This is a genomic window from Neisseria sp. N95_16, from assembly GCF_002551535.2.
In the GTDB taxonomy this organism is placed as follows: Bacteria; Pseudomonadota; Gammaproteobacteria; order Burkholderiales; family Neisseriaceae; genus Neisseria; species Neisseria brasiliensis.
In genome coordinates, this window is record NZ_PDBT02000012.1 from 1 (window position 1) to 43660 (window position 43660).

Here is a 43660-nt window from a genome sequence, read left to right on the forward strand (position 1 = left end):
GCGGTTCTCGCCATTGTTTGTGTTTGCCTATATTTCGTTGGAATATAGGGTTAAAATAGGGCTCTTTTGGGCTTATTCAAATTAGGGACACGCCCTAATGATTAATAAAAATAACAGTATCTTAAGGTGTGCTGAACATGACAAAATTCAGTAATCAGGAATTAGACAACTTAAGCGAACGCCTCCCCGGGCTGATCAATGTGGCTCGGATTGTGATTGTGATTGTGATTGTGATTGTGCTGTCGCTACTGGTTTTTCAAGTTTTGGGGACATACAGCGGCATCAATCTGGAAAACGTGGCATTCCCAACCATCGAATTTTACAGCTGGGCGGCGTTGTATTCTTTTTTTATTTTGCTGTCGGTATTCCGTCCGGATTGGCAATGGCAGTCGCTCGACTTACCGAATGCCAGCGCGGTGGTCGATATCTCCATGATGGTTATTTTGGTGTATATCGCCGGCGGAATTAATTCGGGTTTTGCCATTTTGGTGCTACCGTTTATTGCCACGTCTTGCTTGCTGAGTTATGGCCATTACCCCATGCTTTATGCCGGTTATGCCTCGCTTTTGTTTGTGATTTTGCTGTTTTTAGACGGTGGCATCCGCTTCTCACCGCTGGAATGGCAAAATCAAAGTGTCCTGAACTGTATCATATTGATTGGCGCCAGCTATCTGGTTGCCATGCTGACGGCGTTTGCCGCCAAATATCTTGAGCAGGCCACCGAATCGGCCAGCAAACACCAGCTTGCCTACCGCCGCATTAGCGGGCTGAACCGCTTGGTGTTAAACCGTGTGCAAGAAGCGGTAATTGTGATTGATGCCGGTCAGCGTGTTTGGCTGTTTAACAAACAAGCGAAAAATTATTTCCCGAGCCTGGCGGTGGATCAGCAGGAATTTGTGTTCGGCGAATTGGTATCGCGTTGGCAATACCAGCCCGACAAAGCCTTTGAAACCGACATTCACATTTTCCAACACGCCATGCACGTGCGCGCCGTGCCCCTGATTCAGGAGCAAACCGAATTGCTGATGCTGTATGCGCGCTCTTTGCGTGAAGTGGCGGCCGAAGCGATGTCGACCAAATTGACCTCATTGGGTCAGCTCACCGCCAATCTGGCGCACGAAATCCGCAACCCGATGTCGGCCATCCGCCATGCCAGCGATTTGCTGCAAGACGATGAAGACATCGATCCGGTGAAAGCCAAGCTCTACGACATCATCGACAACAACATCCAGCGCATCGACAAAATGCTGGAAGACATTTCCCTGCTCAACAAACGCGACAACATCAGCCGCGAGCCAATCCACCTGATGAAATTCTGGCTCGGCTTCAAGCAGGAATTTACCTTAAACAATCCCGCCGTCATCGGCTGCCTGCGCATGAACATGGAAGGTTCCAACTTAACCGTCTTGTCCGACCCCATGCATTTGCGGCAAATCATGTGGAACCTATGTAACAACGCTTGGCGCCACAGCCGTCAGGACGAAAACGCCATCACCGTGTTAATCCGTCCGAGCGGCCGCATGCACATTTCGATTGTGGTGGCAGACAACGGCAAAGGTGTCGCACCAGAAGTGCGCAACCATTTATTCGAGCCGTTTTACACCACTGAAAAACAAGGCACCGGTTTGGGTTTATACGTTGCCCGCGAATTGGCACATGCCAACTTGGGCCAACTGCACTATCACCCTGAAATGAACGGTTTTGAACTGATTTTACCGAAGGACAGCAATGAGTAAGCTGCAAGACCCCGTTTTAGTTGTCGATGACGAAGCCGACATCCGCGACCTGATGGAAATGACCCTGATGAAAATGGGGCTGCGTGTGGAGACCGCAGAAGGTGTCGAACAAGCCAAAGACAAACTCGACAACAACGATTATTCGCTGGTATTGACCGACATGCGTATGCCCGACGGTTCGGGTTTGGAAGTAGTGCAATACATCGACGAATTGATGCTTGACACGCCTGTGGCCGTGATTACCGCCTACGGAAATGCCGATCAGGCCGTTGAAGCCCTGAAAGCGGGTGCGTTCGATTATCTGCAAAAACCGATTACCCTGTCGCAACTGCGCTCGCTGGTGAAATCGGCGGTAACAGTGGCCGACAATGCCGAAGTACCGCCTGCACCGCAACCGGTTAAGCCTACCCCTGCACCAGTAACGGCCGCTTTAAACAAACCGTCGGCTGCCATGGTGGCACGCCAAACGCAACCTGCTGCCGCCAAACCGGCATCGCGCGATTTAAACAAACCGATTTCCGTGCCCGACAGTCTGCGTTCCATGAAAGAGCGCTTTTCCAGCGGCGAAACCACGCCATCGCAAGAAGCGCCGCAATTGGGTGGCGAAGCCGATATGCCACGCCTACTGGGTACCTCACCGCAAATGGTTGAAGTGCGCCATCTCATCCACCGTCTCGCACGTAGTGAAGTGCCGGTGTACATTGCCGGTGAATCAGGCACCGGTAAAGAACAGGCCGCCCGCACCATCCACGAATTATCCGATCGTGCCGATAAGCCGTTTATCGCGGTGAACTGCGGTGCAATTCCGGAAAACCTGATGGAAAGCGAATTTTTCGGTTACAAAAAAGGCAGCTTTACCGGCGCCGAGCAAGACCGTTTGGGCTTTTTCCAACATGCCGACGGCGGCACGCTATTTCTCGACGAAGTGGCCGACCTGCCTTTGGCCATGCAGGTAAAACTCTTACGCGCCATTCAGGAAAAAGCCGTACGTCGCATTGGCGATGCCCGCGAAAGCTTTGTTGACGTGCGCATTGTTTGCGCCACCCACAAAAATCTTGAAGCGCTGGTCGAAAGCGGCGCGTTCCGCCAAGACTTGTATTACCGCTTAAACGTGGTGTCGCTGCACATGCCGCCATTGCGCGAAATGCGTGAAGACTTGGGCGCGCTGATTCTGTATTTGCTCTACAAACACCGCCACGGCAACCAAACCTACAAGCTCAGCGCCAAAGCGCAAGAAGCCCTGCTGCATTACAGCTACCCGGGCAATTTCCGCGAATTGGAAAACATTCTCGAGCGTGCCGTTACCCTCACCGTCGGCACCGTCATCCAACTGGATGACCTGCAAATCCACAACACACCGGCCGATGATGAACCGCGCGGCCATCACAGTCTTTCTCTGCAAGACATCAGTGATTCTGTGTCGGAAGCGCCATTAAACCATGAACCCTTGCCGCCATTTGACCCGCGAACCATGCAGATTCAGGATTATCTTGACCAAATCGAGCGTGACATCATTCAAAAAGCTTTGGAGCAAACCCGCTACAACCGCACTCAAGCGGCCAAGCTATTGGGCATCAGCTTCCGTTCGATGCGCTACCGCATGGAGCGTTTGGACATCAACTAAATCATTCAGACGGCCTTGATGTTATAGGCCGTCTGAAATCTCTTCAGGCCGTCTGAAAAACATTCAGACGGCCTCTGTATGAAAAAGGCCGTCTGAACACATGACCTGCATTTACCTTGCCGAATCCGCCCAAACTTCCGCCAACGAGCTGGCACACACATTCGACCTGACCATTGCCTGCCAACTGCCCGACAGCAGCGAATACCTCTACGCCGATTCAGACGGCATCAGTCTTTGCCGCGCCGGAGAAAAAGGCCGCGTGCAAGTCGATTTTGTTGGTGGTGCCGCCCAATACCGCCGCACCAAAGGCGGTGGCGAACTCATCGCCAAAGCCGTCAACCACACCAGCAAACCCACCATCTGGGACGGCACTGGCGGCTTGGGGCGCGACAGCTTTGTGTTGGCTTCATTGGGCTTAACCGTACAGACCTTTGAACAACACCCCGCCGTTGCCTGCCTACTACACGACGGCCTCAACCGCGCCTTACAACACCCCGACACCGCAGAAATTGCCCGACGCATCACGCTGCATTTCGGCGATACAGCCACACTGATGCCACAATTAGCGCAACAAATCGGCCGCCCCGATGTGGTATATCTCGACCCGATGTATCCCGAGCGGCAAAAATCCGCAGCCGTTAAAAAAGAAATGGCCTACTTCCATGGCTTGGTCGGCACGGCGCAAGACGAAGCCGCCCTGCTCAACACCGCTCGCGCCATTGCTAAAAAACGCGTGGTGGTTAAACGCCCACGCTTAGGCGAGTTTCTCAACGGCGAAAAACCGGCTTATCAATATTCAGGCAAAAGCACGCGTTTTGATGCGTATGTGCCGAATTCTCCGACTCAAGAATAGTCATAAAACAGGCCGTCTGAAATTCAGACGGCCTGTTTTTTATTCCTCGTTCGGAATCTGATTCAATTTTTTCAACAACTTTTCCGACTTTTCCGGATCATCATTGCGCAGCAACTTGGCAATCGGATACTCAAGCTGATTGGTGTCGCTCTTCAAAATGATGTTTTTCACATCCAACAAATTATTGGTATTCATGGAAAAACGGCGCAAGCCCATGCCGAGCAGTACGCGGGTGAAAGTGGTGTCGCCGGCCATTTCGCCGCACACGGATACGCTTTTTTCCATGCGGTTGGCGGTGCGAATGACGTGCTGAATCATTTTCAACACCGCCGGATGGCTCGGCTGGTAAAGGTGGCTGACGGCATCATCGCCGCGGTCAACCGACAACACATATTGAATCAAGTCGTTGGTGCCGATGGAAATGAAATCGACCATTTTCAAAATGCTGCCGACAGTCATCGCAGCCGACGGGATTTCAATCATACAACCGATACCCACTTCGCCGAACGCTTCACCGCGCTCGGTCAATTGTTTCTGCGCAGTTTCCAAGTGAATCAGACATTGGCGCACTTCGGATAGCGAGGTCACCATCGGCCACATTATGCGCACGGGGCCGTGTTGGGCGGCGCGTAAGATGGCGCGCATTTGTGTACGGAACATCACCGGCTCAGCCAAACACAAGCGGATGCCGGTTAAGCCCAATGCGGGATTCAGGCTGCCGTTGGGCGTGGCGTTTTGTCCGAACCAGCGCGGATTTTTGTCCACACCCAAATCGACGGTGCGGATGGTTAAACTTTTACCTTTGAGCTTTTTCACAATCCCGCTGTACACTTCGTATTGCTCGTCTTCAGACGGCATATTTTCGCGGTTGAGATAGAGAAATTCGCTGCGGAACAAGCCCACGCCGTCGGCACCGATGTTGTGTAAGGCTCTGATGTCTTCGGCGGATTCAATATTGGCGAGCAATTCGATGTTGATGCCATCGGCGGTGGTGGCGGCGGTTTTCTTGAGTTTGTTCAGCTCGCGCTTGTGGCTGCGGTATTCGCGTTCCAAGCGGCGGTATTCGGCCAGCACCACATCATCGGGGTTAATCAGCAAAATACCGTTGATGCCGTCGACAATGACGATTTCGTTTTCGGTAATCAGCTTGCGGGCATTGTGCAGACCAATCACCGATGGAATATCCAAGCTTCGGCCTAAAATGGCGGTATGGCTGGTCGGACCGCCGGCATCGGTGACAAACGCGGTGATGTGTTGCTCTTTAAACAACACGGTATCGGCCGGCGACAAATCGTGCGCAATCAGAATGGTGTCTTCAAACGGATTATTGGCCAAATTCAATTCGTTGCTCTGGCCGACCAAATGATTGTGAATGCGCTGCACCACTTGCAGCATATCCTGCTTGCGCTCGCGCAGGTAGGCATCTTCGATTTCGTCAAACTGGGCGGCGAGTTTGTCGCTTTGCTGTTTCAACGCCCATTCGGCATTGATGTTTTGTGCGCGCAACAAATCGACCGGCTCGCGTGAAAGCGTCACGTCGGTGAGCAGCATCAAGTGCAGCGAGATGAACGCGCCCAACTCGGTCGGCGCGTTTTCAGGAATGGCGTTGCGCAGCTGTTCCAATTCTTTGCGCGTGGCTTTCACCGCCGCATCAAAACGCGCCACTTCGGCATCGATGTTTTCCGGTTCGATATCATATTGCGGCACTTCGGTGCTGCCACGCGACACCAAGTGTGCATGGCCGATGGCGATGCCCTTGCCCGCCGCCACGCCGTATAGCACGATACTCATATCATTCGCCTTCGCCGAAGTAATCGTTAATCAACTCAACCAAGGCTTGCATGGCGGCGGCTTCGTCGCTACCGTCGACTTCGATTTCAATCACGCTGCCTTTAGCGGCGGCCAGCATCATTAAGCCCATGATGCTTTTGCCGTTGACGCGGCTGCCGTTTTTGCTGACCCAAACTTCGCTTTGAAAGCGTGATGCGGTTTGGGTGAATTTGCTCGACGCGCGCGCGTGTAAGCCCAATTTGTTGATGATTTCGATTTCTTGCTTGAGCATGGCTTTTCCTGTTTTTGTTTTTTATCTATACGCTTTCAGACGGCCTCAACCCATAGGCCGTCTGAAAAAATCTATTGATGCAGCGGGTCTGATGAATTCGTTTCAGACGGCCTCTGCCGCTTTTTTGCACATCAAATCATCCGGCGTGGCCGTAATCGCAAAAATACCGCGAATCGCCGCTTCTTTCACGGTTTCGGTAAACGCGGTCAGGTCGGTAGCAGCCGGTGCGTATTGCACGGCTTTAATCATCATCGGCGCATTCAGGCCGGTGAGAATTGCCGATTTGCCTTCGCGCACCATGCGGCGGGCGGCGTTGCACGGGGTGGCGCCAAAGATATCGGTCATAATCAACACGCCATCACAATCTTCCGGAAATTCCTGAATCATAGAAATGGCGCGGTTAATCACGTCGTCTTGGTCTTCGTTCGGCTCTGCGCCCAAAATATGCACGTTTTCAGGGCTGCCTTCGGGGAAAAAATGATGTGTCAGACCACGGTAGGCTTCGCCTATGGTTTCGTGGGTAATGATAAGTAAGCCAATCATTTGCGTTCCTGAAATAAGGTTTTTTATGGTGTCGAGATGGTTGCGAAAAATAGATAAACAAGACCGTCTGAACGTGTTTACAGTCGTTTTACCGCTTTTTTTCAGACGGCCTATTTATTAATCCTGCTTCAAAGCATAAATTTCGCCCAAATTGCGCCAGCAACCGGCCGCATCCATGCCGTAGCCGAACACATAGCGGTTGGGCACATCCAAACCGACGTAATCGCCTTGGGTCGGCTTTTCTTTGTCGATGAGTTTATTGGCAAACACCGCCGCACGACAACTTGCCGCACCCATTTCCAACAGCTTTTCCTGAATCGCGTGCATGGTGTGGCCTTCGTCGAGAATGTCGTCCAACACCACCACATGGCGGCCGCGGATTTGCTCGGCATCGGGCATGCGTTTCCAATTGAAATTACCGCCCTGCAATTTGTCGCCGTAGCGCGAAACGTGCACATAATCAAAATCCAGCGGAAAGCGCAGCAGCGGCAGCAATTGTCCGGTAAACACCACCGCCCCGCCCATTACAGGCAGCAGCAGCGGATATTTGTCGCCCAAATCACGGGTGATGTCGTCGGCCACTTTTTGCAGCGCGGCTTGGCATTCTTCTTGGCTGAACAACAATTCGGCGTTGTCGAGCATGGTTTGGGTTTGATGGCGTTTGGTTTCGAGATCCATTTGTCTGTACCGCTGAAAATCTAAAATTCAATTATAACAGCACGGTTACAACGGCGGCTAAAATATCGCAGTGCACCATCACAATCAGACTGAGACCTTTGCAAAACCCCAGATTTGAGTACAGTTCAAAGTTATAGCAGCGCAGAAAGCGAAGATATATCACTTAGATAGGCAAGCTTTCGAGCAGCGCATAACGAAGAAATGTGCCAAAGATGGGGAGTTTGCAAAGGTCTCAAGGCTGTCTGAAACTTTTCCCCAACCCTTTGCGCTATAATATGCCCCTTTCCTTTTTCAGACGGCCTATCCGCCATGACGCAGCATTCCGACCCGTTCCAACATTTTGAAAACCTCGATTCCCCTGCTACGCAAAGTTTCGCCAATGAAGCACACCGCGAAACCCAAGCGCGTTTTATGGCAAACGATGCCACGCGCGCGCTTTCAGACGGCATTTTGACGCAAATGCAGGACACGCGCCAAATTCCGTTTTGCCAAGAGCATCGCGCGCGCATGTACCATTTTCATCAAGACGCGGAATACCCGAAAGGCGTGTACCGCGTGTGCACCGCCGCGACCTACCGCTCGGGCTATCCGGAATGGGAAATCCTGTTTTCGGTGGCCGATTTCGATGAAATTTTGGGCGACGACGTGTACCTCGGCGGCGTGTCTCACTTGGCGGAAAAACCGAATCTGGCCTTGCTGACCTTGAGCCGCGCCGGTGGCGATGTCGCCTATACTTTGGAAATGGATTTGGCTACAGGCTCGCTGGTGGACGGCGGCTTTCACTTTCCGGCGGGCAAAAACCACATTTCATGGCGCGATGAACACAGCGTGTGGGTGTGCCCCGCGTGGGACGAGCGCCAGCTCACGCAAGCGGGCTATCCGCGCGAAGTGTGGCTGGTCGAGCGCGGACAAAGTTTTGAAGAAGGCACGCCGGTGTTCCAAATCGGGCACGACGGCATGATGGTCAATGCTTGGCGCTATCTCGACCCGCAAGGTTCACCGATTGATTTAATCGAAGCCTCACAAGGGTTTTACACCAAAACCTATTTGCAGGTTTCCGCGCAAGGCGAAGCCAAACCTTTGAATCTGCCGGAAGATTGCGATGTGGTCGGCTATTTGTCCGGCCATTTGATGCTGACCTTGCGCAAAGACTGGCACCGCGCCAACCAAAGCTATCCGAGCGGTAGTCTGTTGGCAGTGAAATTAAACAAAGGCGAACTGGGCGCGGCGCAATTATTGTTCGCACCCAATGACACGCAAGCCTTGGAAAGTGTGGAAACGACCAAGCGTTTTGTGGTGGCCAGCACTTTGGAAAACGTACAAGGCTGTCTGAAAGCATGGCGTTTTGCCAATGGCGCATGGCAGGAAGTCGAATTACCGCACCTGCCGATGGGCGCATTGGAAATGACTGACCAGCCGTGGGGCGGCGATGTGGTGTATTTGGCCGCCAGCGATTTCACCACGCCGCTGACCTTGTATGCACTGGATTTAAATGTGATGGAACTCACCGTCATGCGTCGCCAGCCGCAGCAATTTGCCGCCGATGGTATTGAAGTAAAGCAGTTTTGGACAAGCTCGGCAGACGGCACGCAGATTCCTTATTACCATGTCGGCAAACATGTTTCAGACGGCCTCAAACCGCATACGCCGACTTTGGTATATGTGTACGGCGGTTTTGGTGTGCCGGAATTGCCGCATTATTTGGGCAGCATCGGCAAATATTGGCTGGAACAAGGCCATGCGTTTGTATTGGCCAACGTGCGCGGCGGCGGCGAATTCGGCCCACATTGGCACCAAGCTGCACAAGGTTTGCACAAACACAAAAGCACCGACGACTTGCTTGCCATCGTTGACGATTTAAGCCGCCGCGGTTTGACTTCACCCGAACACATCGCCCTGCAAGGCGGCAGCAACGGTGGCTTGGTAGTGGCTTCTGCTTTTGTGCGCCAGCCGGAAAGTTTCGGCGCAATGGTGTGCGAAATGCCGCTGACCGACATGCTGCGCTATCCTTTGTTATCGGCCGGGTCAAGCTGGACCGACGAATACGGCAACACGCAAAAATACGACATCTGCCACGAATACTGGCTGCAGCATTCACCCTACCACAACATTTCAGACGGCCACCGCTATCCGCCGGCATTAATCACCACCAGCTTGAGCGACGACCGCGTCCATCCTGCCCATGCGCTGAAGTTTTACGCCAAACTGCGCAACCACAGCCCGCAATCGTGGCTGTATTGTCCCGACAACGGTGGCCACACCGGCAACGGCACGCAACAAGATTCCGCCGACGAATTGGCCTGTATCCTGACGTTTTTAAACAGTTTTTTAGTAAAAAAGGCCGCCTGAACGGCAAAATCCCCATTCAGACGGCCTGTAAGCGGCGTTCTCATGTAAAATTTACCCGCTTAACTCCTTGATCACAAACAAAAACAAAATGCTGCTTGTAGGATAAAAACAGCCTATGATAATATGCAGCGTAATGAAAACTTTCCCTGAAAATGCAGAAAGTGCATTTTTAGATGGAAAACTCTAAACGAATTCGGTAAAATACATCCGATTTATTTTTTCAAACCCGCCGCAAGGCATATAAGGAACGACTAACATGTCAAATATCGAACAACAAGTTAAAAAAATTGTTGCTGAACAACTGGGCGTGAATGAAGCCGAAGTGAAAAACGAATCATCTTTCCAAGATGATTTGGGCGCAGACTCATTGGACACCGTTGAATTGGTAATGGCTTTGGAAGAAGCTTTCGGTTGCGAAATCCCTGACGAAGAAGCCGAAAAAATCACCACCGTACAATTGGCTATCGACTACATCACTGCCCATAACGGCTAATCCGTAGTCTCTCCAACACATCGGCCTCTGCTGCGATTCCGCATACAGGGGCTTTTACCTTATTAGATATGCTTAAAATTAGAGAAAAACTCTAATTTTCAGACGGCCCCACAGGCATTTTGCCCTGCCGTCAACCAATCCCGATTAACGACAGCGAGATTATCATGAGTCAACGAAGAGTAGTCATCACAGGCCTCGGCCAAATATCACCGGTCGGCAACGACGTCGCCACCGCATGGAGCAACCTGCTCGCAGGCAAAAGCGGCATCGGCATGATTACCCGCTTTGACGCTTCCGAAATCAACAGCCAAATTGCCGGCGAAGTGCGCGATTTCGACATCGGCGAATACATCAGCGCCAAAGAAGCCCGCCGCATGGATGCCTTTATCCACTACGGTTTGGCCGCTGCCCTGCAAGCCATTCAAGACGCCGGTTTGGACGATACCCCTGATTTGGACAAAGACCGCGTTGGCGTGATCATCGGTTCGGGCATCGGCGGTATGCCGAGCATCGAAGCCACCGGCATTGCCGTGCAAGAAGGCGGCGCGCGCAAAATCAACCCGTTCTTTATTCCAGGTTCGCTGATTAACCTGATTGCCGGCCATGTGACTATTTTAAAAGGCTACCGTGGCCCTTCATACGGCATGGTTTCGGCATGTACCACCGGTGCGCACTCTATCGGCGATGCAGCTCGTTTGATTAAATACGGCGATGCCGACGTGATGGTAGCAGGCGGCGCCGAAGGCTCTATCAATTTATTGAGTGTTGGCGGCTTTGCGGCCATGAAGGCTTTGTCGACCCGCAACGACGATCCTACCGCCGCTTCCCGCCCGTGGGACAAAGGCCGTGACGGTTTCGTGATTGCCGAAGGTGCCGGTATTTTGGTGCTGGAAGAATTGGAACACGCCAAAAAACGTGGTGCGAAAATCTACGCTGAAATCGTCGGCTTCGGTATGAGCTCTGATGCCTACCACATCACCGCACCAAACGAAGAAGGCCCTGCACTGGCCGTAACCCGCGCCTTGAAAGATGCCGGTTTGAACCCGACTGACGTAAATTACGTCAACGCACACGGTACCTCAACCCCATTGGGCGATGCCAACGAAACCAAAGCACTAAAACTGGCTTTGGGCGAACATGCGAAAAATGTAGTGGTAAACTCCACCAAATCCATGACCGGCCACTTACTGGGCGCGGCCGGTGGCGTGGAAGCCATATACAGCATCATGGCGATTCACGATCAAAAATCGCCACCAACCATCAACTTAGAAGATCAAGACATCGAAGCAGGCTGCGATTTGGACTACTGCGCCAACGAAGCGCGCGACTTGAACATCAATGTTGCCATTTCCAACTCTTTCGGCTTCGGCGGCACCAACGGTACGCTGGTATTCAAAAAGTTTGAAGGCTGATTGATTTAATTAAAAAGGCCGTCTGAACCAATATTGTTCAGACGGCCTTTTTGTATGATTAACGCCCAAGGTTATCCACTAACAAATATAAGCACTAATCAATCTGCTTTATGGCTTTGAACGTGATGTTCTCCCCAAGCCAAAACCTCTTCCACGCTAGATAATTCTTCCCCCATGCCATCGGTAAACGCGCGCCAATCCGACAAGTATTTATCCTGCAACAACGAAATCACCGGAATCCCCTGCCCAATGGCTTGCGCATATTCCTCAATCAAACCGCTGTTTTCACTTTCGGCATGGCCAAATTTGTTAAACACCAAAATATCCGGCGGTGTTTGCAAAGCTTCGCGGATAACTTCCGAGGATGCCGCCAAGCCACGCGGATCAAGCAGGCAAGCATCGATGGTGCAGCCTTGATCATACATGATGGTATATACCCTGCTATCTGTTAAAGACTGCACACGTTCGCGCAATTTTTGGCCGTTCTCATCCAACGGATTCAACAAGCCCGCTACCCTTAAGCCTTGCTGCTGCCAATACTTTACCGCCTGCCACAAGGCCTGTAATTCATCGTTTCCCTCACCTTGATACATCAACACGGCAATCGGTTTCATGGTTTTCATCTCCGGTTATCAACGGATAAAAGCTTATGCCAACTCTGCGAGTGTGGCAAGCTTTTCTCGAGACAACCTGAGACCTTTGCAAAACCCCAGATTTGAGTGCAGTTCGAAGTGAGAGCAGCACAGAAAGCGCAGATATATCACTTAGATAGGCAAGCTTTCGAGCAGCGCATAACGAAGAAATGCGCCAAAAATGGGGATTTTGCAAAGGCCTCAACCTAAATACTCTTTCTAATATTCAGCCCCCCCATTCTTCTATCCCAAAATAAAAAAAGGATGTCGGTTTCCCAACATCCTTTTCAAACGGCCTATTCGCTTAAATCACTTCTAAAGTGAAATAATGACGCAATTTTTCATACACGTTGTCCGTAACGTTGATGCAACCATTGGTCATGACGCGATCGGCCACCAATGGCGAAGCAATGCGTTCCATGCGTCGCTCGGAAGGTTTACCCAACCAAACGCGATGTAAGGCAAACAAGAAATCGCGCTCTTCTTTAAAACCGATTACCTCTCCACCATAGCCCGATTTTTTCGTGGCCATGATGGTCATCGGGAACGTACCCTTAGGCGTGGTTTTACCGATGAGCACGGGATGACATTGTTTATCATCGGCAAAGCACAATTCGGCCTTTGCGGTATCCACAATGACCTTCTTACGCTTCATGTAATCACTGACGGCATCGGCGCTGGCAAACGTGTTCAAGCCCAATAATAAGGCCGTAGTTAACCAAAATTTTTTCAAATTCTATCCCATTACTGACGGATGCGTTGCGGCGTGGTCACTACTTCGCGGATAATCACTTGCGGCTCTGCTTTAGGGGCAGGCGGCGGACAGGCTGCATCTTCAGGGAATACAGGATTCCAGTGGAAGCTGCGGGCAAATTTGTTTTTATCATAGATCACTTTGTATTGACAAGTAGTGATGCCTTCTACACCTGAAGTGTTGTCAGGATCCACGCCTACACCTGGGGTATAGAAGTGGAACAGGTAATCCCACTCGCGCACGCCAACCATGCCTTCATCGTAATGAGGGCGACCCAAGATTTTGTAGATGTCGTCTTTGGTCAAACCTGGGCGCATTTGGTCTAATTCATCCCAAGTTGGGAAAGTGCCGCGGTCGTTATTGAAAGTCAGTGAATAAGGCTTAGGGAACACCGGATTGTCGGTGGTGCCTTCCGGTGTAATGTTGCTCTTGGTGGCACATGCTGCCAACAAGCTGGTTGCCAATAACGACAAACCGATTTTAACGATTTGATTTGTTTTCATAAGATAATCCTTTTTGATTTCCCGAACCGCCTTTTTTCAGACGGCCTTAATTGATTCCGGCACTACGCTGCTGCCGCTTACTTAAAAAAATGACATACGGCATTTTTCAATTCTAAATGACCAAAGTGCCATATTTCCAATATCGTCAGAAACTGACATTTATTGTCACTTTGTAACAATTTCATTCAACAATAACCTAAAATGCCAATAAGATTGTCATGACAGTATAGATATGATTGATGACATATCTTACTATTAGGTCTTGTTTTATTTAGAATTTCACTAAATGATTGAAAAACACCTTATTTCTGCTTAATATACCATGCAATTTTCATGCCATATTTTAAATAAATATTAAATAAGCATGATGCGTTACTATAATAAAGAGGCCGTCTGAACAATTTGCGTCCAGACGGCCTTTATTTAATTCACCAAATCATCACTGATTCGATTAACCTTCAACTTTCACTTCAACACGACGGCCTTCTTGCTCATTACCGACTGCGCCGGTGGTGTTTTCAGGTTTACGCAACTCAATATTCGCTGCGTCCACGCCTTGTGCTTCAAAGAAGGCTTGAACAGCTTGAGCACGTTGTTTAGACAATTCTTCATTGGCTGCAGCGTCACCCGTGCTGTCGGCAAAGCCGCTGATGACCAGTTTTTTGCCTTCTTTACCGGCAGCAATCACTTCTGCAACGATGGCATCTGCACCTTCGGCAATGTCATTTTTACCGGTCGCAAAGTAGAATTTGGCTACGCCATCTTCCACCAATACACGAGCCGCTGAATCTGCTTCTTGAACCACAGGATCAGTTGCCGAAGCCACGGCAGGTGTTGTGTCAGAAGCTACAGGCGCTGCCACTTCAGAGGCCGCCATTGGCTCAGCTACTTCAACCGGAGCAGACGCTTCTTCTACTGGAACAGCTACATCAGATGCAGCAGGGGCGCTTGCTTCAACCGGTGCAGGAGCTGGAGCAGGTTCTTGTTTGTTGCCACAGCTCTTGAAGGCAAACAATGCGGCCAACGCAGCCAGACCCAAGACAATCCATTTACCTGCGCCACCTTTTTTGGCTACTACAGGTGCGGCCGCTGCTGCAGAGGTATTCGCGGTAGAAGCTGTTGCCGCTGCGCCAGTTGCACCCAAACCGCTGATCGCATTAGTCAGGCCGCCGAACAAACCACTCAAGCTGCCAATACCCAATGCCGATAACATGTTCGGGCTCAATACGCGTGACAACCAGCCTTGTTGTTGGCCTAACAAGCCCAGCAATTGACCGCCGCTCAAATTGTCGCTTTGTGCTTTACCACGCAAAACAGACAATACCAAAGGCAATGCCAATGCCAACAATGAACCTGAAGATGCTTTAGAAATACCGCTTTCTGCTGCAATTTGGTCGGCTACATTTGGCGCATTACCACCCAATAAGTTAGGCAGCAATTGTTTGCCCAAATCAATCAGGCTGCTCGCACCGTTACCGGTAGTCACGTCGGCAACCGCAGTATTCAAACGCGCACCACCTGCACCAGTAATCAAATCCAACAAACCTGAAGCGTTGGCAGTATTGCCGCTCACATGTTTTACCAAGCCGGCAATAATCGCAGGCACAGCCAAACCGGCTGCTTGCGTGCTGTTTTCAGCAGACTCGCCGTTGGCTGTTAAAAATTGACCCAACACATTACCCACTTGGCTTTGCAACAAGTTACCTAAATCTAAAGACATATCCATTTCCTTTATGTTTGTTGTAGAAACTCCGCATATTCGCGAATTAATAACCATACTACATGAGGCACTATTATTTACAACAGCGAATTTCATTAAATTAATGAGTTTTTACAGAGTACATCATAAAACATACTAAAGTTAGAATTAAAGGAACGGATTATGTTGTTTTTCATGTGAAATAGTCGTTAATCTGCCGTGTCCGGGGATAACTTGCGTTTCAGGCGGCAATACTAAAAGCTTACTATGGATATGATTGATTAAATCTTCATGATTACCTCTCGGGAAGTCTGTGCGACCGATTGTCTCGTAAAATAACACATCACCCGCAATCAGCAGATTTTCCGCAGCACAATAAAACACCACATGCCCCGGCGTATGACCGGGAATATGCAATACCGTAAATTCGTATCGGCCAACCGTCAGCATCTCGCCCTCATTCAGCCAACGGGTCGGCACTACCGCAGGCGAAGCCGGAAAACCGAATTGCGCCGTGGTTTGAGGTAAAGATTGCAGCAGGAAATCATCTTTCTTATGCGGTCCAATCACCGGCACAGGGCATTTCTTCACAAACTCATCTACTCCGCCCGCATGATCCAAATGCCCGTGCGTAAGCCAGATTTCTTTTACCGTCAGCTTTTTTTCTGCAACCTGCTGCAACAAAAACGGTACATCGCCACCCACATCCGTCAAAACCGCTTCATGCGTTTCATCATCCCATAATAAAGTGCAATTCTGACGAAACGGCGTAACCGCCATAATCTCAACCTGTAAAGCCATGATTTGATTCCTTCCCAGACGCCCTACCTATTTTCAGACGGCCTGTTAGTGTAATAAAATATAGTTTCTTAGATTATTATAATAAATAGAAACAAACGTCATGAAACTCATCATACCCATTTTCGCCGCGTTTTTCATCTCAAGCCGATTGTTTGCCACCGATTTACTGCTGGCACAAGAATACAAAAAACAAAACATTCAAGGCTGGGCGATGAGCGAAAAACTCGACGGCGTACGCGCCTATTGGAATGGCAAACAACTCATCAGCCGCCAAGGCTACGCGTTCACACCGCCTGCCGATTATACCCGCCACTTCCCACCCTATCCGCTCGATGGCGAACTATTCAGCAAACGCGGCCAATTCGAGCAAATTTCCGCTGCCGTGCGATCTGCTTCAGGTGATTGGCAGAACATCAAACTGCATGTGTTTGATGTTCCTAAAGCCAGCGGCAATCTCTATCAGCGGCTTGATGTTGCCAAACAATGGCTGCAACTGCGCCCCACCGCGCCTATTACCGTGATTGAACAAATCCCCGTACAAAATGCCCAACACGCCCAAGATTTTCTCAAGCATATTGAAGCCCAAGGCGGCGAAGGCGTGATGTTGCGCAATCCTGAACAAAGCTACACCAGCGGACGTAGTAGCCAGCTTTTAAAACTCAAAAGCCAGCACGATGCCGAATGCATCGTAACCCGCCATTACGAAGGCAAAGGCAAAAATCAAGGCCGGCTTGGCGCCATCGGCTGCCGCAATCAACACGGTGAATTCCGCATCGGCAGCGGATTCAAAGATGCCGAACGCGACAACCCACCACCCATCGGCGCAACCGTTACCTACCGCTATCGCGGTTTTACACAAAAAGGCACACCGCGCTTTGCTACTTTTGTGCGCATTCGTGATGATCAGTTGAAGTAAATAAAAGGCCGTCTGAAAGATGACTGATTGTTGATCAACAAGTTTTCAGACGGCCTATTGGCTATTATTATCTAAACGTAAAAAAACCGCCTGAATTTGACATCGGGGCTTGAATTGAATATCTATATCATTGTTTATTAAATTAAATTTAAAACTCAAAAATCAAAGCACCAACAAAAGCACCAACATTTTTACTGTGTCATGCGTTTTTCAGGTCGTTTTTGTTGGTCTTATCCTACACCGGCGGCGGGGCGAAAAACAAGGCGGCCTGAATTTCGTAACATATTAGCGGCCTGAATTTTCCGATATATGGGCGGGTGAATTTTTTGAGTCCATAAAAAAGGGGCTACCCTTCCCCGCTCAAAAAAAACGCTATATAGTGCAAAAATGCCTTGTTACGCTTGTTACCTTGTTGTGGCTCGCTGAAAGCCTTGCTTGATAAGGGTTTGGCCGTAACAAGCTATCTGCTGAATGCTTGTTGTGCTTGTTACGTTTGCTTGTTACGGGGCATTTTTTCGGGGTCTGGGCAATAAAAAACACCAGCGGCGGGGCTGGTGTAGGGGTTCAGACGGCCTATAAGGTGCCGCCTATCAGTAAATCGGCAGGAATTTTCAAACCATGATGCAGCTTTTTAATCATGGTCAAACTCAAAGGCCGTTTGCCGTTTAATACTTCGCTTACTTTGCTGGGGCTGCAAGGTAGGCGGTCATGTCTTTGGGGGTCAGGCCGTTTTGTTCCATGCGGAATTTAATAATATCCAGCGGGGTAACTTCGTCGGTGTCGATATGAAAATGTTTGCGCTCATACGCTTCAATCAATGCCGCCAAGGCCTGCAATTCTAAATCGTCGTCTGATTCAGGTGCAGGGTCTAAATCCATCAAAGCGGATAGACGCGCCATGGCTTCTTCATGATCTTGATGGGTCTTGATAATTTTGATTTGGTTCATTTTGTAAAATCCTTTTTGCTATATTCCGCGTGCGTGCCAATCCATTCTATTTTTACAATGCCATTGATATAACGAACCTTAACGACAAGGCGGTAATGATTACCTCTGATATTAAATATAACGCGGTTGTCTGCTAAAAAATCAGCCGTTTGATAAACAGCCTTAATGTCGTTGGGTGTTTTCCAGTTTTCCCGTTCTACATCTGCCAGCCAAGTGATTAAGGCTTTGCGGCTGTCTGCGTGTTTCGCGCTGAATTTCTGAATGATGTCTTTGCCTAAAATTTTCATTTCGGTTTTCCTGAATTGGGAAAATTATAACCACTATTCCCAAAAAAGGAAAGGGTAATCAAAAGCCGTCTGAAAGGGGTGCAAGATGAAACCTTTTTCAGACGGCTTTTGCCTGCTCTGCCCTAATCCTGCTCTGCGCTTTCGGGCGGGGTGGCACTGTTGAGACTGTAAAAGCGCGGGCGGCCGCTGCCCTGTGTTTTCTGCACTTTCCAGCCGCCTGATTTGGGCTTGTTTAACCAGCCTATGCCGTGCAAGACAATGCAGGCTTTGGCAGGCTCGTATGTGCCGCATATTTCGCGCTCAAATACGGCGGGGATAATCAGATATTCGGTTTCGCCTGCTGCATTGCGGGCAATGTAGCCTGCGGCGTTGTCGCCTGTTTTGCTGCCCGTTGGTAGCGGCCAATCGGCAAAGCGGATGCTGTGGGCGTATTGGGCTAAAAAATCGGCGGCCTGTTTGATGATTTGCTGGTCTTCGTATTTGCCGCTGCCATGTTTGGCCAGCCATTCATCAAAGCATTGTTTGATGCCTGCCATGCCCACGCCTGTGGGTAAACCTGTAATGGGGGCGGCTAATTCGATTGCGGCGGCGCATAGGGCGAAACGGCGTGCCACGCGGCGGACTTGGCCGCTCAAGTCGGGCAGGCTGGCTAAAAAGGCTGCCATGCGCTCTTGCGCGGCGGCCGGTGTGTTTGGGTCGATTAGGCGGATAAACGCGCGGCCTGCTTCGCCGTGGTGCTGCTCGGCGGTTTCTTTGAGATGTTCCGACAATAACGCGCCGTCTGAAAAGCCGTGCAGCGTGTCATAAATGCCGTATTGTGCAGCGGCTCGGATATTGGGCAAACGGGTCGCCTGCCCTGCGTTCCAGTCGTTATCTGCTTTCAGAATGCTGGTTGGTGTCTTTTCGCCGGTGGAAAGCATTAATATGCGCCATCGGGTCAAGGCTCGGTTGCCGCCGTCTTTTGCGCCCTGCGCTTTGTTTACGCCATTCATCAGGCTATACACGGTATTGCCTATCACTTTGGGCGCGGCTTGGCTGATTTCGTCCAACACTAATAGGCCGTCATTGCGGGCGGCGGCGGTGTTGTTAAATGCTAAGGCCGTGCCTTGCCATGTCATGATACTTTCAGACGGCTTGCCCCATACGCTCAAGGCCACACGCGCGGCGGTCGTCTTGCCGTCCGATGAATCGCCATACAGATGAAAACCGCCCGATTCTTCGCCCAATAACGACAACAGCGGCGCGGCTAAGGCGGTGCCAAGGGCAAGGCATAGGCGGCTGTTACCGGCTGCATAACGGGCTATCTGCTGCTGCCATGCTTCCAGCGTTCCCGCCGGTGTGTAGGCTGCTGCTTGGCTGGTGTCGCCATTGTAGATAATGCGCGGTGCTTCTTTACCATCGTGGATTGCTTCGCCATTGGGCAACAGGTAAACGCCGTCATGCCAGCCTGCGCGGTCGGTAATGGTGTAAGGGGTGTTGCTGCCGTGGTTTTGCAGATAATCCGATAAACGCTCACGCTTCACGCGGCCGCTTAAGATGGTAATGCCGTATTGCTGTAATTGCCGCCAGCCTGCATTGCTGCCTATATCGGCCTGTGGTATGGCGGCCTGTTTGGTTTGGCGGGTCAGGCGGTCGCGCCATTCGATAATGCGGTAATGGCTGCCTTGTTCGTCTATGCCCCGTCCGATAAGGTGTATCGGGTCGGAAAGCAGCAAGGGCGGCTGCTCGTGGGCGTTGCCGTCTTTATCGTGGGTAATGCCGATGTAATGCACGCCATTGCTTTTTACTTCATAGCGGGGCTTTAACTGGTAGCTTTCGCCGCCATTGCCGCCCACACCTTCAAACATTTTAATAAAATCGGGTTTGCTGCCGGTATCGGCCTGCTTGTCTTTCTCTGCTGTGGCTGTCATAATTCAATCTCCGTTAAATGCTTTATCTGTGTGCAAAGGCCGTCTGAACATTCAGGCGGCTTTTTCTTTGCCGTCAATCGTTGATGCCGCCAGCCGCTTCCGCTGCTTGAATGGCGTTCAATTCGTCTAGGGCATCGGTGTTGGGGGTGTCGCTTTTCCAAGTAAACACGTCTAAGCCTGCCTGTATTGCCCGCCGTGCCAGCTTGTCGGCTGCTTCCAATCCTGCGGGGTCATGGTCGGCATAAATGCCCAATGCCTGCAATTCAGACGGCCATTTGAATGATTTCAGGCCGCTGGTGCTTAAACAGGCTGATACCGGCCAGCCGGTTAATTCATGCGCGGCTAAGGCGGTTTCTATGCCTTCACACACCATCAGGGCATTGTTTACCGGTTGAAACAGTCTCACGGCATGGCCTGATAACCAACTCATGCCCTCAAATCTCACTTGCATTTTTTTCGCCGGTAATTGCGCCCCCGTTTCGGGGTGGTGCAAATTCAGTTTGGTGTAGCTCTGCGTATGGCCGCCGCTGTCGCCCTGCGGTTTGGTGTAGCAGCGTTTCAGGTAGGTAATGTGTAAGCCTGCAAGTGTGCCGTCTGCTTCGGTAATGGCGGCAACCATGGCGGGGAAGCGGCCTATTTCTTTCCAGCCGTCTGAACATTCCGCCCAATACGGCAAGGCGGCGTGATAACGCAATGCTTCGGGGTATGGCTCGGCCATGGTTAAGCCCCTGCCTTGCAGATACCCGCTAACAGGGTCGCCATCACTTACCGGTGCGGCTTGCTCCCATATCGCGGCCAGTTTGTTCAGGCGGTCTTTCGGCGGTGTTTTAGGGGGCTGGGGCGGTGCCACACGCGGCGCGGCTGTGGCGTGTGTTTCGGGGGCTGCGTTATCGATCATGCCCAAAACACCGGCAACGGCTAACGCTGCTTCATGGAATGAATAGCCGAAATAGTGCATCAGCAAATCAAAGCCATCACCTGCGCCGTTTTTGTAGTGGGTGCAGATAAAGCCGCCATTGCCGCCCTTATCGTCAAACCGATAACGGTCGGTACCGCCGCAAGCGGGGCATGGCTGGTGTTTGTTGGTTAGGCTTTCAGACGGCAAACCAAGCGCGGTTAAAATGCCGTGCCAGTTACCGGCGGCACGTTGTCGGATTTCGTGATAATCAAGGCGGCTCATTGTGCTGCTCCTTTCGGTATCGGCTCATAAACAACGGCGGCCATCGGGTCGGCGGTATAGACTTGCTCCCATGCGGTGGCCTGCTCTGCTGCCATTGGTTCAGCGGTCGCGGGCTTATTACAGGCATAGGCGGTCATGACAACAGCGGCGGCCAATGCGGTGCTGATAGCGTATTTCATGATATTTGCTCACTTTCCGGCGGTGCTTTGCTTTTGCCATGACTGATATAAATCAATCACTTACTGAAACACACGCCAAATTGAAGGTGTAGTTTCCCCCTGCTGTAACGCATATCGGCAATAGCAAGGGCGGTTATCGGGGCTTAGTTTGGCGTGTGGCCGTCTGAAAGCTGCCAGCCGTAACGGCTGCAAAACAAACGCGCGGCCAGTAATGCGCTCTCACGCGTATCAGCAACGGCAATACGCTGCCAGCTCTGATTGTCGGGGCGCATGATTTCAACCGTGTAGCTGGTGTGCGGTTGGTCGGTATCCCATGTGTCGCGGTAAACACGATAAGCGGCGGTGTGATTCATGGTTACACCTCGCCCGAAACGATACGGCAAACACACCAGCGGCGGCCGGTCTGAATGATGTTGAAACGGTAATTGAGTTTGCAGCGTTGCAGACGGTCGATATAGCGGCCAGCTTCGGCCAGCGTATCAAAGCTGCGGATTTTTTGAGAAATAATCGGGCGCGTGAATGCGCTGCGGATAGGCTTTGCGGCCTGTGTTTGATGATTCTGCATTTTGAATGCTCTCTTTCACGTTAGCTTAATCAAGCCGCTTAGACTTCTCACGGTCGTGGGCGGCAAGCAAAGGGCAAAGGGTGAGAAACTGGTAACGTGAACCAGCAAGGCATAGCCTTACTCTGCCCCCGCTTACCATTGAAAGAGATAATACAAGGGGAAATGCAAGCGTAAAAAATCCGCTTCAATCCTGTGAAGATTTGGGCGGCTGCTTGCCACGTTAAACCAGCTTCTCACGGCTGAATCTGCTATTGAACAGATGGCCGTATTATTGCCTGATTGCTTTCAGCTTCGCAAGCGGTAAACGCCTGCCAAAATTTAAAAGGCTGATTAAGCGGTATTTTTTGTTGATGGATAGCCGTCTGAATTTTCCAACATATAGGGCAACCTTCTCGCGCGCGCGCACGCGCGTACTGCTCCGAAAATTCGTATTGCCTTTTGTGAATTTTTAGAGTCCATAAAAAAGGCTGCTTCGCGCACGCGCGTACTTGGCGGAAAATTCAAATCAATATGCTTCTTTCAGTCCATAAACACGATTAAACAGAAAACAATTAGCAGAAAATGCCAATTATACACTTAATCGCATAAAAATATTTTCGGTTAGCACACAATCTAAGCTGTCTAACCGGTTCGGGGGCTAAATCCGCTTGGATTTTTACTACCCCCCCCCTCTACCCTTTCTCTGCTGCCAGCGTGAAAATGCCATGCTTCACGGTCTTGCCGTGCTTGTTAACGTGTGGCTGCATGGTGCAGATGATTGGATAACCGGCTGCCCGCAATTCGCTGATACGCGCCGGAAAGGCCATAATACCCATTTGCGCGGCTTGGTAGTGGGTAAGGCTCTGCCCGTTCTGCAAGATGGCTAGGATTTCGCCGCATTGTGATGTGGGCGAAAAGCGGTTATCATGGCGGGCGTGGTTAAGGCCGTCTGAAATGCCCTGTGTGTTTCGGGCGGTTTTATTTTGTTGCATAGCGTTCCCCTTATACTCGATTGTTGGCGGCCAAATTGCCGATATAGTCGCTGATTTCACTTTCCAGCCATGCGGTGCTGTTTTCCCCTACTTTAATCGGACGGGGCAAGTCGGCGCGGTGGTGGCGGCTTTTTGGGTTGTTCCAGTTCCACCATGTGGAAACGGAAACGCCAAACAGGGCGGCGCATTCTTTGGCGCGGATAAGTTTATTTGTTTGCATTGGATAGATTCCTATCGCGTTGTTTACGATAGGTGCATTGTGCAAAAGTGTTAGGGGCAAAAAAATGCCCTGTGCTTGTACAGGGCATGGGTTTTACTTGTATCGGGTATGGGCTTTGCTTGTAGCACTCACACCCCTTGCAACCAATTCTTACGCATGGTTGATTCAGCAACATGATATTTTTCTGCAAATTTAGCGGCAAATTCGTTTTTACTTAGTCCACTATTTTTATATTCCTGAATAGCTTGTTCTTTTCGTTTTCTCGTTGGTTCGTGTCGTTTATCTGCTGCGTTTTTCGCTTTGCCTTTTACGTCTTTTAAAACTTGTTTATAGCTATGCTCGTATATAAAACTATCTCGGCTTTCATTCTTCAAAGATTTTTCCATCACTTCTTTTTCTTTAATGCACTCGACAAGCATATCAGCTAAGCTATGATAGTCAGCCAGTAATTTTGGCTGATTTGCCAATACTCTCTTTATGCATTCTTCTATCGTGATTTCGGTCTTTTCTGCTTCTTGAATTTGATGTTTTACTTTTTGATAATGGTCAAATGTTTCTTTATCAATTTCTATAATAACTTTTGGCATTTCTACGCTCCCCTGCGCTCTTTCCCCATCAAAATCAAAACCACACCAGCAAGGCTAGGGAATGCCCTGTTTTCGCCGTTGGTCGCTAATCGTGGGCTAGGTGTGGCGGTAAACGTTTCAGACGGCCTCAAACGGATTTAATAGCTTCACGCCGCTATGCTCAAAATCTTTAGTATTGCGTGTAATCAAAATCAAGCCATACTGCTTAGCAGTTGCAGCTATCCAAGCATCATTTTCAGGGCTGCGATCAGGTATGTGCAGCTTGGCGCAAATGGCCGCGGTGGTTTCGTCTATCGGCAATATTCGCCCTGCGAGCAGTATGGCAACCATGCTGTCGAACCATACCCGTAATGCGCGGCCTTGCTGCGGGTCTTTGCGCTCCATGCCCAATATGCCGCGTTCAAGTTCCATCATGACAACGGCACTCGTATAGAAACTGCTGCTATCCTGCTCTGCTAGCCATGCGGTCAAGTTATGGTCGGCTTTGCCACTTTTCACTTTCCGCATTTCGCTGATAATGTTGGTATCCAGTAAATACACGTCAGCCCTCCATGCTCAAATCAACAGGCTTTCTTTGCGCTCTACTGCGTGCCGGTACTTCAAAATCAATACCTGATACATCGGGGCAATCCAAAGACAATAAAACGTCTAACGCGCTCTGTTTTCTGCCTGCCAGCTTTTGATAATCGGCATACGTTAAAAATACAAAAACGGGCTTGCTGCGATTAGTTACGATAACGGGGGCGGCTTGCGCTTCTCTTTGCGCTCTCCCTACATGTTGGTTAAATTCGCGGCTTGTCATGGTTTTCATTCCATTACTCCTTGTATTTAAATATTGATTTAATGTTACTACATTCTACTGTATTACATGTCGTTGTACAACATACGCAACAAAAAACCCCGCCGCATTGCAAACGGTCGGGGCTGTATTGTTCAGGCTGCATTCAGTTTTATACAAAATTATACATAGCATGGCTAATTATACAAATGCTGTATAACGTGCAAAAAAAACACCAGCGGCGCGGCTGGTGTTTGTGTTTTCAGACGGCCAAACGGGTGCCGGTGAGGGTGTTGAATGATGTTGAATTTACCTTTTGGCCAAACACCCAATGAAAGACGGCCTGAAAATCTACCCTGTCGTAAATGGCTCAAATTTGCGATTTAACGGCATTTATCCCAAAAGGTATGCAAAGGTATTGCCAAGCCAAGAAATGCGCCCTGTGATGAAATTTACCGCCCTGCTGTCGATTTTCTAAATATCCAGCCATCACACCGGCAATTTAATCAGCAACCAAAGCGAGAAAACTAAAAATGTTCCCGCTGTTTTTCTCGCGCACGTATGGTGTTTTTCTCAAGGCAATAAAAAAACACCAGCCGATTAAGCTGGTGTGTTTTCAGACGGCCTTTACGGGCGTAACAAGCCCACAACAAGGGCGTAACAAGCTGCGAAAAATACAGTTTCGATATAACTATATTGATTTTTAATGTATTTTTATTAAGCGTAACAACGTAACAAGCGTAACAAGGTATTTTTCTCGCGCGTATAGGTTTTTTATTTGGGGCGTAAAAAACACCAGCGCGGGGCTGGTGTCGGTGTTGCGGCGGCATATGGCTGAAAGCGTGTTTTCAGACGGCCTTTTGCCCTGCTTCAATCAGGACTAGGGCTTGATGATAGTGGCCGCGCAAAAAGTCGCTATACCATTGCATCATTTCGGTGCGCTCGGCCATATAGTCTGCGCGGTTGTAGGCTGCTCTGATTCGGTTACTCTCTTCGTGGGCAAGCTGCCGCTCGATAGCATCGGGATTATAGCCCTGCTCGTTCAATACGCTGCTGGCAAGGCTTCTAAATCCGTGTGGTGTGGCTATGCCTTTGTAGCCTAGGCGTTCGATGATGCGGGTTAGGGTGGCATCGGATATAAAGCCTGCTGCTTTGGTTCGACTGGGGAATAAGTAGGCCGTGTGGCCTGTTTGGCCGTGTAGCTCGTGCAGTAATTCCATTGCCCAATCTGAAAGCGGCACGCTGTGCAGGCGGTTCATTTTCATGCGTTCCGCCGGTATGTACCACACCTGATTTTCAAAATCGATTTCATGCCATTGCCCGCCGCGCAATTCGGTGCTTCGTACAAATGTCAGCATGGTAAGCAGCATGGCTATGCGGTTTTTATGGTCTATATCGGCTTGCAGCAATTTTTGATAAAAGGCGGTTAATTCTTCTCTTGGTAGGGCAGGCATATGCACGGTTTCTTTTTTCTCAAAATGGCCGCGCAATGGTGTTGCTGGGTTTCGGTCGGTTAATTCCAGCTTGGCGGCATGGTTATATACCGCGCCTATCCATTGCCGTATCTTTTCCGCGCTCGCGCTTGCCCCGCGCTGGTGTATTTTTTCAATCACGGCTTTTACGTCTGCTACTTTGATTTCATCAATCGGCCTGTTTCCGATATGCGGGAAAACGTCTTTTTCCATATCGGCCATGATGCGGGCGGCGTGGTTCTCTTTCCAGCGGTGTAGGTTTTCGGCGTGCCATTGCCGCGCCAAGTGTTCAAAGGTATTCAGCAAGGCGGCTTTGCGCGCTTGTTTGGCCTGTTGCTTGGCTTGGCTGGGATTGATGCCGTTTGCCAAGTCATTGCGTGCCTGTCTGTGCCGCTCCCGTGCTTCGGTAAGTGAAATATCAGGATATTTGCCAAGCCGTAAGGTTTGCTGCTTGCCATTGAAACGGTAGTTGTAAATAAAATACTTGGTGCCGCCGCGTGCCATTGGATTGATAACCAAAGCAAGGCCGCCCCCATCTGAAAGTGTCTGCTTCTTGTCGGTTGGCTTGGCGCGTTTGATTTGAAGGTCGTTTAAAGGCATGGTGTTGGTGCTTTTTCATGTTGTAGGCAAACTGGTAAAAACGTTTCCCTGCTTTGGTTTTGACTGAAAATGTTGGTGCTTTTTCGGGCATTCTGCCACACACCAACAAAAGCACCAACATTTTTAGGTTAATTTCATTGGATTGAATTAGACGGGATTAGACGGTTAAGTCAGGCGTTTCAGTCATGTTAAACGCGCGCAAAGCCTTTATTTACAAGCCTTTCGGTTATAGCATTAGACGGCAATAGACGTAAAAAAACCGCCTGAATTTCAGACGGTTTTCCTTTTGATGGTGCCGACATCGAGACTTGAACTCGAACGATCTAGGATCACTACCCCCTCAAGATAGCGTGTCTACCAATTCCACCATGTCGGCCGGTAATTCTTATTTTCTATTTACTGCTGCGCGGATGAGGCCGGAGCGGGGGCAGCAGGTGTGGTATTTGTGTTGCTTGGCGCAGGTGCGGTTTGCGCCGGTTGGCTTTGTTGCACGGTGCTAAAGTCTAAACCGTGACGCGTGGTGTTGGAATGGATATACACCATCGCCATGCAGGTGGCGAAAAACACGGTGGCTGCAATAGCAGTCGAGCGGGTCAGGAAGTTGGCATTACCGCCCGAACCGAATACGCCTTGTGCACTACCGCTGCCTGAGCCGAAAGTGGCGCCGGCATCCGCACCTTTACCGTGTTGGAGCAATACCAACACAATCACGGCCAATGCGGAAATGATGTTCACAATCCAAATAACGGTTTTAAAGGCTTCCATAATTCTCTACGATGCTTGCGCGGCGTCGATGATGGCGGTAAACGAGTCATAAGACAAGGATGCGCCGCCGACTAATGCGCCGTCTACATGTGGCACGGCGAAAATGTCTGCTGCGTTTTCAGCTTTCACGCTTCCGCCGTAAAGAATTCGGATTTTAACATCGTCGCCACACAAAGACAAGATTTGTTTGTGGATAAACGCATGCATGTCGGCGATTTGCTCGACGGTAGCGACTTTGCCGGTGCCGATTGCCCAAACCGGCTCGTAGGCGACAGCGATGTTTTTGGTGTCTAAGCCTTGCAACACGGATAATTGATGCGCAATCACTTCCTGCTCTTGGCCGGCTTCGCGCTCTTCCAAGCTTTCGCCGACACATAATAATGGAATCAGGCCGACGTTTAATACGTTTTCCATTTTACGGCGTTGGATTTCGTTTTTCTCACCGAAATACAAGCTGCGCTCGGAGTGGCCGATTAATACGATGTCGGTGCCGATGTCGGCCAACATTTCGGCAGATACTTCGCCGGTGTACGCGCCGTTATTCGGGAAGCGGCTCACGTCTTGGGCGCAGGTTAATATGCGGTTGTTCAACACAATCTGCATGGCGTTGTGCAGCTGCAACAGATACACGGTCGGTGCGGCCAAGCCGATTAATACGCGCTCGGCGGTCGGCATGATGCGGAAGCGGTGCATGAGTGCGTTGTTGTTTTGCAGGCGGCCGTTCATTTTCCAGTTGCCGATGACCCATTTTTGATCCCACATACCGATTTCGTGTTGCATGTTGCTTGCTCCGTCAGATTAAATCACTGTAACGAAGTGTAGTTCATATCGACATGATTAGCAATATTTCCTGTTCAGACGGCCTAGTTTCCTACCGGATAGCCAATTGGTCTATAATTCGTTTTTATTTTTTTCAGACGGCCTTTTTTCATGCATTCGCTTCATCTTTCCCACACCGACAAAACCGCGCGTTATCAAGAATTGCTGCCGCAGATTGAGAGCGTGATCAGCGGTGAAACCAATCTGATTGCCAACTTGGCCAACACCGCCGCCATCTTAAAAGAAGCATTCGGCTGGTTTTGGGTTGGTTTTTATTTGGTGGAACAAGAACGCCAAGAATTGGTGTTGGCGCCATTCCAAGGCCCGTTGGCCTGCACGCGGATTCCTTACGGGCGTGGCGTGTGCGGACGGGCTTGGGCACGCGGCGAAACCATTGTGGTCGAAGACGTGAACCAACACCCCGACCACATCGCCTGCTCATCCTTATCTCAATCGGAAATCGTGGTGCCGCTGTTTGATTCAGACGGCCGCTGCTATGGCGTGCTGGATGTGGATGACGACAAGCTGGCGCAGTTTGACGACACCGATGCCCGCTATTTAAATGCATTAGCCGACATACTCAGCCGTCACTCCACGAAATAGGCCGTCTGAAATATGGCAAGGCGGCCAATTCGATTCTATAATAATGGCTCTTTCCCGATAACACCCGCCACGGAGCACAATCATGGACTTTGACAAAGCGCGTTTCAATATGGTCGAACAACAAATCCGCCCTTGGGACGTGTTGGATTTTAATGTGCTCGATGCCTTGATGGAGATTCCTCGCGAACGTTTCGTTGCCGCAAATCAACAAGGTTTGGCGTATTCCGACACCGAATTGCCGCTGCCCAACGGCCACAAGATGCTGGAGCCGAAAGTCGTGGCACGCTTGGCACAGGGTTTGGAATTAAGCAAGCAAGACAAAGTATTGGAAATCGGCACCGGCTCGGGCTATGCCACCGCATTGCTGGCAGAATTGGCCGGCGAAGTGGTTTCAGACGACCTCGATATTGAGCAGCAAAACCGCGCCAAAGCCATCTTAGACGATTTGGGCTATCAAAACATTTACTACGCGCAAAACGACGGCTTGGCCGAACACACCGAAGGCGCGCCATTTGATGCGATTTACGTTGGCGGCGGCGTGCATGACGTGCCGGAAACCTTAAAAGCGCAATTGAAAGACGGCGGCCGCATGGTAGTTGTGGTCGGCGACAAACCGGTGCAACGCGCCCTGCTCATCACCCTCAACGGCAACGAATTCAGCCAAAGCGTGTTGTTCGATACCCTCATTGCCCATCTCAACGATAAAACCAATCAACCTTTTGGCGACTTTGATTTTTAAAGATTGCCACCATATTTAGATTCAGAGACTGCCGAATGATTGATATCGGCTCCGCTCCAAGAAAGGCCGTCTGAAACATTTCCTTTCAGACGGCCTGTTTTACTCTTAAAAAACAAAGGCCGAATAATGATGATTCCGCAACTTTCCGTGATTGAATTCAAAAAATGGCAAGATGAAGGCCGCCAATTTCATTTGCTCGACGTGCGCACCGATGATGAAGTCGAAATCTGCGCCCTGCCCAACGCCATTCATATCCCGATGAATCTAATACCGTTGCGCCACAACGAATTGCCCGACGACGGCCTGCCGATTGTGGTGTATTGCCACCATGGCATCCGCAGCCTGCACACCGCGCTTTATTTGGCCGACATGGGCTTTGAGCTATTGTATAACCTGCAAGGCGGCATAGACGAATGGGCGCTGCAAGTAGATGCGAATGTCGCTCGTTATTAAAAGCCTAAAGCGTAAAAGGTTATTTTGTTTTGCCATTTCGCCAAACACACGATAAGATTAAACCCATAATTTTAAAGATAAAATTTTATCCAAACACGACCAAATAACTAAACCGAAATAACTAGAAATCCATCATGCTGACCGACCCATTCGGCCGTACCGTCGACTACTTACGGATATCCGTGACCGACCGCTGCGACCTGCGCTGCACTTATTGTCTGCCCAAAGGCTTTAAAGGTTTTTCCATTCCCAAAGAATGGCTGACCATTGAAGAACTCGGCCGCGTAGCCGCCGCGTTCGCCCGCCTCGGCACCAAACGCTTCCGCCTAACCGGCGGCGAACCCCTATTGCGCAAAGGTTTGGCTGATTTGGCCGCCGAAATCAACCGCCAGCCCGGTGTGGAAGACATTTCACTCACCACCAACGGCACCCAGCTCGAAAAGCACGCCCACGCCCTACGCCAAGCCGGTGTGCGCCGCTTAAACATCAGCCTCGACAGCCTGCGACGCGGCTGCGTGACCAACATCACCGGCAGCGACTGTCTGCCGCAAGTGCTTGATGGCATCAAAGCTGCCAAAGAAGCCGGCTTCGAACGCATCAAAATCAACATGGTGCCGCTCAAAGGCGTTAACGACATGGATTTGGATGAAATGGTCGCTTTCTGCATGGAACACGGCTTTATCCTGAATCTTATCGAAGCCATGCCGATGGGTACCACCGGCCAAGCACACGCCAAAGTCAGCTTGCAACCGGTATTGGAAGAATTGCGCCAAAAATTCGACTTAAGCCCGTTTGAAGGCAAAATCGGCGGCGGCCCCGCGCGCTACTGGCAAAGCGAAAACAACGGCTTCACCCTCGGCCTGATTACCCCGATGAGCCAACACTTCTGCGCCACCTGCAACCGCGTGCGCCTCTCAGCCACCGGCAACATCCACCTCTGCCTTGGCCAAGAAGACAAAGCGCCATTACGCGACCTGCTACGCGACAACTGCAGCGATGCCGAGCTCGACCAAGCCATTCGCGATGCGATTGCGATGAAGCCGGAAAAACACGAATTTGTGGAAAATCCGAAGAAAATTATTCGGGTGATGGCGTTGACTGGGGGGTAAGCGCTGACTTTGTTTAATCGATAAAAAGGCCGTCTGAAAATCTATTTTTCAGACGGCCTTTTATCATTTATCACTCAACAATCAATCAAACAAATCGCCCAATTTATCTAAAAACGATTTTTTGCGCGGGGTTTGGCTGCGGTCGAGTCCGGTAGAAATGCTTTCAAATTCTTCCAGCAATTCTTTTTGGCGGTCGGTCAGGTTCACCGGTGTTTCCACCACCACATGGCAGTACAAATCGCCGGTCGCACTGGAACGCAGTGATTTAATGCCTTTGCCTTTCACGCGCATGCGGCGGCCGTTTTGGGTTTCTTTCGGGATATTGAGTTTCACCTTGCCATCCAAAGTCGGCACTTCCACATCACCGCCCAACGCGGCCACGGCGAAGCTGATTGGCAGTTCACAATGCAAATCCAAGCCGTTGCGCTCGAAGATTTTGTGTTCTTTAACATGCACGTTGACGTACAAATCGCCGGCCGGTGCGCCGTGTTGACCCGGTTCGCCTTCGCCGCTCAAGCGGATGCGTTGGCCGTCGTCGATGCCCGCCGGAATATTGACTTCAACGGTTTTACTGGTTTTGGTGCGGCCTTCGCCACGGCATTTCACACAAGGATCTTTGATTTCTTTACCTGTGCCGTGACAGGTCGGGCAGGTTTGCTGCATTTGGAAAATGGCTTGGCGGATGTGTACCGTGCCCGAGCCGTGGCAGGTCGAACAGGTGCTGGCCGATGTGCCCGGTTTGGCACCGCTGCCGTGACACACATCGCATTCTTCATAAGTCGGAATATTGATGCGTTTTTTCAAACCTTTGGCCGCCTCTTCCAAGGTAATTTCTACGCCAACCTGCAAATCCGCGCCTTGATAATTTGGCTGACGGCCGCCACCTGCGGCACCGCCGAACATTTGGCTGAAAATATCGCTGAAGTCAAAGCCTTGTGCACCGCCAAAGCCGCCACCGAATCCGCCGCCAAAACCACCTGCGCCGCCGCCCATGCCTTGCTCGAAAGCGGCATGGCCGTATTGGTCGTACATGGTGCGTTTTTCTTTGTCGGAAAGGGTGTCGTAGGCTTTTTGGATTTCTTTAAATTTCTCTTCCGCTTCTTTATTGTCGGGATTGCGGTCGGGATGGTATTTCATCGCCAATTTACGGTAGGCTTTTTTGATGTCGTCTTCGCTCGCGCTGCGGGCAACGCCGAGGGTTTCGTAAAAGTCTTGATTGCTCATGTTCGTAGTGGAATAGATTAGGTGTTAAAACTGGTGTGCAGATATGGGCAGTGACGGGAATCTCAAGGGGAAAAAGCGAAATAAAAGGCCGTCTGAAAAAAAGAATATTTTTTCAAATAACCTTCTTCATGAAATAATTATTTTTAGAGAAACCTGCCCTATCCGCTGGGCGCAGCCGAACGAAGCAGGATCTTGGCAGAATAAAAGGCTCGGTGTTTGAGCCGCCCTAAGCGGCGAGTTCGAGCCTGCTGCCAAAATCCTGCATAGTGAGGGAAGTTCGCCCTTACGGGCGAACCTGCAACCGCGGTCGCCTTTCTTTTGCCTACTTTCCTTTGGCGAAGCAAAGAAAACGAAGTTTCTGCGAAGCTAAAAGTAGGTGGCCACGCGGCCATGAAGCGCACATATTGAGATTCAGAAAACCAAAATAATCTAACTCTAAAAACTATCTGAAAATATTCCCCAGAAAATTTTCAGACGGCCTATTCATAATATCTATTCCCCATTCAAACAAGTTCCGCAAATTGCCGACAATCTGCCAGTAAACTGCTATAATCCCATGCTAATTTTTCACTTTTTTCAGCGTAAAGCAGACGAATCATGCAAGAACAATACCAACCGTCCGCCATCGAACCGGCGGCGCAGGCAAAATGGGACGAAGCCCGCATTTTCAATGTATCGGAAGATACGTCCAAATCGAAATATTATTGCCTGTCGATGTTCCCCTATCCGAGCGGCAAGCTGCACATGGGGCACGTGCGCAACTACACCATCGGCGACGTATTGAGCCGTTTCAAATTGCTCAACGGTTTCAACGTGATGCAGCCGATGGGTTGGGACGCGTTCGGCATGCCGGCGGAAAATGCGGCGATGAAAAACAACGTCGCCCCTGCCGCATGGACGTATGACAACATCGAATACATGAAAACCCAGCTCAAAAGCTTGGGTTTTGCCATCGACTGGGATCGCGAACTGGCCACCTGCACGCCGGAATACTACCGCTGGGAGCAATGGCTGTTTACCAAATTGTTTGAAAAAGGCATTGTTTACCGCAAAAACGGCACGGTCAACTGGGATCCGGTCGATCAAACCGTATTGGCCAACGAGCAAGTAATTGATGGTCGCGGCTGGCGTTCGGGCGCGGTGATTGAAAAGCGCGAAATCCCGATGTATTACTTCAAAATCACCGATTACGCCGAAGAATTGCTGGCCGATTTGGACAAACTCGACCACTGGCCGGAACAAGTCAAAACCATGCAGCGCAACTGGATCGGCAAATCACGCGGCATGACCGTGCGCTTCCCGGTGGCCGACAACAGCAAACAAGGTTTGGAAGGCGATTACGCCGATTATCTGCAAGTCTACACCACCCGCCCAGACACCTTGATGGGTGCGACTTATGTGGCTGTGGCCGCCGAGCATCCGCTGGCGACTGCCGCCGCTGCCGATGTGCCGCAACTGCAAGAATTCATTGCCGAATGCAAAGCCGGCTCGGTTGCCGAAGCCGACATGGCGACCATGGAAAAACGCGGCATGCCGACCGGCCGCTACGTCATCAATCCGCTCAACGGCGAAGAATTGGAGGTGTGGATTGCCAACTATGTGTTGTGGGGCTACGGCGACGGTGCGGTGATGGCCGTACCTGCGCATGACGAGCGCGATTTTGAGTTTGCCAACAAATACAGCCTGCCGATTAAACAAGTGATTGCCGTGAGCGACAATGCGTTTGACGATACGACATGGCAAGAATGGTATGCCGACAAAGAAAACGGCGTATTGGTCAACAGCGGCGAATTCGACGGCTTAGGCTTTCAGACGGCCTTCGACAAAATCGGCGAGAAACTGCAAAGCCTGCAACTGGGCGAACCGAAAACCCAATACCGCCTGCGCGACTGGGGCATTTCACGCCAACGCTACTGGGGCTGTCCGATTCCGATTGTGCATTGCGAAAGCTGTGGCGATGTGCCGGTGCCGGCCGACCGATTGCCGGTTGTGCTGCCGGAAAACGTCGTGCCAGATGGCATGGGTTCGCCTTTGGCCAAAATGCCCGAATTCTACGAAACCACCTGTCCGCATTGCGGCGGTGCGGCCAAACGCGAAACCGACACCATGGATACCTTCATGGAATCGAGCTGGTATTTCTTCCGCTACATGTCGCCGCAGTTTTCAGACGGCATGGTCAGCACCGAAGCCGCGCAATACTGGGGCGCGGTTGACCAATACATCGGCGGCATCGAACACGCCATCTTGCATCTTTTGTACGCGCGTTTCTTCACCAAACTGATGCGCGACGAGAGCTTAGTGAATGTTGACGAACCATTCGAGCGCTTGCTGACCCAAGGCATGGTCGTGTGCGAAACCTATTTCCGCGAAGGCGCCAGCGGCAGCAAAGAGTGGATTAATCCGGCCGATGTCGAAGTGCAAACCGACGAAAAAGGCCGCCCTGTTTCTGCTACGCTGAAAACTGACGGCCTGCCGGTGCAAATCGCCGGCGTGGAAAAAATGTCGAAATCGAAAAACAACGGCGTTGACCCGCAAGCCCTGATTGAAGCCTACGGCGCCGACACCGCCCGCCTGTTTATGATGTTTGCCGCCCCGCCGGAGCAATCTTTGGAATGGAGCGACAGCGGCGTAGAAGGCGCGCACCGCTTCTTGCGCCGCCTGTGGCGCACCGTGTTCGACTTCCGCAAACAAGGTGATGCCGTGGCCGCATTCTCGGGCAATCAAGAAAACTTGAGCAAAGAGCTGAAAGAATTGCGCCACAAGCTGCACAGCACCATTGCCAAAGTCAGCGACGATTACGGCCGCCGCCAGCAGTTCAACACCGCCATCGCCGCCGTGATGGAATTGCTCAACCAGTTTGACAAAACCGACACCGGCAGCGAACAAGGCCGCGCCGTGGCGCAGGAAGTGCTCGAAGCCGTCGTGCGCCTGTTGTGGCCGATTGTGCCGCACATCTGCGAAAGCTTGTGGGCAGAGCTCAACAACACCCAACTGTGGGATGCCGCTTGGCCGCAAGTCGATGAAGCCGCTTTGGTGAAATCGGAAATCGAGATTATGGTTCAGGTCAACGGCAAACTGCGCGGCAAAATCACAGTGGCAGCCGATGCCCCGAAAGAGCAAATCGAAGCCGCCGCACTCGCCAGCGAAGGCGCGGTGAAATTCATGGACGGCAAAGCACCGAAAAAAGTGATTGTGGTGCCGGGTCGTTTGGTGAATATCGTCGTGTAAACATCATGGGGTAAAACCCGAATCCAAGAAGGCCGTCTGAACGATTTCAGACGGCCTTGCCGCTTGATATCCGCTATAATCAATCTTTTTTTCAGACGGCCTTTTGCCCCGACTTTCCAACCATGAACATCACCCAAATTCTCGCTCAAGAACTTTCCGCAACCGCCGCCCAAATCACCGCCACCGTCGCCATGCTCGACGAAGGCGCGACCGTGCCGTTTATCGCACGTTACCGCAAAGAAGCCACCGGCGGCTTGGACGACACGCAATTACGCACGCTGGCCGAGCGTCTGCAATACCTGCGCGAACTCGAAGCGCGTAAAGAAACCGTGTTAAAAAGCATTGAAGAACAAGGCAAACTTTCAGACGGCCTGCGCGAGCAAATCGAAGCCTGCGACAACAAAACCGCGCTGGAAGATTTATACCTGCCCTACAAACCCAAACGCCGCACCAAGGCGCAAATCGCCCGCGAGCAAGGTTTGCAGCCGCTGGCCGATGTATTGTTGAGCGAGCAGCCGCAAGATGTGGAAGCCGCCGCCGCGCCGTTTGTCAAAGACGACATCGCCGACACCAAAGCCGCACTCGACGGCGCACGCGCGATTTTGATGGAGCAATTCGCGGAAGATGCCGAACTCATCGGCCGTTTGCGTGAGAAATTGTGGCATGAAGCCGAAATCCACGCGCAAGTGATGGACGGTAAAGAAAACGAAGGCGAAAAATTCAAAGATTATTTCGACCACCGCGAAGCCGTACGCACCATGCCAAGCCACCGCGCGCTGGCCGTTTTGCGTGGCCGCAACGAAGGCGTGTTATCCATCGCGCTGAAATACCAGCCCGATGACACACCGATTACCCAAGCCTCTGAATACGAAGCATTAATTGCCCAACATTTCCACATTTCAGACGGCCACAAATGGCTGCGCGACACCGTGCGCCTGACATGGCGCGCCAAAATCTTCCTGTCGCTCGAATTGGAAGCCTTAGGCCGTCTGAAAGAAAACGCCGACAGCGATGCGATTACCGTTTTCGCCCGCAATCTCAAAGACTTGCTGCTCGCCGCCCCAGCTGGCCGTCTGACCACGCTCGGCCTCGACCCCGGCTACCGCAACGGCGTGAAATGCGCAGTCGTGAGCGACACGGGCAAGCTGTTGGACACCGTGATTGTATATTTACACCAAGAAAACAATATGTTGGCTACGCTTGCCGGTTTGATTAAAAAACACGGCGTGAAGCTGATTGCCATCGGCAACGGCACCGCCAGCCGCGAAACCGACAAGCTGGCGGGCGAATTGATAAAAGCCATGCCGGAAATGGGTTTGCATAAAATTGTCGTCTCCGAAGCCGGCGCGTCCATCTATTCCGCCAGCGAATTGGCCGCGCGCGAGTTCCCCGAATTGGATGTGAGCCTGCGCGGCGCCGTCTCCATCGCCCGCCGCCTGCAAGACCCGCTGGCCGAATTGGTGAAAATCGACCCGAAATCCATCGGCGTCGGCCAATACCAGCATGATGTCAACCAAAGCCAACTGGCCAAATCGCTCGATGCCGTGGTGGAAGACTGCGTGAATGCCGTGGGCGTGGACGTGAACACCGCTTCCGCCCCGCTGCTCGCCCGCATTTCCGGCCTGAACCAAACGCTTGCGCAAAACATCGTCGCCTACCGCGACGAACACGGCGCGTTCGACAGCCGCAAAAAACTCTTGAAAGTGCCACGCTTGGGCGAAAAAACCTTCGAGCAAGCCGCCGGCTTTTTGCGCATCAACGGCGGCAAAGAACCGCTCGATGCCAGCGCCGTGCACCCCGAAGCCTATCCGATTGTCGCCAAAATGCTCGATGATTTGCACATCAAAGCCGGCGATTTAATCGGCAACCGCGACAAAATCAAACAAATCAAACCAGCCGCTTACACCACCGAACAATTCGGTTTGCCCACCGTGCTCGACATTCTCGCCGAACTGGAAAAACCCGGCCGAGACCCGCGCGGCCAATTTCAGACGGCCTCATTTGCCGAGGGCGTAAATGAAATCAAAGATTTGCAAGTAGGCATGATTTTAGAAGGCGTGGTTTCCAACGTCGCCAACTTCGGTGCATTCGTCGACATCGGCGTACACCAAGACGGCCTCGTCCACATCTCCGCGCTCGCCAACAAATACATCAGCGACCCGCGTGAAGTGGTGAAAGCAGGCGATGTGGTGAAAGTGAAAGTGCTGGAAGTGGACGAAAAACGCAAACGCATCGCACTCACCATGCGCTTGGATGATGATGGGGGCGCAAACAACAAACGTAACGACAGGCCGTACCACGGGCAGGCTTCGCACTCTGAAAACCTATCGGGTAGCGGCAAAGCACGCACAAGCGGTAATCAACGCAATCCGCGTGAGAAAACCATCGGCAATACCGCGATGGCGGATGCGTTTGCGAAGTTGAAACGGTAAAATTTCAGATGGTCTGAAATTATTTAAACTTTTATTTTCTTTTTTCAATTTAAAAAATTTTTTCCTTTAATGTTATGGATAATATATATCAACCTACTGTTATGGATTTATTTTGTGGCTGTGGTGGTTTGTCATTGGGGTTTATTCAGGCAGGTTTTGATGTCAAGCTCGGAATAGACTATTGGCAAGACGCAATTAGCACCTACACACATACGCATTCCAATTCACAAGGCATTGTGGCAGATTTGTTTTTGGTTACACCCGAACAAATCTGCCAACAAACGAATATCAAAAAAGTCGATGTCATTATTGGTGGACCACCTTGTCAGGGTTTCTCTATTGCAGGAAAGCGCATGATTGATGATGAGCGAAATCAGCTTTATAAAGCATTTGTGGATTTTGTGCGTTTTTATCAGCCCAAAGCATTTTTAATGGAAAATGTGCCAAATATGATGTCAATGGGTAAAGGTCTAATTAAAAAACAAATTACAGAAGATTTTGAAAAACTGGGCTATACAGTAAATAGCCAAATTTTGCTGGCATCGGATTTTGGTGTACCACAAAATCGCAAACGTGCGTTTTTTGTGGGATTTAAAAATGGTACGACATTTCCATTTCCAGCACCAACTGTTCAACAATACGTTACCGCAAGACAAGCCATTTCAGATTTACCCGATTATTCAGTAATAGATGGTGATGCTTACCCACTTTCAGGCAGCAGTCCGTATCAAAATTTAATGCGTGAACACTCCATTGGTTTATTCAATCATCAAATTACTCAACATAATGATAAAACAAAGGAAATCATTGCACTTGTGCCTGATGGTGGCAATTACAAAAGCCTGCCTGAACATTTACGCCAGACCCGAAATGTAAATATTGCTTGGACACGTTTAAATAGTCAAAAGCCCAGTTTTACCATTGATACAGGACACAGACATCATTTCCATTATGAGTTCAATCGTGTACCCACAGTCAGGGAAAGTGCGCGTATTCAATCATTTCCAGATGATTTTGTTTTTTTAGGAACAAAAACAAGCCAGTATAAACAAGTGGGTAATGCCGTTCCCCCTATGCTGGCAAAAGCCCTAGCCTTACAAATTAAGGAATTTTTATGAGCCAAATTTATCAAATTCCCGATGAATATTTTTTCCGTTTACATCACGTTCGCCCACGTTTTAAAAGTAATGTAGAAGAAGTTTTGTTGTATGTTGCCAATTCCATTTCAGATTTGGACAGGCAGCCTGAAAAAGAATTTAACCAAAAGTTAAACGAAGTATTGAGAAATTTTGGTAAAAATCAAACGGCTGAACTTAAAACTATCAATAACTGGCGCACAGAAATTGCAGCCTTATTTGCCTTTATTCAAGAAACTGATACAGGAGAGCTATATTCAAGCAAAATGGCAAAAAGGCTGGCTGAAAACCAATATCTTGATGAGTTTTTTAATTATTTTTTATATTCGTTTCAATATCCAGCAGGACACAATAAAAGCCATGCCATTATTGAGCAAATCAACAAAGGTATTCGGTTTCAACCATGTCAATTTATTTTACAAATTTTTCAAGCTGCCAAAGAGCTGAGTGATAAACCTTTTAGCATGACTGCGGAAGAATTAACTCAATGCGCTTATTTTGATTTGCGTGTTACAGCTCAACACAACAAAACAGCTTATGATGTTGCTAAACAAATTATTGAAAATAGAGAAAATAAAATTGAGTACAATCATAAATATGAGCAATTAAAAAGAAAAGAAGGTGATTATCCATCAAAAGGCGATGTTTATCGTTATGCAGGTGATATATTAGATTACATGGTTTTAGCCAATTTATTAAAAACAAAAGGTACGGGGTATTATTACTATCTCAATGATGAAAATCAGGATTTAATTAACAGACATATTGAAAATACAAATTTTTTTGATAAGTATGATGTCTTTTATGGATTGACAGAAGTTGAAAATGCTCAAATTTCAATATTAGAAAAAGATTGGTTTGATTATGTTAATCAATTTGAAAATATTGTTGAATTTGCACCATCTTTGAATGAAACAGAAAAAGAAGACATCGGTGCATTGGTTCAAGAATACTACTCAAAAATTAAGGGGCAAGCTGCCGTACCCAATAAAATCTTTGGCGATTATGGTGAAACTTTGATTTTGGCACACGAATATTTACGTACACAAAACCAATCCAATCGCCAACATTTAATTAACAAAATTCCTACGCCGTTAGGAGTGGGCTATGATTTACAAAGCATTGAAATTGAAAAACACAAACGCTACATTGAAGTAAAAAGTACACGTTCTAAAAAAGCGATTAATAGTAACCGATTTAAATTAACGCCAAATGAATGGGACAGCGCAGAAACATTGGGTGACCGCTATTTTGTTTATTATTTGGTTATTAATGATAATGGAAGAAATATTTTTATCATTCAAAATCCTGTCCAAAAATTTCATGATAATTTAATTAAAGTAGACAGTAACTTCATGGTTGAATTTTTGCCACAAGCAGGGGAATGGCAAGCATTATTGGAGGTTCCATGTTTCAAGTAGCGTCTTTATTTTGTGGTTGTGGTGGTATGGACAAGGGTATTTTGGGGGGGTTTACTTATTTAAATCAAGAGTATGAAAAATTACCTTTTGAAATAGTGTATGCAGCTGATAACGACCCGTATGCCATTAAAATTTACAATGATAATTTTGAACATCAAGCTGAATTGAAAGATGTTCGTGATATTGTTGCTTGTGAATTACCTGACCATGATATTTTATTGGGTGGTTTCCCATGTCAATCTTTTTCTATTGTGGCACAAAATCCTCCACGTTTAGGCTACAAAGATGAAAAAGGCAAATTATTCTTTGAAATGGTTAAAGTGCTAAAAGAAAAACAACCACGTTTTTTTATTGCTGAAAATGTTAAAGGTCTTTTGTCTGCCAATAACAAGCAGGCTTTTCCCATGATTTTGCGTGAATTTGAACAGGCAGGCTATCACATTCATTATCAATTGTTGAATGCGTCCGATTATGGTATCCCACAAAAACGAGAACGTGTTTTTATGGTGGGCTTTCGTGAATTTGACGATTATTTTAAGTTTCAATTTCCAATTATGCTGCCTGAAAAAGTTCCTCTTAAATTGGCACTAGATGAACAAGCTAATTTTGATGAAAAATGGTTTTTTAGTGAAAAAGCAGTTGCCGGTATGCTACGTGTGCGTGAAAAAATGAATAAAGGTCGGGTACAAGATGTTGAACAGCCCTGTAATACGATTAGTGCACATTTAGCAAAAGTGAGCTTGAATGGTACAGACCCTGTTTTAATGATAAATGAACGTTATCGCCGTTTTACGCCACGAGAGGCTGCCAATATTCAATCATTTCCACAGGACTTCCAATTTGATGGGGTTTCTGATAATCGGCAATATCGGGCAATTGGTAATGCTGTCCCACCTGTTTTAATGTGGCATATTGCTAATGCTTTGAGGCAAAGTATTTAAAATTTGTCAGAATTATTTAAGGGAGCTTGATGCAAGAAAACGATTTAATCCTCTACACCACTTCAGACGGCCAAGCCCAATTTGTCTTGCGCGAATTGGGCGGGCAATTGTGGCTGACGCAGGCGGAAATCGCGGAGCTCTATCAAACGACCGTTTCCAATATCAATAAGCATATCAAAGCGATATTGGCTGAGGCTGAATTGGATGAAAGAGCAACTATTGAGTATTACTCAATAGTTCAAAACGAAGGCGGACGTGAAGTCAGTCGCCAAATCGCGCATTATTCCCTGCCCATGATTATCGCCGTCGGCTACCGTGTCCGTTCCACGCGTGGCACGCAGTTCCGCCAATGGGCAACGCGCACGTTGGGCGAATATCTGCAAAAAGGTTTTGCGATTGACGATGAACGCCTGAAAAATCCGCCTGTCGGCACGGTGGCTGCGCCCGATTATTTTGATGAATTGCTGGAACGCATACGCGATATTCGTGCGAGTGAGCGGCGTATGTATTTGCGTGTTCAGGAAATTTTTGCTTTGGCGGCGGATTATCAGTCCAGTATCAAAGAAACCAATCTGTTTTTTTCGCAAATGCAGAATAAACTGCATTTTGCCGTGAGCGGCAAAACGGCGGCGGAATTGATTTACGAACGAGCCGATGCCGATTTGCCGCAAATGGGTTTAACCCACACAGCCACGCCGCAGCGTGTTTATCAAAAAGATGTGAAGGTGGCGAAAAATTACCTGAATGAGCAGGAAATCAAAGAATTGAACCGCATTGTTACGATGTGGCTGGATTTTGCCGAAGACCAAGCGGCGCGTAAAAAGCAGGTGTTTTTGCGCGATTGGACGGAAAAGCTGGATCAGTTTTTGCAGTTTAATGATCGCGAAGTGTTGCAAGGTGCAGGCAAAATCAGCAAAAAACAGGCCGAAGCAAAAGCGTTGGCGGAGTACGAACGCTTTCAGACGGCCGTGCGGGAGATTCGGGAGCAGCAGGGGGCGCATGATATTGCTGAACTGTTGGGCTATGAAAAATCGGTTAGCAAGTGAGCTTGAGGCCGTCTGAAACGTTTGAACATCATTGATTGGAACAAAAGATCGAAATATGGCTGAGCCTGTTATCGAAACCCACCCCTTACCTCCATTCACGCCACCTAATGCCAAACTCTTAATGCTCGGCTCGTTCCCGCCGCCGCGTGCGCGTTGGAAAATGGATTTTTATTATCCGAATTTCCAAAACGATATGTGGCGGATTTTCGGGCTGGTGTTTTTCGGCGAAGCGGATTATTTTGTGGAAAACGATGGCAAAAACAAACGTTTCCGTGAAACAGAGATTCGCGCGTTTTTGGCAGAGAAGGGCATTGCGGTGTATGACACAGCATATAAAGTGCGGCGTTTGCAGGGCAATGCTTCGGATAAGTTTTTACAGGTAGTCGAGCCGGTAGATTTGGCGGCTTTACTGGAAAAGATGCCTTTGTGCGATACCATCATGACCACAGGCGAATTGGCGACGGATACTTTGTTGTCTTTGATGCCGTCTGAAACACCAAAGCCGAAAATCGGGGCGCATGTGGAAACGTGTCTTGCACAACGGGCGCTGCGGTTGTATCGTCTGCCTTCGTCTTCGCGGGCGTATCCCTTGGCTTTGGAAAAGAAAGCGGCGGCTTATCGGACATTTTTTGCGGAACTGGGTTTGCTGTCAGACTGAGCAGCAATCATATTGAATAAAGAAAAGGCCGTCTGAAACAATATTGTTTCAGACGGCCTGAGACCTTTGCAAAACCCCTCTTAAATCCCATGTAAAGTAACTATAGTTACCAAGCGACATAATACTTCCCAAACACCCTAAAATCCTCTAAATTCCCTTTAAGCCGAATTTAGAGGATTTTCTTCATGAGCAGCTTCTTCAAACAAACCGTCGAAACTATCGTTGGTAAAGACCCTGACCGCTTTCCCTTGCTCAAAATTCAGCTCATTATCGACTGGCAGCCCATTGCCGATTATCTCGAACAACAAAAAGGCCGCTATACCCGTCATCACGGC

Annotated in this window: 43 protein-coding genes and 1 tRNA gene; 18 read left to right on the forward strand and 26 right to left on the reverse strand. The window is 49.6% G+C overall.

What is annotated here, in order from left to right; translation table 11 throughout:
* The first annotated feature begins 137 nt into the window (after positions 1–137).
* From CRG49_RS03110 to CRG49_RS03120, 3 genes are all read left to right on the forward strand, one after another.
* Positions 138–1736 (forward strand): ATP-binding protein, encoded by a 1599-nt coding sequence (locus CRG49_RS03110; RefSeq protein WP_095502283.1) that lies wholly within the window; start codon positions 138–140, stop codon positions 1734–1736.
* Positions 1729–3360 carry a sigma-54 dependent transcriptional regulator gene (locus tag CRG49_RS03115; RefSeq protein ID WP_095502282.1) on the forward strand — a complete coding sequence of 544 codons (1632 nt, stop codon included), beginning with the start codon at positions 1729–1731 and terminating at the stop codon, positions 3358–3360. Before CRG49_RS03110 ends, CRG49_RS03115 begins: the two co-directional genes overlap by 8 nt.
* 100 nt (positions 3361–3460) lie before the next feature.
* Positions 3461–4213, forward strand: coding sequence for a class I SAM-dependent methyltransferase (locus tag CRG49_RS03120; protein WP_095502281.1), 753 nt, complete (start codon positions 3461–3463; stop codon positions 4211–4213).
* 39 nt (positions 4214–4252) lie between these two features.
* On the opposite strand, the gene ptsP is transcribed toward CRG49_RS03120, so the two are convergent.
* The 4 genes from ptsP to CRG49_RS03140 all read right to left on the reverse strand — a co-directional run bounded on the left by ptsP (position 4253) and on the right by CRG49_RS03140 (position 7496).
* On the reverse strand, positions 4253–6004 hold the full coding sequence (gene ptsP / locus CRG49_RS03125; RefSeq protein WP_095502280.1) for a phosphoenolpyruvate--protein phosphotransferase: 1752 nt from the start codon (positions 6002–6004) through the stop codon (positions 4253–4255).
* Between the two features lies 1 nt (position 6005).
* Positions 6006–6275 carry an HPr family phosphocarrier protein gene (locus CRG49_RS03130; RefSeq protein ID WP_095502279.1) on the reverse strand — a complete coding sequence of 90 codons (270 nt, stop codon included), beginning with the start codon at positions 6273–6275 and terminating at the stop codon, positions 6006–6008.
* Positions 6276–6377: 102 nt separating this feature from the next.
* On the reverse strand, positions 6378–6818 hold the full coding sequence (locus tag CRG49_RS03135; protein WP_095502278.1) for a PTS sugar transporter subunit IIA: 441 nt from the start codon (positions 6816–6818) through the stop codon (positions 6378–6380).
* Between the two features lie 117 nt (positions 6819–6935).
* Positions 6936–7496, reverse strand: coding sequence for a hypoxanthine-guanine phosphoribosyltransferase (locus CRG49_RS03140; protein ID WP_095502277.1), 561 nt, complete (start codon positions 7494–7496; stop codon positions 6936–6938).
* Between the two features lie 309 nt (positions 7497–7805).
* Between CRG49_RS03140 and CRG49_RS03150 the strand changes: the two genes are divergently transcribed.
* From CRG49_RS03150 to fabF, 3 genes are all read left to right on the forward strand, one after another.
* A complete protein-coding gene (locus CRG49_RS03150) occupies positions 7806–9845 on the forward strand; it encodes a prolyl oligopeptidase family protein (RefSeq protein ID WP_095502275.1) in 2040 nt (679 codons plus the stop codon).
* A gap of 256 nt (positions 9846–10101) precedes the next feature.
* On the forward strand, positions 10102–10338 hold the full coding sequence (acpP, locus tag CRG49_RS03155; protein ID WP_047759914.1) for an acyl carrier protein: 237 nt from the start codon (positions 10102–10104) through the stop codon (positions 10336–10338).
* 164 nt (positions 10339–10502) lie between these two features.
* Positions 10503–11750: a beta-ketoacyl-ACP synthase II gene (gene fabF / locus CRG49_RS03160; RefSeq protein WP_095502274.1), complete on the forward strand. Its 1248-nt coding sequence runs from the start codon at positions 10503–10505 to the stop codon at positions 11748–11750.
* A 98-nt stretch (positions 11751–11848) separates the two neighbouring features.
* Here the strand turns inward: fabF and CRG49_RS03165 are convergent, their stop codons facing one another.
* From CRG49_RS03165 to CRG49_RS03190, 5 genes are all read right to left on the reverse strand, one after another.
* A complete protein-coding gene (locus CRG49_RS03165; protein WP_157798130.1) occupies positions 11849–12364 on the reverse strand; it encodes a DUF2478 domain-containing protein in 516 nt (171 codons plus the stop codon).
* A gap of 322 nt (positions 12365–12686) precedes the next feature.
* Positions 12687–13037 (reverse strand): murein L,D-transpeptidase, encoded by a 351-nt coding sequence (locus CRG49_RS03175; protein WP_229437006.1) that lies wholly within the window; start codon positions 13035–13037, stop codon positions 12687–12689.
* 89 nt (positions 13038–13126) lie between these two features.
* Positions 13127–13639 (reverse strand): outer membrane protein assembly factor BamE, encoded by a 513-nt coding sequence (locus CRG49_RS03180; protein WP_095502270.1) that lies wholly within the window; start codon positions 13637–13639, stop codon positions 13127–13129.
* A gap of 451 nt (positions 13640–14090) precedes the next feature.
* On the reverse strand, positions 14091–15359 hold the full coding sequence (locus CRG49_RS03185; RefSeq protein ID WP_095502269.1) for an OmpA family protein: 1269 nt from the start codon (positions 15357–15359) through the stop codon (positions 14091–14093).
* A 147-nt stretch (positions 15360–15506) separates the two neighbouring features.
* Complete coding sequence (locus tag CRG49_RS03190) at positions 15507–16139, reverse strand: MBL fold metallo-hydrolase (RefSeq protein WP_095502268.1); 633 nt, start codon at positions 16137–16139, stop codon at positions 15507–15509.
* Positions 16140–16239: 100 nt separating this feature from the next.
* On the opposite strand from CRG49_RS03190, the gene CRG49_RS03195 reads away from it, so the two are divergent.
* Positions 16240–17055, forward strand: a complete 816-nt coding sequence (locus CRG49_RS03195; RefSeq protein ID WP_095502267.1) for a DNA ligase — start codon at positions 16240–16242, stop codon at positions 17053–17055.
* A gap of 677 nt (positions 17056–17732) precedes the next feature.
* Here CRG49_RS03195 and CRG49_RS03200 read toward each other — a convergent pair.
* The 16 genes from CRG49_RS03200 to tpiA form a co-directional block, all read right to left on the reverse strand.
* Complete coding sequence (locus tag CRG49_RS03200) at positions 17733–18002, reverse strand: type II toxin-antitoxin system HigA family antitoxin (protein ID WP_232726240.1); 270 nt, start codon at positions 18000–18002, stop codon at positions 17733–17735.
* Positions 17999–18289, reverse strand: coding sequence for a type II toxin-antitoxin system HigB family toxin (locus CRG49_RS03205; RefSeq protein WP_095502266.1), 291 nt, complete (start codon positions 18287–18289; stop codon positions 17999–18001). The genes CRG49_RS03200 and CRG49_RS03205 overlap by 4 nt, the downstream gene beginning before the upstream one ends.
* Positions 18290–18411: 122 nt before the next feature.
* Positions 18412–20199, reverse strand: a complete 1788-nt coding sequence (locus CRG49_RS03210) for a DUF927 domain-containing protein (protein WP_229436930.1) — start codon at positions 20197–20199, stop codon at positions 18412–18414.
* Positions 20200–20272: 73 nt separating this feature from the next.
* The gene (locus CRG49_RS03215; RefSeq protein ID WP_095502265.1) at positions 20273–21379 is read right to left on the reverse strand and encodes a toprim domain-containing protein; all 1107 of its coding nucleotides are present in this window, start codon (positions 21377–21379) and stop codon (positions 20273–20275) included.
* A complete protein-coding gene (locus CRG49_RS03220) occupies positions 21376–21558 on the reverse strand; it encodes a hypothetical protein (protein ID WP_095502264.1) in 183 nt (60 codons plus the stop codon). Before CRG49_RS03220 ends, CRG49_RS03215 begins: the two co-directional genes overlap by 4 nt.
* 143 nt (positions 21559–21701) lie before the next feature.
* A complete protein-coding gene (locus tag CRG49_RS03225; protein ID WP_095502263.1) occupies positions 21702–21911 on the reverse strand; it encodes a hypothetical protein in 210 nt (69 codons plus the stop codon).
* A 2-nt stretch (positions 21912–21913) separates the two neighbouring features.
* Complete coding sequence (locus CRG49_RS03230; RefSeq protein ID WP_095502262.1) at positions 21914–22123, reverse strand: hypothetical protein; 210 nt, start codon at positions 22121–22123, stop codon at positions 21914–21916.
* A gap of 671 nt (positions 22124–22794) precedes the next feature.
* Entirely contained in the window at positions 22795–23094 is a 300-nt protein-coding gene (locus CRG49_RS03235; RefSeq protein WP_095502261.1) for a helix-turn-helix domain-containing protein, read from the reverse strand.
* Between the two features lie 10 nt (positions 23095–23104).
* A complete protein-coding gene (locus CRG49_RS03240) occupies positions 23105–23314 on the reverse strand; it encodes an AlpA family transcriptional regulator (RefSeq protein WP_095502260.1) in 210 nt (69 codons plus the stop codon).
* A 128-nt stretch (positions 23315–23442) separates the two neighbouring features.
* Complete coding sequence (locus CRG49_RS03245; protein ID WP_095502259.1) at positions 23443–23901, reverse strand: hypothetical protein; 459 nt, start codon at positions 23899–23901, stop codon at positions 23443–23445.
* Positions 23902–24018: 117 nt separating this feature from the next.
* A complete protein-coding gene (locus CRG49_RS03250) occupies positions 24019–24441 on the reverse strand; it encodes a type II toxin-antitoxin system VapC family toxin (RefSeq protein ID WP_095502258.1) in 423 nt (140 codons plus the stop codon).
* A gap of 1 nt (position 24442) precedes the next feature.
* The gene (locus CRG49_RS03255) at positions 24443–24712 is read right to left on the reverse strand and encodes a type II toxin-antitoxin system Phd/YefM family antitoxin (RefSeq protein WP_095502257.1); all 270 of its coding nucleotides are present in this window, start codon (positions 24710–24712) and stop codon (positions 24443–24445) included.
* Between the two features lie 815 nt (positions 24713–25527).
* A complete protein-coding gene (locus tag CRG49_RS03260) occupies positions 25528–26751 on the reverse strand; it encodes an integrase arm-type DNA-binding domain-containing protein (protein ID WP_095502256.1) in 1224 nt (407 codons plus the stop codon).
* Positions 26752–27041: 290 nt separating this feature from the next.
* Positions 27042–27127 (reverse strand) — tRNA-Leu (locus CRG49_RS03265).
* Between the two features lie 20 nt (positions 27128–27147).
* On the reverse strand, positions 27148–27516 hold the full coding sequence (gene secG, locus CRG49_RS03270; protein ID WP_095502255.1) for a preprotein translocase subunit SecG: 369 nt from the start codon (positions 27514–27516) through the stop codon (positions 27148–27150).
* Positions 27517–27522: 6 nt separating this feature from the next.
* Positions 27523–28296: a triose-phosphate isomerase gene (tpiA, locus tag CRG49_RS03275; protein ID WP_095502254.1), complete on the reverse strand. Its 774-nt coding sequence runs from the start codon at positions 28294–28296 to the stop codon at positions 27523–27525.
* 150 nt (positions 28297–28446) lie between these two features.
* Here tpiA and CRG49_RS03280 point away from each other — a divergent pair, with 150 nt between their 5' ends.
* From CRG49_RS03280 to moaA, 4 genes are all read left to right on the forward strand, one after another.
* Positions 28447–28938, forward strand: coding sequence for a GAF domain-containing protein (locus CRG49_RS03280; RefSeq protein ID WP_095502253.1), 492 nt, complete (start codon positions 28447–28449; stop codon positions 28936–28938).
* Between the two features lie 82 nt (positions 28939–29020).
* The gene (locus tag CRG49_RS03285; RefSeq protein ID WP_095502252.1) at positions 29021–29677 is read left to right on the forward strand and encodes a protein-L-isoaspartate O-methyltransferase; all 657 of its coding nucleotides are present in this window, start codon (positions 29021–29023) and stop codon (positions 29675–29677) included.
* Positions 29678–29803: 126 nt separating this feature from the next.
* Positions 29804–30130, forward strand: coding sequence for a rhodanese-like domain-containing protein (locus CRG49_RS03290; protein WP_095502251.1), 327 nt, complete (start codon positions 29804–29806; stop codon positions 30128–30130).
* A gap of 134 nt (positions 30131–30264) precedes the next feature.
* Positions 30265–31239: a GTP 3',8-cyclase MoaA gene (gene moaA / locus CRG49_RS03295; RefSeq protein ID WP_095502250.1), complete on the forward strand. Its 975-nt coding sequence runs from the start codon at positions 30265–30267 to the stop codon at positions 31237–31239.
* A gap of 81 nt (positions 31240–31320) precedes the next feature.
* On the opposite strand, the gene dnaJ is transcribed toward moaA, so the two are convergent.
* Positions 31321–32463, reverse strand: a complete 1143-nt coding sequence (gene dnaJ, locus CRG49_RS03300) for a molecular chaperone DnaJ (protein ID WP_095502249.1) — start codon at positions 32461–32463, stop codon at positions 31321–31323.
* A 597-nt stretch (positions 32464–33060) separates the two neighbouring features.
* On the opposite strand from dnaJ, the gene leuS reads away from it, so the two are divergent.
* The 7 genes from leuS to CRG49_RS03335 all read left to right on the forward strand — a co-directional run bounded on the left by leuS (position 33061) and on the right by CRG49_RS03335 (position 43325).
* The gene (leuS, locus tag CRG49_RS03305) at positions 33061–35691 is read left to right on the forward strand and encodes a leucine--tRNA ligase (protein WP_095502248.1); all 2631 of its coding nucleotides are present in this window, start codon (positions 33061–33063) and stop codon (positions 35689–35691) included.
* A gap of 122 nt (positions 35692–35813) precedes the next feature.
* On the forward strand, positions 35814–38123 hold the full coding sequence (locus CRG49_RS03310; RefSeq protein ID WP_095502247.1) for a Tex family protein: 2310 nt from the start codon (positions 35814–35816) through the stop codon (positions 38121–38123).
* A 101-nt stretch (positions 38124–38224) separates the two neighbouring features.
* A complete protein-coding gene (locus CRG49_RS03315; RefSeq protein ID WP_229436928.1) occupies positions 38225–39241 on the forward strand; it encodes a DNA cytosine methyltransferase in 1017 nt (338 codons plus the stop codon).
* On the forward strand, positions 39238–40680 hold the full coding sequence (locus tag CRG49_RS03320) for a protein NO VEIN domain-containing protein (protein ID WP_095502245.1): 1443 nt from the start codon (positions 39238–39240) through the stop codon (positions 40678–40680). Before CRG49_RS03315 ends, CRG49_RS03320 begins: the two co-directional genes overlap by 4 nt.
* Entirely contained in the window at positions 40668–41621 is a 954-nt protein-coding gene (locus CRG49_RS03325; protein WP_198515143.1) for a DNA cytosine methyltransferase, read from the forward strand. The genes CRG49_RS03320 and CRG49_RS03325 overlap by 13 nt, the downstream gene beginning before the upstream one ends.
* A gap of 29 nt (positions 41622–41650) precedes the next feature.
* On the forward strand, positions 41651–42667 hold the full coding sequence (locus tag CRG49_RS03330) for a virulence RhuM family protein (protein WP_095502243.1): 1017 nt from the start codon (positions 41651–41653) through the stop codon (positions 42665–42667).
* A 55-nt stretch (positions 42668–42722) separates the two neighbouring features.
* Positions 42723–43325 carry a uracil-DNA glycosylase family protein gene (locus CRG49_RS03335; protein ID WP_095502242.1) on the forward strand — a complete coding sequence of 201 codons (603 nt, stop codon included), beginning with the start codon at positions 42723–42725 and terminating at the stop codon, positions 43323–43325.
* Positions 43326–43660: the final 335 nt, after the last annotated feature.

Excerpts from the sequence above, each read along its gene's own strand:
- CRG49_RS03110 (WP_095502283.1), top strand. The coding sequence starts at position 138 with ATGACAAAATTCAGTAATCAGGAATTAGACAACTTAAGCGAACGCCTC.
- CRG49_RS03115 (WP_095502282.1), top strand. The coding sequence starts at position 1,729 with ATGAGTAAGCTGCAAGACCCCGTTTTAGTTGTCGATGACGAAGCCGAC.
- CRG49_RS03120 (WP_095502281.1), top strand. The coding sequence starts at position 3,461 with ATGACCTGCATTTACCTTGCCGAATCCGCCCAAACTTCCGCCAACGAG.
- ptsP (WP_095502280.1), bottom strand. The coding sequence starts at position 6,004 with ATGAGTATCGTGCTATACGGCGTGGCGGCGGGCAAGGGCATCGCCATC.
- CRG49_RS03130 (WP_095502279.1), bottom strand. The coding sequence starts at position 6,275 with ATGCTCAAGCAAGAAATCGAAATCATCAACAAATTGGGCTTACACGCG.
- CRG49_RS03135 (WP_095502278.1), bottom strand. The coding sequence starts at position 6,818 with ATGATTGGCTTACTTATCATTACCCACGAAACCATAGGCGAAGCCTAC.
- CRG49_RS03140 (WP_095502277.1), bottom strand. The coding sequence starts at position 7,496 with ATGGATCTCGAAACCAAACGCCATCAAACCCAAACCATGCTCGACAAC.
- CRG49_RS03150 (WP_095502275.1), top strand. The coding sequence starts at position 7,806 with ATGACGCAGCATTCCGACCCGTTCCAACATTTTGAAAACCTCGATTCC.
- acpP (WP_047759914.1), top strand. The coding sequence starts at position 10,102 with ATGTCAAATATCGAACAACAAGTTAAAAAAATTGTTGCTGAACAACTG.
- fabF (WP_095502274.1), top strand. The coding sequence starts at position 10,503 with ATGAGTCAACGAAGAGTAGTCATCACAGGCCTCGGCCAAATATCACCG.
- CRG49_RS03165 (WP_157798130.1), bottom strand. The coding sequence starts at position 12,364 with ATGAAACCGATTGCCGTGTTGATGTATCAAGGTGAGGGAAACGATGAA.
- CRG49_RS03175 (WP_229437006.1), bottom strand. The coding sequence starts at position 13,037 with ATGAAGCGTAAGAAGGTCATTGTGGATACCGCAAAGGCCGAATTGTGC.
- CRG49_RS03180 (WP_095502270.1), bottom strand. The coding sequence starts at position 13,639 with ATGAAAACAAATCAAATCGTTAAAATCGGTTTGTCGTTATTGGCAACC.
- CRG49_RS03185 (WP_095502269.1), bottom strand. The coding sequence starts at position 15,359 with ATGTCTTTAGATTTAGGTAACTTGTTGCAAAGCCAAGTGGGTAATGTG.
- CRG49_RS03190 (WP_095502268.1), bottom strand. The coding sequence starts at position 16,139 with ATGGCTTTACAGGTTGAGATTATGGCGGTTACGCCGTTTCGTCAGAAT.
- CRG49_RS03195 (WP_095502267.1), top strand. The coding sequence starts at position 16,240 with ATGAAACTCATCATACCCATTTTCGCCGCGTTTTTCATCTCAAGCCGA.
- CRG49_RS03200 (WP_232726240.1), bottom strand. The coding sequence starts at position 18,002 with ATGAACCAAATCAAAATTATCAAGACCCATCAAGATCATGAAGAAGCC.
- CRG49_RS03205 (WP_095502266.1), bottom strand. The coding sequence starts at position 18,289 with ATGAAAATTTTAGGCAAAGACATCATTCAGAAATTCAGCGCGAAACAC.
- CRG49_RS03210 (WP_229436930.1), bottom strand. The coding sequence starts at position 20,199 with ATGACAGCCACAGCAGAGAAAGACAAGCAGGCCGATACCGGCAGCAAA.
- CRG49_RS03215 (WP_095502265.1), bottom strand. The coding sequence starts at position 21,379 with ATGAGCCGCCTTGATTATCACGAAATCCGACAACGTGCCGCCGGTAAC.
- CRG49_RS03220 (WP_095502264.1), bottom strand. The coding sequence starts at position 21,558 with ATGAAATACGCTATCAGCACCGCATTGGCCGCCGCTGTTGTCATGACC.
- CRG49_RS03225 (WP_095502263.1), bottom strand. The coding sequence starts at position 21,911 with ATGAATCACACCGCCGCTTATCGTGTTTACCGCGACACATGGGATACC.
- CRG49_RS03230 (WP_095502262.1), bottom strand. The coding sequence starts at position 22,123 with ATGCAGAATCATCAAACACAGGCCGCAAAGCCTATCCGCAGCGCATTC.
- CRG49_RS03235 (WP_095502261.1), bottom strand. The coding sequence starts at position 23,094 with ATGCAACAAAATAAAACCGCCCGAAACACACAGGGCATTTCAGACGGC.
- CRG49_RS03240 (WP_095502260.1), bottom strand. The coding sequence starts at position 23,314 with ATGCAAACAAATAAACTTATCCGCGCCAAAGAATGCGCCGCCCTGTTT.
- CRG49_RS03245 (WP_095502259.1), bottom strand. The coding sequence starts at position 23,901 with ATGCCAAAAGTTATTATAGAAATTGATAAAGAAACATTTGACCATTAT.
- CRG49_RS03255 (WP_095502257.1), bottom strand. The coding sequence starts at position 24,712 with ATGAAAACCATGACAAGCCGCGAATTTAACCAACATGTAGGGAGAGCG.
- CRG49_RS03260 (WP_095502256.1), bottom strand. The coding sequence starts at position 26,751 with ATGCCTTTAAACGACCTTCAAATCAAACGCGCCAAGCCAACCGACAAG.
- secG (WP_095502255.1), bottom strand. The coding sequence starts at position 27,516 with ATGGAAGCCTTTAAAACCGTTATTTGGATTGTGAACATCATTTCCGCA.
- tpiA (WP_095502254.1), bottom strand. The coding sequence starts at position 28,296 with ATGCAACACGAAATCGGTATGTGGGATCAAAAATGGGTCATCGGCAAC.
- CRG49_RS03280 (WP_095502253.1), top strand. The coding sequence starts at position 28,447 with ATGCATTCGCTTCATCTTTCCCACACCGACAAAACCGCGCGTTATCAA.
- CRG49_RS03285 (WP_095502252.1), top strand. The coding sequence starts at position 29,021 with ATGGACTTTGACAAAGCGCGTTTCAATATGGTCGAACAACAAATCCGC.
- CRG49_RS03290 (WP_095502251.1), top strand. The coding sequence starts at position 29,804 with ATGATGATTCCGCAACTTTCCGTGATTGAATTCAAAAAATGGCAAGAT.
- moaA (WP_095502250.1), top strand. The coding sequence starts at position 30,265 with ATGCTGACCGACCCATTCGGCCGTACCGTCGACTACTTACGGATATCC.
- dnaJ (WP_095502249.1), bottom strand. The coding sequence starts at position 32,463 with ATGAGCAATCAAGACTTTTACGAAACCCTCGGCGTTGCCCGCAGCGCG.
- leuS (WP_095502248.1), top strand. The coding sequence starts at position 33,061 with ATGCAAGAACAATACCAACCGTCCGCCATCGAACCGGCGGCGCAGGCA.
- CRG49_RS03310 (WP_095502247.1), top strand. The coding sequence starts at position 35,814 with ATGAACATCACCCAAATTCTCGCTCAAGAACTTTCCGCAACCGCCGCC.
- CRG49_RS03315 (WP_229436928.1), top strand. The coding sequence starts at position 38,225 with ATGGATTTATTTTGTGGCTGTGGTGGTTTGTCATTGGGGTTTATTCAG.
- CRG49_RS03320 (WP_095502245.1), top strand. The coding sequence starts at position 39,238 with ATGAGCCAAATTTATCAAATTCCCGATGAATATTTTTTCCGTTTACAT.
- CRG49_RS03325 (WP_198515143.1), top strand. The coding sequence starts at position 40,668 with ATGTTTCAAGTAGCGTCTTTATTTTGTGGTTGTGGTGGTATGGACAAG.
- CRG49_RS03330 (WP_095502243.1), top strand. The coding sequence starts at position 41,651 with ATGCAAGAAAACGATTTAATCCTCTACACCACTTCAGACGGCCAAGCC.
- CRG49_RS03335 (WP_095502242.1), top strand. The coding sequence starts at position 42,723 with ATGGCTGAGCCTGTTATCGAAACCCACCCCTTACCTCCATTCACGCCA.